Source organism: Streptomyces sp. NEAU-W12 (genome assembly GCF_026242095.1).
Taxonomy (GTDB): domain Bacteria; phylum Actinomycetota; class Actinomycetes; order Streptomycetales; family Streptomycetaceae; genus Streptomyces.
The window spans coordinates 156,534-211,518 of sequence record NZ_JAPJDM010000014.1 but is presented as its reverse complement, the minus strand read 5'-3'; the positions used below and the strand labels follow the sequence as shown (position 1 = coordinate 211,518).

Sequence of the window (54,985 nt, the reverse complement as noted above, 5' to 3'; positions counted from 1 at the left end):
AGAAGCTCGCCTCGGGCGATGTCATCAAGGTCGCGGAAGTCGTGCGTGACCTGTGGCGTCGTGAGCGTGAGCGCGGACTCTCCGCCGGTGAGAAGCGGATGCTCGCCAAGGCGCGCCAGATTCTGGTCAGCGAGCTCGCCCTCGCGGAGAAGACCAACGAGGACAAGGCCGAAGCTCTCCTCGACGAGGTTCTCGCCTCCTGAGGCGACGAAGGCAGCAGGCAGGGCACGGACGGAGCTTCGTCGCCCGGTGCTCGGTCGCACACCGAAATCCCACGTGCGCTCCGAGGGCCAGCACACCGAAATGCCGCGGTGCCCGATGACGTTGGTCAAGTCGCCGGGCGCTGCGGCATGTTCGTACCCGGACACCGTCCGTATGCCGCACCGCCCGGCCCGTACGCTTCGCACCCGCCGCGTTTCCCCGCACTGTGCCGACTCCGGGCGGCCGGCCCGACCGAAGTCACGGAAGGGGCTGGTCAGGGCGGTAAGCCCGGCACTACCCCCGCTCCAGGAGCAAGGGTTACGCCCAGGCCATACCCACCCGGCCCGAGCACACAAACCTGACAGGAACCGATGTCTGACGCTCCCCTCCCGCAGCCGCCGGCACAGCCCGTGTCCGGCCGTCCGACCGCCCGCACGGCGGCCGTGATCCCGGCCGCCGGCCGGGGCGTGCGCCTCGGGCCGGGCGCCCCCAAGGCGCTCCGCACCCTGGGCGGCACGCCCATGCTCATCCACGCGATCCGTGCGATGGCCGATTCCCGCGCCGTCTCCCTGGTCGTCGTCGTGGCCCCGCCCGAAGGCGCCGCGGAGGTCAGGACGCTGCTCGACGCGCACGCGCTGCCCGACCGCACCGATTTCGTCGTCGTCCCCGGCGGCCGGACCCGTCAGGAGTCCGTGAAACTCGGCCTCGACGCGCTGCCGCCCGGTTTCGACATCGTCCTGGTGCACGACGCGGCCCGCCCGCTGGTCCCCGTCGACACCGTGGACGCCGTCGTCGAGGCCGTCCGTGACGGCGCCCCCGCCGTGGTCCCGGCACTGCCGCTCGCCGACACCGTCAAGCAGGTCGAGCCCGCCGCCGTCCCCGGCGAACCGGAGCCCGTGGTCGCCACCCCCGACCGGTCCCTGCTGCGTGCCGTGCAGACCCCGCAGGGCTTCGACCGGGCCGCGCTGGTGCGCGCGCACGAGACGGTGACCGACAACGTCACCGACGACGCGAGCATGGTCGAGCAGCTGGGCCTGACCGTCGTCACCGTGCCCGGCCACGAGGAGGCGTTCAAGGTCACCCGCCCCCTCGACCTCGTCCTCGCCGAGGCGGTCCTCGCCCGCAGGAGGCTCAACGATGGCTTCTGAGCCGCAGGTCGTCCTCCCGCAGGTCGGCATCGGGACCGACATCCACGCCTTCGAGGACGGCCGGGAGCTGTGGTGCGCCGGTCTGAAGTGGGAGGACCAGGGGCCCGGACTCGCCGGGCACTCCGACGCCGACGTCGTGGCGCACGCCGCCTGCAACGCCCTGTTCTCCGCCGCCGGCCTCGGCGACCTGGGACAGCACTTCGGCACCGGACGGCCCGAGTGGTCCGGTGCCTCCGGCGTGACCCTGCTGACCGAGGCCGCGCGGATCGTCCGGGCGGCCGGCTTCCGGATCGGCAACGTGGCGGTGCAGGTCGTCGGCGACCGGCCCAAGATCGGCAAGCGCCGGGACGAGGCCCAGAAGATCCTCTCCGAGGCGACCGGGGCACCGGTGTCGGTCTCCGGCGCCACCACCGACGGGCTCGGCTTCCCGGGTCGCGGCGAAGGACTGATGGCCGTCGCCACCGCCCTCGTCGTCCGGACCGACCGAGACTGACCGCCCTCCGCGCGGGACAGGATCGCCGACTGCTCGGACCGGGGGACCGTCGCCCGCGTCGACCGGGACCGTCGCCCGCATGGAACGGGGTGGCCGTTCGTGCGGATCGTGGTCGCTGTCCCTGTGGACCGGGGCGGTCTCGTGTGCGGACTGCGGGTGCTGTCCGCAGAGGGGCGGGGCGGTCGCCCGCGTGAAGCCGGGCCGTCGCCCGTGCGGACCGGGGCTGCTGTCCGCGCGTGCGGACCGGGACGGTCGCGTGTGCGGACTGTGGCTGCCGTCCGTGCCGACCGGGGCGGTCGCCCGCGTGGTCCGGGGGGAGCCGTCGGGCGGGCCCGGATCGTCGTCCGTGTCGACCGGGGCGGTCGCCCGCATGGATCCGGACCGGCCGAAACGCCGGGCGGGCACAGCGGGAAAGGGGCGTGAGGCACCGCCCCGGGCCGACTACCCTGGAGGGGTGACTATTCGCCTGTACGACACCAGCGCCCGGCAGATCCGTGACTTCACCCCGCTCCAGCCGGGTTGTGTCTCGATCTACCTGTGTGGTGCCACCGTGCAGGCCGCACCTCACATCGGGCACATCCGCTCGGGGCTGAACTTCGACATCATGCGCCGCTGGTTCGAGTACCGCGGCCTGCGGACGACGTTCATCCGCAACGTCACGGACATCGACGACAAGATCATCGCGAAGTCCGCGGAGCAGGACCGCCCCTGGTGGTCCATCGGCTACGAGAACGAGCGCGCCTTCACCGACGGCTACCAGGCCCTCGGCTGCCTCCCCCCGACCTACGAGCCGCGCGCCACCGGCCACATCCCCGAGATGGTCGAGATGATGCGCGGCCTCATCGAGCGCGGCCACGCCTACGACGCCGACGGCAACGTCTACTTCGCCGTCACCTCGTTCCCCGAGTACCTGGGGCTGTCCAACCAGGAGCTCGACAACCTTCTCCAGCCGTCGGGCGAGGGCGAGACCGGCAAGCGCGACCCGCGCGACTTCGCCATGTGGAAGGCGGCCAAGCCCGGCGAGCCGAGCTGGGAGTCGCCGTGGGGCCGTGGGCGTCCCGGCTGGCACCTCGAGTGCTCGGCGATGGCGCACAAGTACCTGGGCACCGCCTTCGACATCCACGGCGGCGGCCTCGACCTGGTCTTCCCGCACCACGAGAACGAGATCGCCCAGGCCAAGGCCTACGGCGACGAGTTCGCCCGGTACTGGGTGCACAACGCCTGGGTCACCATGAGCGGCGAGAAGATGTCGAAGTCGCTCGGCAACTCGGTGCTCGTCAGCGAGATGGTCAAGCGCTGGCGGCCCATCGTGCTCCGCTACTACCTCGGCACCCCGCACTACCGCTCGATGATCGAGTACAGCGAGGAGGCCCTGCGCGAGGCGGAGGCCGCGTTCGCGCGGATCGAGGGCTTCATCCAGCGGGTCGGTGAGCTGACCGGCACGGCGGGCGCCGTGGAGCCGGCCGCCGAGGTGCCGCTCGCCTTCGCCGAGGCCATGGACGACGACCTCGGCGTGCCGCAGGCCCTGGCGGTGCTCCACACCACCGTCCGACAGGGCAACAGCGCGCTGGCCGCCGACGACAAGGAAGCGGCCGTCGCCCGCCTCGCCGAGGTGCGCGCCATGCTCGCCGTCCTGGGCCTGGACCCCCTCGACGCGCACTGGGCCGGCGGCGCCGACCGCGGCGACGATCTGCACGGCGTCGTCGACACCCTCGTCCGCATGGTCCTCGACCAGCGCGAGGCCGCCCGCGCCCGCAAGGACTGGCCCACCGCGGACGCCATCCGCGACCAGCTCGGCCAGTCCGGACTGGTCATCGAGGACGGTCCGCAGGGACCACGCTGGAGCCTCGGCCCGCGCTGACGCGGACACACGGCCGCAGCACGACCGTGGCCCAGCCGCAAGATCGAGTGTGCCGTCCGGGCCTCCGGGCGGCACACTGCATAGACGTAACACCGACACACCGGCACACCGACGCGACACACGCGACACACGCGACACCGACGTGGGTACACAGACCGTACGCACGCACGACTTCATGGAGACGGGTACATCATGGCCGCGAACAACCGCCGCATGTCCGGCAAGAAGGGCGCGCAGGTCGGCAGTGGCGGCCAGCGGCGCCGGGGCCTGGAGGGCAAGGGGCCCACGCCCCCCGCCGAGATGCGCAAGGGACACGCCAAGCAGCGCATCGCCCAGGCGAAGACCCGCCGGGCCGTCGGACGCGCCCCGCAGCGGCGCGGCGGCGGACGCTCGACCTCCGAACTCGTCGTCGGGCGCAACCCCGTCGTGGAGGCGCTGCGCGAGGGCGTGCCCGCCTCCACGCTGTACGTCCAGCAGTTCATCGACAACGACGAGCGGGTGCGCGAGGCGCTCCAGCTCACGGCCGAGCGCGGCGGCATCAACCTCATGGAGGCCCCCCGCCCCGAACTCGACCGGATGACCAACGGCCTGAACCACCAGGGCCTGGTCCTCCAGGTCCCGCCCTACGAGTACGCGCACCCCGAGGACCTCGTCGCGGGCGCCCACGACGAGGGCCGGGACCCGCTGATCGTCGCCCTCGACGGCGTCACCGACCCGCGCAACCTCGGTGCCGTCGTCCGCTCCGTCTCCGCCTTCGGCGGCCACGGCGTCGTCGTCCCCGAGCGGCGCGCCGCCGGGATGACCGCCGGTGCCTGGAAGACGTCCGCCGGTGCCGCCGCCCGTACGCCCGTCGCGCGTGCCACCAACCTGACGCGGACCCTGGAGGCGTACAAGAAGGCGGGGATCGCGATCGTGGGGCTGGCCGCCGACGGAGAGGCCGGGGTCGGTGAACTGGAGGCGCTGTCCGGTCCCGTCGTGATCGTCGTCGGCAGTGAGGGCAAGGGGTTGTCCCGACTCGTCGGCGAGACCTGCGACTTCCGGGTGCGGATCCCGATGCCGGGCGGCACCGAGTCCCTGAACGCCGGTGTGGCGGCGGGGATTGTGCTGTACGAGGCGGCACGCCGCCGCGCCTGAACGGGTGTTCGGCACCTTCGCTCGTACGGGGTGTTCCGCGTAGTCCGGACAGGTGGGGGGCATGCTTGACGCGGTCCGGACACATCCGGCGCGTCAAAGCAGTGTCCTAACGTCACGTCACTCGGTTAGATGAGTGTGGACACCAGAACACCCCGCACACCCACGGGGGACCGCTCGTCGGGACTCGACGACGCTCCCGCGCTGAGCATGGTGAAGGTGCCGAGCGATCCGGCGCAGGTCATCGTCAATCACGCCAGCTTCCGCGTGCAGCTGGGCGTCTCGAACCGACGCGTCCAGTCCCCGCGGATCGCACGGCACTTGATCGCGGCCGAGGACACGGCCCGCATCCCCGTCGTCACCACCGTGGGTGCCCCGGGCCGGGCCCCGGCCCGGCGGCGCCCCGTCGTCTGGAGCGGCCGCTCGGCCCCCGACGACACCGGCGCGCACCGACTCCTCCAGGCCGTGCGGCACGAAGGCGTCCACCAAGGCGACGAGCCGCTCGCCGACGCCGGAGCCACCCAGGTCCTCCCCCACGTCGGCGACGGTTACGGTTACGCCGAGGACCCGGCGGCCCAGACCCTCGAGACCCCCGTCGTCGGCCCCCAGCGCACCCGCGGCGGCAGCCGGCAGCCCTTGCTGCCCCCCCTGCGCACCGTCGGCAGCGCCTACGACGAACCGGCCTACGGCACACCGGCGTACGACGGCCGGGACTACGGGGGCCAGGGGTACGACGAGGACGGTTACGGCCACCAGGGGTACGGCGCACCGGACGACGAAGCCGACGCGTACGGGGACACCGGCGGCCACCAAACCGCCACCGACCCGGACACCGGCGGCCGCCGCGCCAGGCGCCACGGCGACGACCCGGCCCGGCACGCCTACTACCCCGGCCGCCGGATGAACCTCGGGGTCGTCCTGCTCCCGCTGCGTCTCTTCCTCGGCTTCATCTCCGTCTACGCCGGCATGGGCAAACTCTGCGACCCGCTCTACTTCGACGGCGGCGAGCGCGGCTCCATGGTGAAGTGGCTCACCACCCTGCACCCCTGGGACGCCGCCCAGCCGCTCCAGCAGTTCGCCCTCGAACACCCCGTCGGCGCCGGACTCGTCGTCGCCTTCCTCCAGGTGATCGTCGGCGTCCTCACCATCCTCGGCTGCTGGCAGCGCGTCGGCGCCGTCATCGGGGCCCTGCTCTCCGCCGCGCTGCTGGTCACCGTCAGCTGGAAGAGCGTCCCCGCCTACGACACGCCCGACATCATCTACCTCGCCGCCTGGTCCCCGCTGATCATCGCCGGAGCTCCCGTCTACTCCGTCGACGGCCGCCTCGCCGCCCGCGCCTGGCGCCGCCTCGGACCCGGCTCCGCCATCTGGGACCTGCGCCGCTACGTGCTGCGCCGCGGTGCCCTCGTCACCGGCGTCGTCTGCGGACTCACCCTGCTCGTCGGCTCGCTGCTCGGCGGTGCCGTGCGGGACGCCGACCGCGTGGTCGTCCCCGGCCCCGGAGAGGCCCCGCGCAACGAACTCCCCGGCTCCCCGCTCCCGGAGGAGCCCGGCGAGCGCCGCAAGGAGACCCCGTCCGCCTCCACCTCGCCCACCCGGGGCGCCACGTCCGGTGCCGACGGCGCCGATCCGTCCGCCGGCACCACCATCCCCGGCGAGACCAGCGCCACCGGGGGCGGAGGTGTCACCGGTGAGCCCAGCCAGACCCAGGGCACCACCGGTGAGGCCCCGCCCCAGCAGTCGTCCCCGGTGGAACAGGTCCCGAGCACCAGCTCCGGCCCCACCTCGGGCGGCACCACGGGCGGCGGCACCACGGGAGGCGACGGCGGCGCCCCGAGCGACGGCGGAGGGGGCGGGGACCCGGGCCCGGCACCCGAGGAGCCCGGCCGGCTCGTGGGCGGACTGCTGGGATAGGCCGTCGTGCCGGAGGACCGGGACTCAGCGGTTCTGGGAGGCCAGCTCCTTCGCCGCCTCCGTCAGGTCCTTCGCGGTGTCGATCGCCCGCCAGTAGGAGCCCTGCGGGATCGGGAACCCGGCCAGCCGGCGCTCCCGGGCCAGCCGTGGGAACGTGGTGCGCTCGTGGTCGCCGCGCTCCGGCAGCAGAGCGGCGAACCCGGGGGAGAAGACGTACACACCCGCGTTGATCTCGAACGTCGACGGCGGTGATTCGATGAAGTCGGTGATGTGACCGAACCCGTCGGTCTGCACCGCACCCCACGGAATGCGCGGGCGGGCCAGGGCGAGGGTCGCGACGGCGTCCCGCTCGGTGTGGAAGTCCGCCATGTCGCGCAGCGAGAAACGGGTCCAGATGTCGCCGTTCGTCGCGTACCAGGGCTTGTCCGGATGCGGCAGCCGCGCCGCGGCATACCTCAGACCGCCGCCCCGGCCGAGCGGCTCCGTCTCGACGACGGTGGTGACGGAGAGCGGCAGGTCGGCGGAGTCCAGCCACTCCTGCAGCACCTCGGCGAGATGACCGCAGGAGACGACGACATCCGTCACCCCCTCCTCGGCGAGCCAGGAGAGCTGATGGCCGATGATCGGGGTCCCCGTACCGGGAATCTCGACCATCGGCTTGGGCCGGTCGTCGGTGTACGGGCGAAGCCGGGAGCCTTGGCCGCCGGCCAGGACGACGGCTTGAACGGGGCGCGACGCGGCACTCGGATGGGTCATGAGCGCACCCTACGCGGCGCCCGGAAGCCAGGACCGCGGGCCCCGGGGCCAGGGGGCGCCCCGGGGCCGACCGAGTCCGGCTCGGAGGGCGGCCGAGGGCCCGGCCGGGGACCCGGTTGACAGTCGGCCGGTTGACAGTCGGCCGGGAGCCGGGAGCCGGGAGCCGGGAGCCGTGGGCCGGGCTGAGGTGCGGGCGTGGGCCGGGCTGAGGTGCGGGCGTGGGCCGGGCCGCGGGCTCGGTCGCGGGTTCAGTCGCGGGCGGTGAGCACCCCCGAGGCGAAGGAGGTGTCGCAGACCGGACGGGAGTAGGACTGGGCCCGTGTGGGGCCGTACACCCGGACCGCGGCCTTGCCGAGGGCGCGCGCGATCGACGTGCAGTGCCGCGCCAGCGACGGGCGGTCGTTCACCGCCTGCTGGAGGTGGGTGAGGGCGACGCCCGGGTTCTCCTCCTGCAACTCGACCAGGAGCATGTCCCGCAGGACCTCGTGCGGGGCCCGCTCGGCGGCGCGCGAGGACGCGCGGGACGAGGAGGCACCGGACACGGCGGTGTCGGCGGCGGCGAGGACCGGACTCGAAGGGCTCCCCGACCAGTTGACCCCGGCGACCGCGAGGGTCCCGGAGAACACCAGGACGACGGGCAGGACGAGGGCGAGGGTACGGCCGACCCGGCGGGCGGGGCCCCGGCCGCGTCGCGTCTGAGGGGTAGTGGAGTGCTTCACGCGTGTGAGGGTAGCGTCAGGTGATGACATGGAGACATTCAGTCACCGGTTCGGGTGACGTGACGGGGAGATCTCCGGGTGACGCGTTGACGCTTGCTGCCCGAAATGACGCGTATGTCAGGGTGTTTGTCGACCGTGAGGACGCAACGAAGAGGGCCCCGCAGCGTACTGCGGGGCCCTCTTCATCAACTCGGGTGAATTACCCGGGCCGTCGCGTTCCGAGAGCGACGACGCCCGGCTCAGTCGGACAGGCGCGCGCCGGACGACGTCGCGAACACGTGGGACTCGCCGGACCGCGGCACGACGTGCAGCGTGCTGCCCTTCTCCGGCACGTTGCGGCCGCCGACGCGGACGACGAGGTCCTTCGACTCGTCGCCGACCTTGGCGGTGCCGTACACGAACGCGTCGGAGCCCAGTTCCTCCACCACGTTGACGGTGACCGCGAGACCCTGGCCGGACTCGGGACCGGCCACGTCGAAGTGCTCGGGGCGGACGCCGACGGTCACGGTCTTGTCGGTGGCGGCGGCCAGCGCGTCGCGGTCCACCGGGACCACCGAGTTGCCGAACTTCACGCCGCCGTCGGCGATCGGCACCTCGACGAGGTTCATCGCCGGGGAGCCGATGAAGCCGGCCACGAAGAGGTTGGCGGGCTTGTCGTACATGTTGCGCGGGGTGTCGACCTGCTGGAGCAGACCGTCCTTGAGGACCGCCACACGGTCGCCCATGGTCAGCGCCTCGACCTGGTCGTGGGTGACGTAGACGGTGGTGATGCCCAGGCGGCGCTGCAGCGAGGCGATCTGCGTACGGGTGGACACACGGAGCTTGGCGTCCAGGTTGGACAGCGGCTCGTCCATGAGGAACACCTGCGGCTCACGCACGATCGCGCGCCCCATGGCGACACGCTGGCGCTGACCGCCGGAGAGCGCCTTCGGCTTGCGGTCCAGGTACTCCGTCAGGTCGAGGATCTTCGCGGCCTCCTCGACCTTCTGCCGGATCTCCGCCTTGTTGACGCCGGCGATCTTGAGCGCGAAGCCCATGTTGTCGGCGACCGTCATGTGCGGGTACAGGGCGTAGTTCTGGAACACCATGGCGATGTCCCGGTCCTTCGGCGGCAGGTGCGTGACGTCGCGCTCACCGATGCGGATGGCGCCGTCGTTCACGTCCTCGAGCCCCGCCAGCATGCGGAGCGAGGTGGACTTGCCGCAGCCGGACGGGCCGACGAGCACGAGGAACTCCCCGTCCTCGATGTCGATCTCCAGCGCGTCCACGGCGGGCTTGGTCGAACCGGGGTAGATCCGGGTCGCCTTGTCGAACGTGACAGTGGCCATGGTGATGGGCCCCCTTCTACCGGCAGGAACGTGCCGGACGATCCGAGTAGGAAGGTGGTGCCACGACGGGATGTTCCGTTGTGGTTCCGTGTGGTGCAGTCCACGAGGGTGGACTGGCACAGGACGGTACCTGGCGTTCACCTGTCTGTCAGTACCCGCGGCCCTGTGAACTTCGCGGAAACTTTCGGATGCCACCCGGCCGGGTCCGGGATCACCCGTCGGTCGCGTACCGTTTCGCCAGTACCGCCACGGCCTCGGCGACCGCCCGACGCAGCTCCGCCGGGCCGAGCACCTCCGCGTCGGTGCCGAGCCGGAGCAGATCGCCGGTGGCGACCGCCTCCGACTCGACGGACAGCCGCACCTCGACCCACCCCTCGCCGTCCGGCGGCCCCGAGTCCGCGAGCGCCCGTACGCCCGCCGCCCCGAACCGCATCGGCAGCAGTTTCTGCCCGCGCGGTGAGAGCCGCAGCCGGGCCGTGCCCTGCTGCAGGGCCGTCTCCAGCCGCCGGGCGGACTCCGCCCAGTACGCGGCGAGATCGAACCCGGCGGGACGGGTGAACAGGTCGCCCGTCTCCTCCACCGCCTGGAAACGCGACACCCGGTACGTGCGCACGGCGTCCTCCGCCAGCGCCACCAGATACCAGATGCCGCCCTTCAGCACGAGACCCAGCGGGCGCATCTCCCGGCGGACCTCGCCGCGCCAGCGCCGGTAACGGGCGCGCAGCACCCGCCGCTCCCACACCGCCCGCGCGACGGACTCCAGGAGCGGCACGGGGTCGGCGTCCCGGAACCACGCCGGCGCGTCCAGGTGGAACCGCTCGCGCACCTGCCGTGCCTGCCCGGCCAGTTCGCCCGGCAGCGCGGCCTCCACCTTCAGCTGGGCGCTCGCCAGGACGGCGCCCAGCCCCAGCTCCCCGGCCGGCCCCGGCAGCCCGGCCAGGAACAGCGAACCGGCCTCCGCGTCCGTCAGCCCGGTCAGCCGGGTGCGGTACCCCTCCACCAGGCGGTAACCGCCCTCCGGCCCGCGTTCCGCCCGCACCGGCACCCCGGCCGCGCCGAGCGCCTCGACGTCCCGGTAGACGGTGCGCACCGACACCTCCAGCTCCGCCGCGAGTTCGGGAGCGGTCATCCGGCCGCGGTTCTGCAGCAGCAGGAGCAGGGAGAGAAGCCGGTCGGCGCGCACGGGACGCATTCTCCCGCGTCCCGGCCGTACCTGACAGGAGATGTCAGGTACGGCTCCCAGGATGGCCGTGCCGGGTCGGCGCGGGACCGTCCTCGCCGGCGGCACGACCGAAGGAGCACATCCATGCCCACCACCCGAACCACCGGCCCCACCTCCACCCGAACCACCGGCCACTTCACCTTCGCCGACTGGAAGGAGGTCCCCGTGGGTCCGGAGGACACCCTCCCCCGGCTCGCGCACGCCACCGTCACCAACGCCTTCACGGGTGGCATCGAGGCCGAGTCCACGACCTGCGACTACGCGATCTCCTACCTGACCGGCACGACCGGCTCCTTCGCGGGAATGGAACTCGTCCGCGGCCGTGTCGACGGCCGTGAGGGCACTTTCGTCGTCGAGGAGCGGGGGCGCTTCGAACCCGATGGGAGCGTCCACTGCTCCTTCGAGGTCGTCGAGGGCTCGGGCACCGGGGCACTGGCCGGGCTGCGCGGCACCGGCGGGTTCACCTACCGGCACGGGGAGACGAAGGTGCCGTACACCTTCGCGTACGGGCTGGAGTGAGCGCGGCGGGGGCAGCGCTCAAAGTGCGTGGCCGGGCGAAACCGGCTCTGTGTACAGTGGACCCGCCCTCGCGCGCTCCGCGCGTGCGCGGCGCCTCCTTAGCTCAGATGGCCAGAGCAACGCACTTGTAATGCGTAGGTCGTCGGTTCGAATCCGACAGGGGGCTCCGGGAAAGGCCAGGTCGCATAGCCCGTGACCTGGCCTTTTGTGTTGCTCGGGGCGTGACGCGTCACACGGCCCGGATGCCGCGGGGTGGCTTGCGTGAGCGATGCGTGAGCGGAGGAGGACTCGGCCCTACTTCCTGGGCTTCTTCCGCCGGGCCTTCTTCCTGCCCTCGGCCGGAATCCTCTCGGAGCGCTTGGCTGGGGTTCCCCCGAGCTGCGGGGAGGGGTGACAGCGGGGCAGACGGCTCACGAGAGGAGCTCTGACGATGCCTGCCCCGAGGGAAGTACCCGCTGGAGTCGCGTGAACGTGCGGTGCGGATGTACCGCGCTTCCGAGCCGAAGCCCGTGATCCGTCACATGGCCGAGGAACTCGGCGTGCACCACGAGGCCCTGCGCGGCTGGATTCGCCAGGCCGAGGCCGAGGCCGGCGAGCGAGGCGACGCTGATCGCGTCCGCAGGGCAGCGCGGGAGCAGTTCCAGGCCCTCCTCCCGGTGAAGCCGGCCCGCACCGCCCCCTGCCTTCGGCCGGTGAGGTTCGTACGGGCCGATCAGGGCGCTCATCTCACGCAGCCGTTCCAAGCTCTGGCGGTACGCGGGGTGGGCGGTCGGAGGGAGGTAGGCAGTGCGTGGGCGGTCATGCCGGGCACTTACAACCACTTCAAACCTTTGGTGCCATCTTCATTAGCACCATGCTGCTGAGGCTGAACACCACGGACAACCGCCCCCTGCACGAGCAGGTGGCCGGCGTGATCCGACGCGCCATCGCCGATGGGGAGTGCGTGCCGGGTGACCGGCTCCCCCCGGCACGGGACCTCTCCCAGGCGCTGGGAGTGAACGTCAACACGGTGCTACGCGGTCTACGAGCGCTGCGCGACGAGGGAGTGCCGGAGTTCCGACGGGGCCGAGGCGTGACCGTGGCCCACGGGGCGGACCAGCGCTCAGCACTACTGGATCGGGTACGCGATGCCGTGGCCGACGCGGCGCGCCTCGGATACGGAAAGGACGACCTCATCGACATGATCAGGGGGGTTTCGTGACCGACCGAGCAGGGCGCAGGAGCGCTGCGGCGTGGAGTGCCGCCGGGTGGGCGGTGGGAGTCCTGGTGCTGCTGGTGGCGCTGCCCCTGGCCGCCGGCAGCCGGTTGCCGGACCGGCTGGCGACACACTGGGATGCCGGCTCCGGCAAGCCCGACAGTTCCATGCCGCTCTGGGCCGCGACGTTCTTCCCGGCGCTGCTCCGGGGGGTGATGACGGCGTCCGTGGCGTTGGCTCTGTGGCGGGCACGCGGCAGTGCGAACGGTGCGACGCGCGGTTGGGTTGGCGCGACCCTGGGGTTCGGCGGTGTGACACTCCTCGGCGGACAGGCGTCCGTCGTGCGGGCGAACCTGGACCACGCGGACTGGCACGAGGCGGACTCGGTGACAGGCTGGGTCGTGATGACCCTCGTGGGGGCGGTGGTGGTGGGCGGGGCCGCCTTGCTGGCCGGTCGCCGGACGCCGGCCGTGGGGCCGGAGGTGGGGGGCCCGACGATGGAGATACCGGAGGGGGAGCGGTGTGTGTGTGGCTCTCCCGTACGTCCAACCCCTGGCTCCATGGCGCAGCCGCCGTGACCGGTGTCGTAGCAGTGGCAGCGATCGTGGCGGCGGTGGGTGGCTTGATGGGCTCTGAGGCTGCGCTGCTGGCCGGGCCCTTCGCTCTCGCCTCCGTGTTGGTGCTTGGCTGTGCGTCGGTGCGGGCGCGGGTCAGCGAGAAGGGACTTGAGGTCGCCTTGGGCCCGCTCGGCTGGCCGGCCCGGCGGTGGGCGGCCGAGATATTGCCTCTGCCCGTGTCGAGACGCGGACGCCTGCCCAGGTCGGCGGCTGGGGATACCGGCTGAGCGGGCTGGGCACCACCGTGATGCTGCGTAGTGGGGAGTGTCTGGTGATCCGTACCGAAAAGGGCAAGGACTTTGCCGTCAGCGTGGATGACGTCGAGCGGGGAGCTGCCCTCCTGAACTCCTTGATCGGTCAACGTTCAACGTAATGAGCTGGTCCTGGCCGGTGACTCCCCCGCGCCGGCCAGGATCCGTCCGAACCAAAGGCTGATATCCGTTCCGGCCTGAGCGGGTCAAGTGGAAGTCGTGTCCCCGGTTGATATTCGGTCATAGCCGAAGCCGATCGCCGCCGATACTTGTGCAGGCGTGTTCGAATATGTGAGGCTCTTGATCGCAGGCCGGGGAGTGTCGACCACACGCACACATCACGCCTCGGTGCATTCCGTCGATCCGAGAGGAACGAATTGAACACCAAGCAGCGCGGAATCCTATGAGTGGCCGCCCCGACTGCGGCGGCTCTGCGTGTGACTGCCGCGCCGATGGCGACCGCCGGCGCTTTCGGTACGTCCGCCAGACCGGCAGTCGCCGCGCCCGCAGGGTCTGCGAAGGCCGACGGTGAGAACGTCCTCCGCGGACTCTTCTTCGGTCAGGGCGAGGTGGGCAAGGACCCGGCCGGGCTGGAGCTGTTCTCGGAGGCCCGCAAGCACATCGACGACAACACTCCGGAGGAGATCCGCGCCTCCGACGTCGTGGTCGGGCTGATCGACAAGCGGTCCCCGGGACTCTTCGCCGACCTCGGCGAGAAGGCCCGAAGCGGCGACCCGCGCCAGGTCGAGAAGGCCGTCACCGACGCCCGGAACATGCTGCCGGCCGTCGCCAAGGACAAGTCGGCCACTCCCGTGGAGAACGGGCGGCTCTGCGGGGCCACCGTGGCGGTCGGCGCCGCGGCCGTGGTGACGGCAGCCGGTGCCGTCGTCACGGTCACCGTGACCGTGGGTGCCAACTTCGTGAAGGCCAAGAACCGGTTCTGGAGCTCGGAGCCCGCCACGGGTGACGACACGCCGCTGTCGCGGGACGAAGCCGTCGCGCAGGTCACGCAGGCGCTCAGCGCCGCCTGACGCACGAAGGGCGCGGGGAGGCCGCAGACTCCCCGCTCCCGGCTCGCCCTTCCGCCGCCCCGCACGGGGGACACCAAACACCAATATGAAGACCAAATTACGCTCCTTCTCTTCCCACTTCACGCATACGGGAAACGGACTCGTCTCCGTCTCGCGGAAATCAGTGACCGTTGTTCGTGCTGCCTGGGTGGTGGTAGTCGCCTACGTCGCCCAGGGGCAGTTGCCCAAGAACGTGATCACGCTGCCGGGCCGGAAGAGTGTCAGGTATTCCGTCGCCCGTATGTCTTCCCAGGGCTGGGCCTTCTTCGCCAAGTCGCCACGCGATCCGGAAATGGTCCCTCACCGGAAGACTCCGGGTGAGTGGAAGCCGCTTTCTGTGACTCCACACTCCTCTCCCCGCAACGCCTTCGGGCTCAATCGCGAATCGCGGGCGCAGGGTGTGGAGATCATCCTGGCCGCCGCGCTGCTCATGCCTCAACGGGTGCGTCGGACGCTGCTGCCCGCAGGCATCCTCTTCCACCTGCCCATCGCGATGGTCATGAGGCTGTGGAACTTCGCCGTCGCCATGTGGGCAGGGTTGCTTCTGCTCTTGTCCGCCCTCGGGTACGACCCCGACTTCAAGCGCCTCCCCCGCCGCGGACAACCGCCGGCCCGGGGCAGCCCAGGCAGAGGCGGACGAACCCGCCAGGGAACGTGTCCCCGCCTGGGACGCCATCTGATGAGGAGCCCATCTCGCCGACAGCACCGATGCCGACGGCGACACCGTGAAAGGACACCACCTGCCATGCACACCTTCAAGACGGTCACCGTGGCTCTCGGCTCCGCTGCCGTGCTGGCCGCCGGAACCTCAGCCGCAGCAGCCGACACCGCCGGTTCAGCAGCGACGTCCGCCGTGGAGTGGTCCGCGGGGCACGGGTCCTCCACCGCATCTGGCGTGCGGTGGACCGAGAAGAGCGGCAGCGGCATCGGTTCAGCACTCGTCGTCGAGGGAGAGCTGGAGAACGCGGGCCCGGAGTGCTACTCGGTCTGGGTCCGATGGACGCGTGACCTCGCCCCGCTTCCCTACACCAAGAGCGCAACGCGGTGCGGTACCGGCTCAGCGCCTGTCGGTCTCCGGCTGGATCCTTACTGGCCGACGACCACCGGCTACCTGAAGGTGTGCCGCGGAACCGAGGACACCAGGGACTGCGGAGAGGCAGTATCCCTCACCTCCTGGCCGATCAACGGCTGACGGGCTGAACACCGCGCACGACAAGTTGAGCGAGATGCTCGGCATAGGGCCCGAAGCGTGGGGCATCCCGGCGAGTTGCCGCCGCCAGTCCGCCCGGTTCAGCACTCCATCACTCCGTTCGCCCGCTACGAGAGCACTCAGAGGCGTGCAGCGTTGATGGTTCCGCGTGAGCGACACGTGAACGGACTGCCGAGCAGGGGCCGCTGACCTCAGGGCCAAGCGACATGCTGGGTGGTGCTGGCCCGTGAGGACAGCGCCACCCAGCACGAACGAGCACCCCCGATCAAGGATTCGATCCCAAGGATGTGACGGGTTCGAGGTCTTCGCAGGTCAGGTCGATTGTCAGTGGGGGAGTGCAGGATGGGGGCATGGTGGGGCGAGCGGGGTCGGCGGGTGGTGCGGGGGTGAAGGGCGCGCGGCGGCCGGAGGTGCGGTTGCCGGTGCTGGAGCGGTACGAGGGGGGCGGGCTGGAGCCGGACGGGGACTACGACGGTCTGGAGTTCCGGGAGGTGGACCTCGCGGGGCAGGACGGCGCGGGGGCGCGGTTCATGGACTGCGCGCTGACGGGGTGCGTGCTGGACGGGACGCGGTTGTCCAGGACCCGGGTGCTGGACTCGGTCCTCGCCGGTGTGCGGGGTGTGGGTACGGATCTCTCCGGGGCGACGCTGCGCGACGTCGAACTGACGGACGCGCGTCTCGGCGGGACCCAGCTGCACGGGGCGGGGCTGGAGCGGGTGCTGGTCCGGGGCGGGAAGATCGACTTCCTGAATCTGCGGTCCGCGCGGCTCAGGGACGTCGTCTTCGAGAGCTGTGTCCTGGTCGAGCCGGACTTCGGCGGGGCGCGGCTGGAGCGGGTGGAGTTCGTGGACTGCGCGCTGAAGGGCGCCGATCTCGGCGGGGCCACGCTGACGGACGTCGATCTGCGCGGCGCCGCCCCGCTGGAGATCGCCCGGGGGGTGGACCGGCTGGCGGGGGCGGTGATCAGTACGGGGCAGCTGCTGGATCTGGCGCCGGTGCTGGCGGGGGAGCTGGGGATCCGGGTGGAGGGGTGAGGGGGAGCGGGGCGAGGGGCGGTGGGGCGGGAGGCGCGGTGGGTTACTTCAGGCGGGGGTAGCGGGCCTGGAGGGTCCAGACGGCCGGGTTCTCGCCCAGGTCCTCGTGCAGGTCGGTCAGGTCGGCGAGCAGGTCGTGCAGGAAGTCGCGTGCCTCGCGGCGCAGTTCGGCGTGGGAGAAGGTCAGGGGCGGTTCGGCCGCCGGCCGCCACTCGGCCTCGATGTCCACCCAGCCGAAACGGCGTTCGAAGAGCAGCCGGTCGGTGGATTCGGTGAAGTCCAGCTCCGCGTACTGGGGGCGGGAGGCGCGGGAGCCCGCCGGGTCCCGGTCGACGCGTTCCACGATGTCGCACAGGGCCCAGGCGAAGTCGAGCACCGGCACCCATCCCCAGGCTGTGGACAGTTCCCGGTCCTCCTCGGTGTCGGCGAGGTAGACGTCACCGCAGAAGAGGTCGTGCCGCAGGGCGTGGACGTCCGCACGGCGGTAGTCGGTCTGCGGGGGGTCGGGGAAGCGGTTGGAGAGGGCGTAGCCGATGTCGAGCACGGAGGTGATGGTGTCACGGCGAGGGCGACGGGCGGACGGCGGAGGCGGAGGCGGCGGACGGTCCGGGGGAGGGGCGGGCCCGGCGGCCGCGGGGCGGACGGGGTCGTTCCGTCATGTGCGGCCGGGTCCTCCCTAGGATCGCGGGGTGCGCCCCCGCCTCCGCTCCCGTCCCCGTGGCCCTCGCCGTCCCCGCGGCCCTCGTCCGCCCGCCGTCGCCGTCGCCGCCGCCGTCGCCCTCGTGGTCGTGGCGGTGACGGCGGCCGGGTGCGCGGGCGGTGCGTCCGACGGGCCCGGGGGCTCCGGTGGTCCGGGCAGCGCCGGTGTGGGCGACCCGTACTTCCCCGAGGCCGGCAACGGCGGGTACGACGTCTCCCACTACGCCCTCGACCTGGCCTACGACCCGGCCGCCCACCACCTCACCGGCACCGCGACGATCACCGCCCGCGCGACCGAGGACCTGACCGCGCTGAACCTGGACCTCGAAGGGCTGGACGTCGAGCGGGTCACCGTCGACGGCACCGCCGCACGCTGGCGGCGCGCCGGTCAGGAGCTGACCGTGCGGCCGCCGAAGGGGCTGGAGGGGGGCCGGACGTTCCGGGTGACCGTCCGTTACTCCGGCGCCCCGGTGACCGTCACCGACCCGGACGGCTCCGAGGAGGGCTGGCTGCGCACCGCGGACGGGGCGGTGGCGCTGGGCCAGCCGACGGGTTCGATGGCATGGTTCCCCGGCAACCACCACCCCTCCGACAAGGCGACGTACACCGTCACGGCGACGGTGCCGAAGGGCCTGCGGGCGGTGTCCAACGGCGAGCCCGCGGGGGAGCGGACGACGGGGGACCGGACGGCCTTCACATGGCGTACCACCGAGCCGATGGCGAGCTACCTCGCCGTGCTCGCCGTCGGCCGGTACGAGGCCCGACGCACCACGACCCCCGGTGGCCTTCCCGTCCACACCTTCGTCGACCCGCGGCAGGCGGCGGCGAGCCGTGCGGTGCTGGCACGGATCCCGGACGTGGTGGAGTGGGCGGAGGGCTGGTTCGGCCCGTACCCGTTCTCCTCCGCGGGGGCGATCGTCGAGCGTCCCGAGGACGCCGGGTACGCCCTGGAGACCCAGAACCGGCCCCTGTTCCCCGGGGTGCCCGACACGGTGCTCCTGGTCCACGAACTGGCCCACCAGTGGTACGGCGACTCCGTCACACCGAGGACCTGGCGGGACATGTGGCTCAACGAGGGGTTCGCGGTCTACGCGGAATGGCTGTGGCGGGAGGACCACGGGGGCGGCACCGCTCAGGAGACCTTCGACGCGATGTACGCCGGGACGTACTTCCCCGACGCGGCGACGAACGAGGCGATCTGGTCGTTCCCGCCCGCACGGCCGCCCGACGCGGAGCACATCTCCGGGGTCCCCGTCTACCAGCGCGGCGCGATGGTCCTGCACAGGATCCGGCAGACGGTCGGCGACGACGCCTTCCGTGCCCTCCTGCGCGGCTGGGCGAAGGACCACCGCCACGGCACCGCGGACACCGGCGACTTCACGTCGTACGTGGAGAAGGCGGCCCCGGACGAGGACTTCGGCGGAATCTGGTCGGACTGGTTGTACGGGGAGGGGAAGCCGGCACGCCCCTCCGAGCCGTAGGCCGGACCATGGGGCACGCCTGCCCTCGTGACCGCGTAGACCCCGCGACCACGCCTGCCCTCGTGACCGCGTAGACCCCGCGACCACGCCCGACCCCGTGACCGCCCCGTACCCATGCCGGAGCCCCCGGCCGCCGGGGAGGCGGGCCGGGGGCTCCGCAGCGCATGCGCGCGGCGTCGTCCGTCAGACGTTGACGCCGAAGTCCTGGGCGATGCCCGTCAGACCCGAGGCGTAGCCCTGGCCGACGGCGCGGAACTTCCACTCGGCGCCGTTGCGGTACAGCTCGCCGAAGACCATGGCGGTCTCGGTGGCCGCGTCCTCGGACAGGTCGTAGCGGGCGATCTCGGTGCCGCCGGCCTGGTTGAGGATGCGGATGTACGCGTTGCGCACCTGGCCGAAGTTCTGGCTGCGGTTCTCGGCGTCGTAGATCGAGACCGGGAAGACGATCTTGTCGACGTCCGCCGGGAGGCCGGCCAGGTTGACGTTGATCTGCTCGTCGTCGCCCTCGCCCTCACCGGTGCGGTTGTCGCCGGTGTGGACGATGGTGCTGTCCGGGGTCTGCTTGTTGTTGAAGAAGACGAAGTGACCCTCCGAGTACACCTTGCTCTGCGGGTTGACCGCGATCGCGGAGGCGTCGAGGTCGAAGTCCGTGCCGGTGGTGGTGCGGACGTCCCAGCCGAGGCCCACGGTGACGGCGGTCAGGCCCGGAGCCTCCTTGGTGAGCGAGACGTTGCCACCCTTGGACAGGCTTACAGCCATTGTTGGGAGTCCCTTCCCTCGTGTACGTACGGCTACGAAGCTACAGCTACCTCCTTGAACGCGAGAGGAGCACGCGAGGTTCCAGGTGGCTTTACTTTCTTTACCCGGGATATTCGGGTGACGCGGACCCGTGGGAGGAGGGACGATGGACGGCATGTCCGGTCCCCGTCGGGGGTCTGGGGGGCGGTCCCCCGGAGCTCTCAGTATCCGCGGCTCCGTCCTCCTGCCCGAGGCCGAGCTCATGTGGCGTTTCTCGCGCTCGTCGGGGCCCGGCGGGCAGCACGTGAACACCACCGACTCGCAGGTCGAGCTGCGTTTCGACCTCGCCGCCACGCAGGCGCTGCCCGAGGTGTGGAAGCAGCGGGCGCTGGAGCGGCTGGCGGGGCGGCTGTCCGACGGTGTCGTCACCGTCCGGGCCTCCGAGCACCGTTCCCAGTGGCGCAACCGGGAGGCCGCCGCCGTGCGCCTCGCGGCGCTCCTCGCCGAGGCCACCGCGCCCCCGCCCCGGCCCCGCAGGCCGACCCGCATCCCGCGCGGCATCAACGAACGCCGGCTGCGGGAGAAGAAGCAGCGCTCGGAGACGAAGCGGGGGCGCTCCGCGCGGGACTGGGGGTGACCGGCGCGGGGCGGAGTGCCTCGCTTCCCGTCGGGCCGGGAGACGCCGCACTGCTTTTGCCGCCCCGGGCGCGGATCCGGTCGGCGACCGCCTCCACGGCGAAGCGGCCGTAACCCTTGCCCTGTTCCTCGGCCTCCCCCGACTCTCGACTGCGCTCGAGCCGGGAGGTACCCCCCCCACCGTCCAGCCGCCACAGGACCGAGCGGACGACGCTGCCGCCGTCGTGCCAGCCGATGTCGAGGAAGGCCATCAGGAAGCCGACCGCGCGGTCACCGTCCATGATCAGGCGGGGTCGGGCGGAGCCGGGGTGGACGTATGCCTCGGCGAGGGACTTCACGACCGGGGCGACCGCGAACTCCTGGTCGGGGCGGACGCGTAGGCCGAGGGCGGCGTCGAGGTTTTCCGAGGTGATCTCTTCGAGACGGGGATGTGTGGTCTTCGTCACCCGGGCAGCGTAGGTTCGCCCTTCCTGCCGGCGAAAGGAATTTCCGGTTCGGGGAGTTCGGGTGAGTTCGGGAGGTGGCGGGGGAGGGTTCCGGGGAGGGCTCGGGCGGCTCAGGCCAGGTGCCGGTAGCGGCCCCGGAAGTAGGCCAGCGGCCCGCCGTCCGCGCTGGGTACGTCCGCCGTCAGGACGCGGCCGATCACCAGGGTGTGGTCGCCGGCCGGCACCCGCTGCTCGGTGCGGCACTCCAGGGTGGCGAGGGCGCCGCCGACCAGGGGGGCGCCGCTGTGCTCGCCCCGCACGTACGGGATGTCCTCGAAGAGGAGGCGGTCGCTGATCCGGCCCTTCATCGCGAAGCGGCCCGCGATGTGCCGCTGGCTCTCGGACAGGACCGACACCGACCACAGCGGCTGCTCGTCGAGCAGGTCGTCCATGCGGGAGCCTTCACGCAGGCTGACCAGCACCAACGGCGGGTCCAGGGACACCGACAGGAACGCGGTCGCGGTCATGCCGACGTCCTCGCCGGCCGGTGCCCGCGGGTCGTCCGGGTCCAGCGGCGGTTCCTGTGCGGTCACCAGGACCACGCCGGCGGCCAGACGGGACATGGCTGCACGGAACTCGTCGTTGCTCACCCCCTCAGCATGCCGGGCGGCGGGCACAGGGGTGATCGTGGGCGGGGGTACGGGAATGTTCGGCACGCCGGAAACGCTAGTCTCCGCTCCGTACGCACCGCATCAGGCCTCCGCCCGAGCGGGGACCTAGGACCAGCGGCGGACTCCGTCGTTCCGCGGGCACGGGCGGGCGGCCACGGGCCGGACCCCGTGGAAGGGCCGCGGAATTCGCGGGCGGCACATGCCGCGCATTCGGCATTTCCGGTGAGGAGCCGGAGAAACCGCGGAAAGGTCTCTCAATTGTTCACGTTTGGTTGTGACTTGAGTCACAAGATACGATAATTGTTGACCCTGTGTACCGAGTGGGCAGCGCGCTGTGATTCAGTGGCTGGAAAGACTGCCAGGACGATACGCCGATGAGAACGCTTGATTCGCCGCGAGGTCCCGGGGGGAGGGTGAGCATGGAGGCCGAGTCGGAGCCCTACGTCCGCCTTGCTTCCCTGCGGCAACTGCACCGGGGCATGGCCGACATGAACACGGCCCGCAGCCTGGCCGACACCCTCCAGACCGTCGCCGACGGTGTCGTCGACTCCCTCGGGTACGAACTGGCCTGCGTCAACCTCGTGCGTCCCGACGGCGACCTGGTCGTCGCCGCGTTCTCGGGCAACGCGGCCGCGGAGGCCCTCATCACCGGCCGGGTCGGCTCGCGCGCATCCTGGGAGCGCCGCCTCTCCATGGGGGAGAGCTGGGGCGACCTGATCTTCATCCCGCACACCGAGGGCTGGGTCCTCGACGACGACGACGTCCCGCAGTGGTACACCGACGGCCCCGCCCCGCGCTTCGAGGACGAGTGGCACCCCTCCGACCGGCTCTTCGCCCCGATGTACGCCCCCGGCCCGCAGGGCGGCGGGGCCGGCGAACTGGTCGGCGTGCTCTCCGTGGACCGCCCGCGCAACGGCCGGCTGCCCGGCGCCTGGGGCCGCGAAGCGCTCCAGATGTACGCCTTCCAGGCCGCCATCGCGATCAGCAACGCCCGGCTGCGCTCCAACATGCAGCGCGCCCTGGTGCGCCTGGAGCGCGAGCAGCAGGCGCTGCGCGCCAGCGAGGAGAGCTTCCGGCAGGCCTTCGAGTACGCCCCGTCCGGCATGGCCGTCGCCGAGATGGGCGGCGACCAGCACGGCCGTATCCTGCGCACCAACGACGCGCTGTGCCGGCTGCTCGGCCGCCCCGCCTCCGTGATGCGCCGCTACTCCTTCTCCGACCTCGTGCACCCCGAGGACATCGGCACGCTGCTGCGGACCTCCGCCGAGGGCGGCCGCGCCGAGCTGCGGCTGGCCCGCCGGGACGGCACCTACGTGTGGGTGTCCCTGCGCAACTCCGTCGTCGCCGACGCGGCCGACGGGCCGCGTTTCCTGCTCAGCCACGTCGAGGACATAGAGGACCGCAAGCGCCGCGAGCTGCACCTCGCGCACCGCGCCTCCCACGACTCCCTCACCGGCCTGCCGAACTCCGCCGAGCTGCGCGCCCGGCTCTCCGCCCGCCTGTGCCGGCAGCGCCCGTCGGTGCTGCCCGCCGCGGTCGACGAGGCCATGGCCGCCTTCGAGTCCTTCGACTCCCAGGACGCCGCCCACGGTCCGCCCGCCTTCGACCGCGGTCACGACTTCGACTTCCCGCCCGAGGCCGAGGGGTTCGAGGGCTACGACCACCATGTGCACGCCATCGCCCCCGACGGCGACCGCGACGACGGCGCCAAGGGCCTCGCGGTGCTCTTCTGCGACCTCGACGGCTTCAAGTCGATCAACGACCGGTTCGGGCACAACGCGGGGGACACGGTGCTCATAGAGGTCGCCCGCCGGCTCAGCAACGGCGTCCGGGACGGCGACACCGTCGCCCGGCTCGGCGGCGACGAGTTCGTGATCCTCGCCAACGGGCTCGGCCGGGCCGACGCCCAGGACCTCGCCGTGCGGCTGCGCAACGAGATCATCCAGCCCATCCGGGCCGAGGGACGGGCCGTGCGGGTCGGCGCCAGCTTCGGCATCGGATGGGCCCACTGCGGGATGACGGCGGACGAAGTGCTGAAGTCCGCCGACGAGCGGATGTACGTCGAGAAACGATCTCGTCCCAAACAGCATCGGCGGGCGGGATGAACCGCAGGTCAGCCGGTTGACGCGGTCGGAGCCACCCGTTCGGGGCACGCGAAGCGGGTAGGCTCGCCTTCCTCACCACCCGTACCGCATTCGATCCGCAGCTAGGAGTACCAAGGGATGACGCCCGGCAACAACGGCGCGAGCACGCCCGAGGACGACGACCCGTTCGGCTACCTCTACGCCGACGGGCAGGCCAACGGAGCCCAGCCGCCGTCCGGGGGCTACGGCTACCCGAACTCGGTCAACCGGGTGCGGGCGGTCGGTACGCGTCAGTACGGCCAGCAGGGCCCCGCGGCGCAGGCGCCGCAGCAGGGGACGTACGGCCAGCCGAACGCGAACTACGCGGCACCGGAGACGCTGCCCGGCGGCTCCTCGCAGCTGCCCGGCAACCGCGGCGGTCACGGTGGTGGCCATGGCGGCGGCGGTCGTGGTGGTGGCGGCCGGGGCCGCGGCCCGAACACCAAGGGCCTGCTCATCGGCGCCGTCGCGGTGCTCGCCGCGGTGGTCGTCGGCATCAGCCTGGCGATGATCGGCGGCGACGACGAGGACGACAAGAGCGGCAACCAGGCCGACTCGACGCCGACCCAGTCCCAGCCCACCGGGGAGAGCAGCCCCTCGGCGAGCGGTGACGAGGAAGAGGAAGCGGCCGAACTGCCGACGATCGACGCCAAGGCGCTGCGCCTGGGCGGCGAGGCGACCCTCGCGCAGGACGTCGAGGGCGCGCAGTCCGACGGCGGCGTCTACGTGGCGAACCTCAACAAGCCGGGTTCCTCGGTCACCTGGACGGTCGACGGCATCCCGAAGGACGGCGCCTACACCGTCTTCGTGCGCTACAGCACCACCGACGACCCCCAGTCGATGACGCTCACCGTCAACGGCAAGGAGTTCGGCTCCAAGCTCAACATGGACAACTTCGCCCGTGCCGAGGACGGCGACTTCTCGAAGGGCTGGACCCAGACCTTCGCGTGGCCCACGCTCAACAAGGGCACCAACACCCTCTCGGTCTCCTGCGCCGACGGCGACAAGTGCAACGTCCTGCTGGACCAGCTGTCGCTGAAGGAAGGCCAGGTCAAGAAGTAGAGGCCGCCGGCACGGGGCGGAACCCGCCCCGGCCCCCGGGGTAGACCCTGGGCCGTTCCGGCCCGGCTCGTGAACACCGTCCCGGGCGGCAGGTCCTCGTAGGTCTCGTGGTCGGACTCGCTCGCCGCCGGGACCGGTACGGCCACCGCGGGCAGGGCCGCTGCCCGGCTGGGACGGTCCGGCCACGGCAGCTGCCCCACCAGGCCCGACGGCAGGTACGCGACAGGTGATGCCGGGCGTGGTGTTCCAGCGTGGCCGTGAGGGCCGCCGGGCCGCCTCCCTCGGTGACTCCGGCCCGCGAGCGTGCCGAAGAGACGCCCGTCCGGACCGCCCCGTCGGAGGGCCCGGCCGGTGCCTCGGGCCCGACAGGGGGGCGGGTCAGCCCGGTTGGGGGGAGAGCACCCATTCGCCCTGGCGCATCACGCCCTTGAGGGTGAAGTCCGCGTCGAGGACCACGAGGTCGGCGTCCTTGCCGGGTTCCAGGGAGCCGATCCGGTCGTCCATGCCCAGCAGCCGGGCCGGGTTGGCGGACAGGGCGGCGACCGCGTGCTCGACGGGCAGCCCGTCGACGGTCACCGCCCGCTTCAGGGCGCGGTCCAGGGTGAGCGTCGAGCCCGCGATGGAGCCGCCCTCCACCAGCCGGGCCACCCCGTTCGCGACCTCGACCTCCAGCGGGCCGAGCATGTAGCGGCCGTCGCCGAAGCCGGCCGCGTCCATCGCGTCCGTGACGAACGCCACCCGCGCGGGGCCCGCGTGACGGAACGCCAACCGGAGCGCGGCCGGGTGCAGATGGGTGCCGTCGTTGATCAGCTCGACCGTGACCCGCTCGTCCTCCAGCAGGGCGGTGACCGGGCCGGGGGCGCGGTGGCCGAGCGCCGGCATGGCGTTGAAGAGGTGGGTCGCGACGGTGGCGCCCGCGTCGACGGCGGCCACGGTCTGCTCGTACGTCGCGTCCGTGTGGCCGACGGCCGCGATCACGCCGTGCTCGGCCAGCAGGCGTACGGAGTCGAGGCCGCCCGGCAGTTCGGTGGCCAGGGTGAGCATCTTCGCCCGGCCGCGGGCGGCGTCGATCAGCTTGCGGACCTCCGCCGGGTCGGGGTCGCGCAGCAGTTCCTCGGAGTGCGCGCCCTTGCGGCACGGTGAGATGAACGGCCCCTCGAAGTGGACGCCGGCGATGTCGCCCTGCTCGGCCAGTTCCGCGAGCAGGCCCGCGCGCCGGGTGAGGAAGCCCAGGTCGTCGGTGACGGTCGAGGCGAGCAGGGTGGTGGTGCCGTGCAGACGGTGGGTGTGGATGCCCTTGAGGACCTCGTCGACCGTGCCGGAGGTGAAGGACGCGCCGCCGCCGCCGTGGTTGTGGAGGTCGACGAAGCCGGGCAGCAGCCAGTGCCCGGTCAGGTCGAGCGTCTCGGCGTTCCCGGGGGCCCCGGGATTTCCGGAGGAGGCGTTCGCGGGGGCCGTGGCGACGATCCGGGTGCCCTCGACGGTCACGCGGCCGTTGTCCACGGTCCCGGTGGGCAGGACCACCCGGGCACCGGCGAGAACCTTGGTGGGGGCCATCAGGTGGTTACCTCCGAAGGGTGGGGAGAGGAGGCGGCCGAGGGGTCCGTGGCGGATTCGGTCGCGGGGGCGGCGGTGGTGAGGAGGTCACGGGCGAGGAGGCCCGCGCCCAGGCATCCGGCGGTGTCCCCGAGGGCCGCGGGGACCAGGGACGGCAGTTTCTGGAAGGTGACCCGTTGCCGGACGGCCTCCCGCAGCGGTGTGAACAAGGTTTCCCCTGCCTCGGCCAGCCCGCCACCGATGATCAGGGTGCGGGGGTCCAGCAGGGTGAGCGCGGTGACCAGCCCGTCGGCGAGCGCGTCGACCGCCTCCCGCCAGACCTTCCGGGCCCGTACGTCTCCCGACTCCACGGCTTCGGCGCAGCGGGCCGCGTCCGCGTCCGGGGCGCCGCAGGCCGCCGCCCACGCCTCGCCGACCGCCGCCGCGGAGGCGTACCGCTCCAGGCAGCCGTGCTGACCGCACGGACAGGGAACGCCGCCGGGCCGTACCACGACGTGACCGATCTCGCCCGCGAAGCCGTGCGCGCCCGCCTCCACCCGGCCGTCGATGCCGATGGCGCCCGCGATGCCGGTGCCCAGCGGCACGAACAGGAAGCGGTCGGCGCCCCGGCCCGCCCCGATGCGGCCCTCGGCGAGCCCGCCGGTGCGCACGTCGTGGCCGAGGGCGACCGGGATGCCGCCGAGCCGCTGTGCGAGCAGTGCGCGCAGCGGGAGGTCGCGCCAGCCGAGGTTGGCGGAGTAGACGGCGACGCCCCGCGTCTCGTCGACGATGCCGGGGACGGCGAGGCCTGCGGCGGACGCGGGTGCGCCGAGGTGCTCGGCGCCGTGGGCGCGGAGAGCGGCGGCGAAGTCCAGGATTCCGGCCACGACCGCGTCCGGACCGCGGTCGCGCGCGGTGGCCCGGCGGGCCCGGTGCAGCAGCGTGCCGTCCGCTCCGACCAGGGCAGCCTTCATCCCGGTGCCGCCCACATCGAGGGCGATGACGTGTTCCACGGGGGACAGTGTGACCCCGGGACCCTCAAGAGGTCTAGTCCACTTACATGGTGTAGACCTTGATCCGATTATCGGAAAAGTTGGAAGAGTTTCGGAGCGGATGGCGCGGAGCGCCGGAGCGGGAGCGAGCAGCAGTGCAGCGGCGGGGCTTGGCAAGGACGATCGCGGCGGTGTCCGCACTGGGACTGACGGGCGTCCTCGGCGGATGCGGCGTCGGAGGAGACTCCTCCGACGTCACCCTGGAACTGGTCGCCGCCGACTACGGCACCGGCGTGGACAACAGCACGAAGAAGTACTGGGCCACGCTGACGGAGCAGTACGAGGCCGAACATCCGGGCGTGACGATCGACGTCACCGTCCACTCCTGGAACGACGTCGACCGCGAGGTCAAGGAGCGGGTCGACGCGGGCGACCCGCCGGACATGGCCCAGATCGGCGCGTACGCCGACTACGCCGCCGACGGACTGCTCTACAAGGCCGACGACGTGCTCTCCATCCCCGTACAGGCCGACTTCGTCGCGCAGCTGGCCACCGCGGGCCAGGTCAACGGCGTGCAGTACGGCATGCCGTTCGCCGCCTCCACCCGCGTGCTGTTCTACAACAAGGCCCTGTTCGAGGACGCCGGCCTCACCCCGCCGCAGACCTGGGCCGAACTCGCCGCGAACGCCGAGGTGCTGAAGGAGGAGGGCGTGAAGTACCCCTACGCGCTGCCCCTCGGCCCGGAGGAGGCGCAGGCCGAGACCATGCAGTGGCTGCTCGGCGGCAAGGGCGGCTACACCGACACCATGGGTGCCTACGCCTTCGACTCCGCGCAGAACACCGCGACCTTCACCTGGCTGAAGGACGAGCTGGTCGGCAAGGGCCTGACCGGTCCCGTCGCGCCCGGCGAACTCGACCGCGCCGAGGCGTTCGCCGCCTTCGCCGCCGGTGACGTCGGCATGCTGAACGGCCACCCGTCGCTGGTCGGCATGGCCGAGCAGAAGGGCGTGGAGTTCGGCACCGTGCCGACACCGGGGGCCGGCGACGAGAGCCCGTCCACGCTCGGCGTCGCCGACTGGATGATGGCCTTCAAGAAGAACGGCCACCGCGACGAGATCGGTGACTTCCTCGACTTCGTCTACAGCGAGGAGCACGTGCTCGAGTTCTCCCGCGCGTACGACCTGCTGCCGGTCACCACCTCCGCGTCCCGCGTGATGGGCGAGTCCACGGAGGACAGGAAACTCCGGCCCTTCCTCGACCAGCTGGCGACCGCGGAGCTCTACCCGGTCGGCAACACCTCCTGGGCCGACGTCAACGCGGCCGTCAAGCAGCGGATCGGCAAGGCCGTGGCCCCGGGCGGCAGCCCCGAGGGCGTCCTGGGCCAGCTCCAGGCGACCGCCACGCGCGCGGAGAGCGCGCAGTAGGACCCTCGGAGCCCGCAGCCCCTGCCGGGACCCGGCTGTCGGCGGCGAGGGCTACCGTGCGGGTATGGAGCAGGAACGGGAGCTGGGGCAGGAGCAGGAGCGGGAGCGGGAGCGGGAGCAGGAACGGGAGCTGGAGCGGGAGCAGGAGCAGGAGCTGGGGCGGGAGCGGGAGCTGCCGGCGCGGCGCGAGCGGGACATCATCGCGCTGGAGCGCCGCGGCTTCCTCGGCCCCGGCGCCAAGGAGCGGGCGATCCGCGAGGAGCTGGGCCTGGCCCCGGTGCGCTACTACCAGCTCCTCAACGCCCTGCTCGACGACCCCCGCGCCCTGGCCCACGACCCGGTCACCGTGAACCGGCTCAGACGCGTCCGCGCGTCCCGCCGCACGCAGCGCTGACGGGGCGCGGGACGGCAGGGCCGACGGGACACGCGGGACCGGCCGGCGGAGCCGTCGACCACCACGTCCGCGCGTTCCCGCAGCTCCGTGACCTCGTCGCTGCCGCTGCACAGCGGCAGCCCGGGGACGCCGTCCGAGCGGAGCTTGCCGCCGGCGGCGTCCCCGCAGGGCGGAGCGTCGAGCGCGGGCCGTTGGTGCCCGGTGTCCGGTGCCTGGCGGTCGGCATCGGCATCGGTACCGGCGGTGGTGCCAGCCGGTCGTGTCGGTCAGCCGGTCGTGTCGGTGCGTGGGGGCAGGGCCCGCGCCAGCGCATCGAGCAGGTCGACGACCCCCTCGGAGCCGTCGACCACCACGTCCGCGCGTTCCCGCAGCTCCGTGACCTCGTCGCTGCCGCTGCACACCAGCAGCCCGGGGACGCCGTCCGAGCGGAGCCTGTCGACGGCGGCGTAGGCGGGGAGGTCGCCCAGGTCGTCCCCGGCGTACAGGACGGTCCCGGCACCGATCTCGCGGGCGTACTCCGTCAGGGCGACGCCCTTGTCCATGCCGGGCGGACGCAGCTCCAGGACCATGCGGCCGGGCTCGACGACCAGACCGTGCCGCTGCGCCAGGCCGGTCAGCGGCTCGCGCAGCGCCTCCAGGGCGGCCTGGGGGTCGGCGGTCCTGCGGGTGTGGACGGCCACCGCGCGGCCCTTCTCCTCGGTCCAGGTGCCCTCCGGGGCGCCGGCCCGGTCGAGCAGCCCCGGCAGTTCCGCGCGCACGGCGGCGACCCCGGGGTGCGGGGCGGGCGCGGTGATGTCGCCGGTGGCGGCGCTCCAGCGCTCGGCGCCGTAGTGGCCGAGGACGACGAGGTGCTCCAGGCCGGGAACGTCCGCGAAGCCACCGTTGCGTACCGCCACCGCGGGCGGCCGGCCGGTGATCACCGCCACGGAGGCCACCTCCGGGGCGAGCGCGGCGAGCGCGCGCACCGCGTCGGGATGGGCACGGGCCTGCTCGGGATCGGGCACGATCGGCGCGAGCGTCCCGTCGAAGTCGAGCGCGATCAGTGCCCTGCCCGGCCGCGCGATCAGCGCGTCGAGTCCTTCCCGCCCGGCCCGCGTGGCGGGCACCGGCAGGGTGCCGGAGGTGTCGGGGTGCGTGGCGTTCGGGTCTGTGGAGTCCTTGGGGCTGCCCATACCGTCAACCTATCCACGCCCGCCCGTCCCCACGCCTGCACGACCGGCCGTCCAGGGAGACCCGGGAGGCAGACCGGGAGGTGCCGGGGGCCAAAGGGGGAGCCGACGAAGGGCCGGCAGGTCTCCTCCGGCTCCGTGAGCAGAGGTGTGGCACGGCGGGGGTGCCCCTATGCCTTTGGTCGAGTGGTCGAGGGAAACGGGAGTGCGTCGGGTCGGCGAGGGACCCGGTGACACCACCCCCGGACCATCAACGACAGGAGGGGGAAGTCATGCCGGACCCGAAGGCCGGAGGCCGGAGGCCCCATTGCGGAGCCACGAAAAAGGTAACGGGGACCACGCCGACGTCCGCAGCCCCGTGCACCGGCCCTCGCGCACCCGCGTCGACCGGGCCGCGCCGATCGGAGCCGCCCCCCGCGGCGGCGGGGCCGCAGGCCTCAGCTTCCGTCCCGCAGGGCGTCCAGCTGCTCCAGGAACCACTGCTCCGGCGGCAGCGCGGTCGCCGCGCCGGCCAGGCGCCCGGCGCGCTCGGTCCGCTCCTCCGGGCGCATCACGAGCCCCTCGTGCAGGGCCCGCGCCGTGTCGACCACGTCGTACGGGTTGACGGTGATCGCGTCCTCGCCCAGCTCCTCGTACGCCCCCGCCTCCCGGGACAGCACCAGCGCGCAGCCCCCTTCGGACAGGATCGGGATCTCCTTGGCGACCAGGTTCATCCCGTCCCGGATGGGGTTGACCAGCGCCACGTCGGCCAGCCGGTACGCGGCCAGGGAGCGCGCGAAGTCGTCCCGGACGTGCAGCACGACCGGACGCCAGCCCGGGGTCCCGTACCGCTCGTTGATCTCGTCGGCGACCCGCTGCACCTCGGCCGTGTAGTCGCGGTACACGGCGAGATCCTGCCGGGAGGGGTAGGCGAAGGCGACGTGCACGACCCGTTCGCGCCACTCGGGGTGGTCGTCGAGGAGCTGCCGGTACGCGAGCAGGCCGCGCACGATGTTCTTCGACAGCTCGGTCCGGTCGACCCGGACGACGGCCTTGCGCGCGGTCCCGTCGGGAGCCGTGCCGATCTCCTCGCGGAGCGTGACGATCCGCTCCTCGACGTCCGCCTCGTGCGCCCGGCCGCGCAGGAAGTCCGCGTCGGCACCCAGCCCGTGCACCCCGATCGCGGTCTTCCCGAGCCCGCCGACGAACCGCTCGCAGCACGCGGTGAACGCGTCCGCCCAGCGCCGGGTCAGGAAGCCGAGCCGGTCCGCGCCCAGCATCCCGCGCAGCACCTGCCCGGCGATGTCGTCGGGCAGCATCCGGAAGTACTCCGGCGGTGCCCACGGCGTGTGCGAGAAGTGGCCGATGCGCAGGTCGGGGCGGAGTTCTCGGAGCAGCCCCGGGACCAGCGTCAGGTGGTAGTCCTGCACCACCACCGCGGCCCCCTGCGCCGCCTCCTCGGCCAGCGCCTCGGCGAACGCCAGGTTGTAGGCCTCGTACGACGCCCACTGCCGGCGGAACTCCGCGTCGAAGACGGGCTCCAGCGGTGTCTGGTACAGCATGTGGTGCACGAACCACAGCACCGAGTTCGCGATGCCGTTGTACGCGTCGGCGTGCACGTCCGCGGGGATGTCCAGCATCCGCACGCCGTCCTCGCCGACCCCGCGCCGCACCGCCTCGCGGTCGCCGTCGGACAGCGCCGAGCACACCCACAGCGCGCCCGCGTCGGGCCCGATGGCCGACAGCCCGGACACCAGCCCGCCGCCGCCCCGCCTGGCGCGCAGCGAACCGTCCTCGTCCACCGTGTACGAAACGGGGCCGCGGTTCGACGCGACCAGCACCCGAGCGTCCTGACCAGCCTGCATGGAAGCCATACGCCCAACCTAGCCCGCCTTTGAAACGCTCAAACGTACGGATCGGCCACAGACGGGCCAGCGGATCGGCCGGATCCGGCCGGATGCCCCCGGAAGGCCGGTCCAAGGGCCTCGGTACGGCCCCCGGTGCGGCCCCCGGCCCGTACCGGGGCCCGTCGTGGTCAGGCCACCCGGCGGGACTGGTACTCGGCTATCTCCGTCATCGGAGGGCGCTCCTGGGTGTCCACCGGGTGGGTGCGCGGCTCGAAGCCGGTGCCGGTGCGTTCGAACTGGGTCAGAGCGGGGCGGAGCAGGTGGCTGCGGGCCAGCCGGAGGTGGGCGGTGCGGTAGATCGCGGCGGACATGCGGCCGAGGGCCTGGCCGTCCTGGTGCCGGTGCTTGCGCACACCGACGTCGACCTGGGCGAGGGCGTCCAGGCCCACCAGGTGCAGGGCGTCGACCAGCATGCCCAGCTCGACGCCGTAGCCGACGGGGAAGGGCAGCCGTTCCAGGAGCGAGCGGCGGGCCGCGTACTCGCCGCCCAGCGGCTGCACGAAGCCGGCCAGCCGCGGCCAGTGCAGGTTGAGCAGCGGGCGCGCCACCAGTTCCGTGACCCGGCCGCCCTGGCCGGCGGCGTCACCCAGGGGCCGGTCGTACATGGCCTTCACCAGCTGCACGTCCGGCTCCGTGAGCAGGGGGCCGACGATGCCGGTGACGAAGTCGGCGGAGAACTCCCTGAGGTCCGCGTCGACGAAACAGACGATGTCCCCCCGGGTGACCAGCAGGGAGCGCCACAGCACCTCGCCCTTGCCGGGCACGGCGGGTATGCGGGGCAGGATCGTGTCCCGGTGCACCACGGTCGCGCCCGCCGCCGCGGCCGCCCGGGCCGTGCCGTCGGTCGAGCCGGAGTCCACGACCACGATCTCGTCGACCAGCGGGACCCTCAGCATCAGGTCGTGCCGGATCGTCGTGACGATCTCCCCGACCGTCGCCTCCTCGTTGAGCGCGGGCAGCACCACGCTCACCGTCTGTCCCGTGGCGCGCCTGGCGGCCAGGAGGCGGTGCATCGGGCGGTCGCTCACGGCCCAGGAGCGGTGGGCCAGCCAACGCTCGACTTCTTCCAGCACGGTCAGCGGCTCCTCAGTCCTGTGGTCCATAGATCCTCTGGCCCATACTCCTGCGGTGCTCCTGCGGTCCGTACACCGGTGGTCCGTACTTCCGGTGGTCCGTGCCCCCGTGATCCGTCTCGCGGTTCGGACGTGCTCTCTGCACCGTCCTGGCCTTCGGTTACAGTCTTGGGCAACGCGGATGGCCACGCACATCGGGGGCCGCGACCCCCTCCGGTCCTCGTCCGCGCCGCACGACCGCATGACGGACAACCGAATACAGCTCATCCAGAGGGGCAGAGGGAAACGGCCCGATGAAGCCCCGGCAACCCTCCAGCCGGTTCTCGTAGATCACCGTCGATCGACGATCCAGCAGCGCACCGCGCGGTGGATCGCGCACGTGTCGCTGATCGTCCTCGCGAGGCTCCCGGCTAGGGAAGGTGCCAAATCCGTCTCACGGCGAGATGCGTCGTGAGGAAGATGAGGAGAAAGGGCCTCGCCTCACATGGCTGTGCAGACTGTCGCAAGCACCACCGAATCCGCCGGCTCCGCCGGGCGCTCCGGTTCCGCCGCACCCTCCGTCGATCTCGGCCCCGCCGCCGCGCTGTCCTGCCGCGAGTGCGGCCACCGCGTGCCGCTCGGTCCCGTCTTCGCCTGCGAGGAGTGTTTCGGCCCGCTGGAGATCGCCTACGACTTCTCGGCCTACGACACCGAGGAACTGCGCCGGCGCATCGAAGCGGGTCCCGCGAACATCTGGCGCTACGCGCCCCTGCTGCCCGTCCCCGCCGACGTGGCGACCAAGCCGAACATCAACCCGGGCTGGACCAAGCTCGTCCAGGCCGACAACCTCGCCCGCGAGCTCGGCGTCACCGGCGGCCTGTACGTCAAGGACGACTCCGGCAACCCGACGCACTCCTTCAAGGACCGGGTCGTCGCCCAGGCCCTGGAGGCCGCCCGCGCCTTCGGCTTCACCACCCTCTCCTGCTCCTCCACGGGCAACCTCGCCGGTGCCGTCGGCGCCGCCGCCGCCCGTGCCGGACTGCGCTCCTGCGTGTTCATCCCGCACGACCTGGAGCAGGGCAAGGTCGTCATGGCCGCCGTCTACGGCGGTGAGCTCGTCGGCATCGAGGGCAACTACGACGACGTGAACCGCTTCTGCTCCGAGCTGATCGGCGACCCGGCCGGCGAGGGCTGGGGCTTCGTCAACGTCAACCTCCGGCCGTACTACGCCGAGGGCTCCAAGACCCTCGCCTACGAGATCTGCGAGCAGCTCGGCTGGCGGTTGCCCGACCAGATCGTCGTCCCGATCGCCTCCGGCTCGCAGCTCACGAAGATAGACAAGGGGCTGCGGGAGCTGATCGAGCTCGGCCTCGTCGAGGACAGGCCGTACAAGATCTTCGGCGCCCAGGCCGAGGGCTGCTCGCCGGTGTCGACCGCGTACAAGGCGGGCCACGACGTCGTCCGGCCGCAGAAGCCGAAGACCATCGCCAAGTCGCTCGCCATCGGCAACCCCGCCGACGGCCCGTACGTCCTGGACATCGCGCGCCGCACCGGCGGCGCGGTGGAGGACGTGACGGACGAGCAGGTCGTGGAGGCCATCAGGCTGCTCGCGCGGACCGAGGGCATCTTCGCGGAGACCGCGGGCGGCGTGACCGTCGGTGTCACCAAGAAGCTGATCGAGAACGGCGACCTGGACCCGTCCCTGACCACCGTCGTCCTCAACACCGGCGACGGCCTCAAGACGCTGGACGCGGTGGCCGACACCGGCCTGACCGCGACCATCCGCCCGAACCTGGACTCCTTCCGAGAGGCTGGCCTCAGCTCATGAGCGTGACCGTCCGCATCCCCACCATCCTGCGCACCTACACCGGCGGCAAGGCCGAGGTCGACGCCCAGGGCGCCACCCTCGGCGACGTCATCGCCGACCTGGAGAAGAACCACACCGGGATCGCCGCCCGCGTCCTCGACGACCAGGGCAAGCTGCGCCGCTTCGTCAACGTCTACGTCAACGACGACGACGTCCGCTTCGAGCAGGGCCTCCAGACCGCGACGCCGGACGGCGCGGGCGTGTCGATCATCCCGGCCGTCGCCGGCGGCTGACGGCGGCTGACGAGAGCTGATCATTACCATTGGTAACTGGCGTGACCGAGCGTTCATCGGATTGCCCCCTCCGCGAGAGAAGCGGAGGGGGCAATTCCGTGGGATTGAACGCGATAGAGTTGGGGAACGCGGTCCCGACTCCCCTATCGGGAACCATTAATTCCTGCCGCTCGCCCGACTGGATACAGTCAAAGTCCGGGCCCGTTCTGCGGCGTTTGCGCGTTGTGTCCGTTCTGGCTTGCCGTGAAAACGGACGAATTACCGTCGCATTCCGGCCTGGCGGCGCCGAGATTTCTCGTCCGACTGACCTGTTGCAGAGGGCAGTTGGGCAGATACATTCAGCCGCGGTCGACGCGTTCCGGCGCACGCCCCCAACCGTTTGGGGAGTGAGGTCTGACCCGGATCCGCGAAGTGCGGATCCGCGCAAGGGCCAGTAATAGGGGAGTTAGGCATGGCTCAGGGCACCGTCAAGTGGTTCAACGCGGAGAAGGGGTACGGCTTCATCGCGGTCGACGGTGGTGCGGATGTTTTCGTCCACTACAGCGCGATCCAGATGGACGGCTACCGCACCCTTGAAGAGGGCCAGCGGGTCGAGTTCGAGATCTCGCAGGGCCAGAAGGGCCCGCAGGCCGACATGGTTCGCGTCACCGCCTGAACGCGCTACCAGCAACCACGAGAATTTTCCTGCCGACGAAGGGCTCGTGCCCCCGGGGTCACCCGGGGGCACGAGCCCTTCGCCCTGCCCGCACCGCCCCCCGCGTGTCGCCCTCCTCCCTGTCCCCTTGTGCCGACCCGCCGACCCGCCTGCCACCTGTCGCCTCCCGCCGGTCCGCCTGTTGCCGGTCTGCCTGCCGCCTGTCGCCTGCCGTCGGTCCGTGTGGCGCCCCTGCCGCCGGTCCGCCTGCTGTCGGTCCGCCTGTCGTCCGTTCCGCCTGTCGTCCGTTCGCCCGTCCGGCGGCCGCTCCTCCGCCCGCTGGCCCGTCTCGTCCCGGTGTTCGCGGGTGGCTGAGTCTCCCGCCGATCCTCGAAGGCGCTTGCACTCGCATGGGTCGAGTGCTAATCATTGCGTTAGCACTCTGAAGGTGAGAGTGACAACGTAAGGACCGGGTCGGTGAGGCCCGCAGGTCGGTGGGGCAAGGAACCGCCGGGTCTGTGAGCCGTCCGTCGCGGGCGCGGGCGCGGTCCTGGAGTCATCACCCCCAGTCCTGGAGGGACCACTTCACATGGCCAAGATCATCGCGTTCGACGAGGAGGCACGGCGCGGCCTCGAGCGCGGCATGAACCAGCTCGCGGACGCCGTCAAGGTGACGCTCGGCCCCAAGGGCCGCAACGTCGTCCTCGAGAAGAAGTGGGGCGCCCCCACGATCACCAACGATGGTGTGTCCATCGCCAAGGAGATCGAGCTCGAGGACCCGTACGAGAAGATCGGCGCCGAGCTGGTCAAGGAAGTCGCCAAGAAGACGGACGACGTCGCCGGTGACGGTACGACCACCGCGACCGTTCTCGCCCAGGCCCTGGTCAAGGAGGGCCTGCGCAACGTAGCCGCCGGCGCCAACCCCATGGCCCTCAAGCGCGGTATCGAGAAGGCCGTCGAGGCCGTCTCCGGTGCCCTGCTGGAGCAGGCGAAGGACGTCGAGACCAAGGAGCAGATCGCCTCCACGGCCTCCATCTCCGCCGCCGACACCCAGATCGGCGAGCTCATCGCCGAGGCGATGGACAAGGTCGGCAAGGAAGGCGTCATCACCGTCGAGGAGTCCCAGACCTTCGGTCTGGAGCTGGAGCTCACCGAGGGTATGCGCTTCGACAAGGGCTACATCTCGGCGTACTTCGCCACCGACATGGAGCGTATGGAGGCGTCGCTCGACGACCCGTACATCCTGATCGCCAACTCCAAGATCGGCAACGTCAAGGACCTGCTGCCGCTCCTGGAGAAGGTCATGCAGTCGGGCAAGCCGCTGCTGATCATCGCCGAGGACGTCGAGGGCGAGGCCCTGTCGACCCTGGTCGTCAACAAGATCCGTGGCACCTTCAAGTCCGTCGCCGTCAAGGCCCCGGGCTTCGGTGACCGCCGCAAGGCCATGCTCGGCGACATCGCCATCCTCACCGGTGGCGAGGTCATCTCCGAGGAGGTCGGCCTCAAGCTGGAGAACGCCACGGTCGACCTTCTGGGCCGGGCCCGCAAGGTCGTCATCACCAAGGACGAGACCACCATCGTCGACGGTGCCGGCTCGGCCGACCAGGTCCAGGGCCGCGTGAACCAGATCCGCGCCGAGATCGAGAACAGCGACTCGGACTACGACCGCGAGAAGCTGCAGGAGCGCCTGGCGAAGCTCGCCGGCGGTGTCGCGGTCATCAAGGCCGGTGCCGCCACCGAGGTCGAGCTCAAGGAGCGCAAGCACCGCATCGAGGACGCCGTTCGCAACGCGAAGGCGGCCGTCGAGGAGGGCATCGTCGCCGGTGGTGGCGTGGCCCTGCTGCAGGCCTCCTCGGTGTTCGAGAAGCTGGAGCTCGAGGGTGACGAGGCGACCGGCGCCCAGGCCGTGAAGCTCGCGCTCGAGGCCCCGCTGAAGCAGATCGCCGTCAACGCCGGCCTCGAGGGCGGTGTCGTGGTGGAGAAGGTGCGCAACCTGACCCCGGGCCACGGCCTGAACGCCGCGACCGGCGAGTACGTCGACCTGGTCAAGGAAGGCATCATCGACCCGGCCAAGGTGACGCGTTCCGCGCTGCAGAACGCCGCGTCGATCGCCGCGCTGTTCCTGACCACCGAGGCCGTCATCGCCGACAAGCCGGAGAAGGCCGCCGCGGCCGCTCCGGGCGGCATGCCGGGCGGTGACATGGACTTCTGAGCCTGACTCACCTCAGGTTCGGACCCGGTCCGTCAGTACCGAGGGCGGCACCCCCTGTCGACGACAGGGGGTGCCGCCCTCGGGCGTTTCCGGGAGCGGGACCCGGGGGGCCCGGGGGGGCGAACCTCCCGGGGTGGTGTGGTGGGGGTCACAGGAGGGTGGGCCGGACGGGTGGAATGGCTTCCGGCTCCCACTGGTTGCCGCTGGAGTGCGATGAATGCACGCACACATACTGACCGGTACATCCGACAAGGAGCCCCCACATGACCGTCGCCCCCTCCGCGGCCGCCGCCCGCGCTTCGGACGTTCTGTCCCGGCCGGTCTCGATCAACGGCCTGACCGTGCCGAACCGCATCGCGATGGCGCCGATGACCCGGATGTTCTCGCCGGGCGGTGTCCCCGGCGAGGACGTGGTGTCGTACTACTCCCGCAGGGCCGCCGCCGGTGTGGGGCTGATCGTCACCGAGGGCACGTACGTGGGGCACGAGTCGGCCGGGCAGAGCGACCGGGTGCCGCGGTTCCACGGGGAGGAGCAGCTGGCCGGCTGGGCGAGGGTCGCCGACGCGGTGCACGCGGCGGGCGGCACGATCGTGCCGCAGCTGTGGCACATCGGCATGGTCCGCGAGCAGGGTCAGGCGCCGTATCCCGAGGCGCCGGCGGTCGGCCCGTCCGGCGTGCGCACGGACGGCACCGAAGGTGCGGGCAAGGCCATGACGCAGGCCGACATCGACGCGGTGGTCGAGGCGTTCGCGCAGGCCGCCGCGGACGCCGAGCGCATCGGCTTCGACGGCGTGGAGCTGCACGGCGCCCACGGCTACCTCATCGACCAGTTCCTGTGGGCCGGCACCAACCGCCGCACCGACGCCTACGGCGGCGACCCGGTGGCGCGGGCGAGGTTCGCGACGGAGATCGTCGCGGCGGTCCGTGAGCGGGTCTCGCCCGGGTTCCCGGTCCTCTTCCGTTACTCGCAGTGGAAGCAGGACGCCTACGACTCCCGCCTCGCCGAGACCCCCGAGGAGCTGGAGGCGATCCTCGCCCCGCTCGCGGCGGCCGGTGTCGACGCCTTCCACGCCTCCACCCGTCGGTACTGGGTACCGGAGTTCGAGGGCTCGGACCTGAACCTGGCCGGCTGGACGAAGAAGCTGACCGGCAGGCCCACCGTCACCGTCGGTTCGGTCGGCCTGAACGGGGACTTCCAGGACGCGTTCCGGGGGAAGGGCGCCGAGCTGGGCAGCCTCGACAACCTGCTCGACCGGCTGGAGCGTGACGAGTTCGACCTCGTCGCCGTGGGGCGCGCGGTGCTCCAGGACCCGGACTGGGCGGCGAAGGTCCTCGGCGGACGCTTCGACGAACTCGAGCCGTACGACGCGGCGTCGCTGAAGACGCTGAGCTGATCGTGCCGGGCGCCTCGTCGTCGCGGCAGGCGGAGGAATACCGCCCGCCCCCGGCCCCGTGTTCACCCGACTTTAACTTGCTTAAGTCAATTAATCTCCATAAGGTTGCCCGAGTCAAGTAGATCTGAGCCACCACGGAGAACTCCCCCATGCCCGACGCACTCGCCCGGCCCGCCACGGCCGGGGACTCCGCGCCGCCCCGCCCCCACGTCGTGGTGGCCGTCCTGGCCTTCAGCGGCATCGTCGTCTCGCTGATGCAGACCCTGGTCATCCCGATCGTGGGGCAGCTGCCGCAGTTCCTGAACGCCTCGGCGTCGGACACCGCCTGGGCCGTCACCGCGACCCTGCTCGCCGCCGCCGTCGCGACGCCGGTCATGGGACGCCTCGGCGACATGTACGGCAAGCGGCGCATGCTTCTGCTCAGCATGAGCATGCTGGTCGTCGGCTCCGTGGTCGCCGGGCTCAGCGACAGCCTGCCCCCGATGATCGTCGGCCGCGCCCTGCAGGGCCTCGCGTCCGGTGTGATCCCGCTCGGCATCAGCATCCTGCGTGACGAACTCCCCGCCGAGCGACTGGGCTCGGCCACCGCGATGATCAGCGCCTCGCTCGGCGTCGGCGGTGCCCTCGGCCTGCCCGCCGCCGCGCTCATCGCCGACAACTTCGACTGGCACGCCCTGTTCTGGACCTCCGCGGCCCTCGGCGTCGTCGCGCTCGCCCTGGTGGCGGCCCTCGTACCGGAGTCGGAGGTCCGCACCGGCGGCCGGTTCGACCTGCCCGGCGCGGCCGGGATGGCCGCCGGGCTGATGTGCCTGCTGCTCGCGATCTCCAAGGGAGCCGACTGGGGCTGGGGGAGCGGCACCACGCTCGGCCTGTTCGCGGCGGCCGTCGTCGTCCTGGCCGCCTGGGGAGTCTTCGAGCTGCGCGTCACCGAGCCGCTGGTGGACCTGCGGGTCTCGGCCCGCCCCCAGGTACTGGTGACCAACGCCGCCTCGGTGGCGATCGGCTTCGCGATGTTCTCCATGTCCCTGGTCGTCCCGCAGCTGCTCCAGCTGCCGGAACAGACCGGTTACGGCCTGGGCAAGTCGCTGCTGACGGCCGGTCTGGTCATGGCTCCGTCCGGCCTGGTGATGATGGCGCTGGCCCCGGTGTCCGCACTCGTCTCCCGTGCCAGGGGACCGAAGGTGACGCTGATGACCGGCGCCCTGATCGTCGCCGCGGGCTACGGACTGAACGTCGCCCTCATGACCGAGGTCTGGCACTTCGTGCTCGCGTCCTGCGTCATCGGCGCCGGTATCGGCTTCTGCTACGGGGCGATGCCCGCCCTCATCATGGGCGCCGTGCCCGCCTCCGAGACGGGCTCCGCGAACAGCCTCAACACCCTGATGCGGTCCCTGGGCACGTCCGTCGCCAGCGCCGTCGCCGGTGTCCTACTCGCCCAGATGACCACGCGGCTCGGCGCGTTCGCGGTGCCGTCGGAGAACGCCTTCCGCACGGTGCTGGCGCTCGGTTCCGGTGCCGCGCTCGTCGGGTTCGTCGTGGCGGCCTTCATCCCGCGCGAGCGGCCCGCCGGAGCGGGCGCACCGGTGGCACGGGGCGCGGCCGGGACCGCCGAGGCCTCGACGGCCGACGCGTAGGGCCCGGTGGCCGGACCGACGGGTCGACGGGTCGACGGTGGCCCGTCGGTTCAGCCGCCCATCGGCTCGATGTCCGTCCGGACCGGCGTTCCCCACACGCGCAGCACCTCGTAGTCGGTGAACTCGTGCACGAGCCGGTACGCCATGGCCGCCCGGGGTCCGCGCCGCTCGGCCGCGAGGAACAGTTCGGCCTCGCGGCGGTCCCGGCGCGGGGTGCCGCACAACTGCCACGCCCGACCGTTCCACAGCTCCGGCAGCCAGCGCTGCTGGGGCTGGGGGCGGTCGCCGTGCATCCCGTACCGGGACGGGACGGGCCCGGTGGACGCGTGCTGGGGCGCCGGCCCGTTGAACTCGGCGCGGCGGGCCGTACGGCGCCGGGTCTCGCACAGCAGGCACAGGTCGGGGGCGCTCTCGTCGACCGGTCCGGTGGGGTGTTCGGGGCAGCGCGTACGGGGCGCGGCCGTGTCGACGCTCTCCTCCAGCCGGTCCAGCGCGCGCTTCAGATCCGCCCGGACCTCGTGCAGTTTGGCGTCCGACGTGTCACCGGTCAGCGCCTCGCCGTGCTCGCCGAGGACGCGCAGGGCGCGGCCCAGGGCGGTGAGCTGCGCGTGGTTCATGTGGTTCGTCTCCGTGTGGGGGTCGGTCCAGTATCCCAGCCGTCAGGGCCGGCCGGCCGCCGCCAGCGCCGTGCGCAGGTGGCCGTCCGCCTCGTCGAGGAGGCGGACGGCCGTCGGGCCGTCCACGTCGGCCAGCAGGACCAGGACGGCGTTCTTCACCTCGCCGTCCGTGGCGGCCAGCGCACGCTCGACGTCGGCGTCCGCCGCACCCGTCGCCAGGGCGACGATGCGGCGGGAGCGGGCGCGCAGCTTCTCGTTGGAGGCCCGTACGTCGACCATCAGGTTCCCGTACGTCTTGCCCAGCCGGATCATCGTGATCGTCGAGATCATGTTGAGGACGAGCTTCTGGGCGGTGCCGGCCTTGAGGCGGGTGGAGCCGGCCAGCAGCTCCGGGCCGACGACGACCTCGACGCCGTGCTCGGCCGCCGCGGCGAGCGGGCTGCCCGCGTTGCAGGCCAGACCCACCGTCAGGGCTCCCCGCGCGCGGGCGTGCGTGACGGCGCCGACGGCGTACGGGGTGCGTCCGGAGGCGGAGACGCCGACCACCGTGTCCTCGGCGGTCAACGCCAGCGCGTCCAGGTCGGCCGCGGCCAGCTCCGCGGAGTCCTCGGCGCCCTCGACCGACGTGACCAGGGCACCGGGTCCGCCCGCGATCAGACCGACGACCTGGCCGGGGCCGGTGTTGAAGGTCGGCGGGCACTCGGAGGCGTCCAGGACGCCCAGCCGCCCGGCGGTGCCCGCGCCCGCGTAGACCAGCCGGCCGCCCCGGGCCATCCGCTCGGCCACGGCGTCGACCGCGGCGGCGATCCGGGACAGCTGCCCGGCGACGGCGGCGGCGACGGCGGCGTCCTCCCGGTTCATCAGCCGGGCGATGTCGAGGGTGGGCAACCGATCGACGTCCGCCAGTTCCGGCCGGAACGCCTCGGTGGTCAGCGCCTCCAACTGGGCGCCGAGATCGCGGTGGTGGGAGGTGGAAGTCATGGCGGGTCTTTCCGGTCGGGGGACGGGGGCCTACCTCGGGGGCGCGGGGAACCGCGCGGTCGGCCGCAGGCCACCGGCAGATCTCCACGACGATCCGGCTACGGCCTCTTGCGGGCTGCCCGACGCCGATGCGCCAACGCCTCGTACGAAGCGGCCAGCGAAGGTGCCGCCGACGCGTAGGTGCGCTGGGCGATGCCCACGAACAGGCAGTCCACCACGAGGAGCTGACTGGTCCGGGAGGACATCGCGGCCGGGCGCAGCTCGCTCTCGCGGGCCGTGGACGTGGTCAGCACGTGGTCGGCGTACCGGGTGACGGGTCCGTCCGGGCGGCCGGTGACCGCGATGGTCGTCGCCCCGCGCTCGAAGGCGACCCGGAGCGGCTCGATGACGTCGCCGGTGGACCCGGAGTGCGTGATGGCGACGGCCACGTCACCGGCGCGCAGCTGCACCGCGTTGGTCACGGCGAGGTGCGGGTCACCGGGGGCGTGCGCCATCAGCCCTATGCGCAGCAGTTTCTGGGTGAGGTCCTGGGCGACCAGGCCGGAGGCGCCGATGCCGTACACGTCCGTCCGGCGGGCGCCGGCCAGGGCGGCGACGGCCGCGCCGAGCTGGACGGTGTCCAGTCCGGCGGCCGTGTCGGCGAGGGTCTGCTGCTCGTCGTGGGCGAGCTTGGCGACGACGTCGGCGAGGGGGTCGTCCACCGCGATGTCCGTGGTGAGGGCGGGGGAGCGCCCGGACTCCTGCTGGGCGGCGAGCCCGGCGAGGGCGAGGCGCAGGTCGCGGTAGCCGGGATAGCCGAGCAGGCGGGCGGTGCGCACGACGGTGGCCTCGCTGGTGCCGGTGAGTTCGGCGAGGCCGGTGACCGTGAGGGCCGCGCAGCCGGCCGGGTCGCCCGCGACGGCCTCGGCGACCCGCTGCATGGAGCGGGTCATCGACGGCGACAGCGTCCGCACCTTGGCCGTGAGGGCGGCGGGAGCGGGCGGAGCGAAAATTTCCTTCACCTTCCGGGTCACCCCTGAAAGATATTTTCGTTTCGGTGGCGCGGTCAAGGGCGCGCACAATAGGGGCATGCACCCCCACGGCGACCCTCGCGACCCCGACGACGCCCCTGCCGCCCCCGTCAGCCCTCTGGAGCTGGCCCTGCACGCGGCACGCGCCCTCGTCCTCGCCGACCTGGTCGCGCACGAGGTCGCCGAGGCGGAGATCGTCTCCCTCGTCGAGGAGTCCGTGGCACAGCGCCGCTGGTGGATCGAGCAGTGGCCGGAGGGGGCCGGGTTCGTGGCCGGACTGGTCGCCCAGGACGTCCAGGACGCCCTGCTGGACCGGTACGGCCGCTGGCCGCTGTGCCCGGTGTGCGGCTCGGGCGACCCGCACGCGCTGGAGGTCGAACCGGAACTGGGCCCCGACCCGCACTGGGTGTGCCACCAGACGGGCGTGAAGGTCGCGGCGGTGGGCTCGCTGAGCGGGGCGGCTCCGGCGTGACGGTGTACATCGACCCGCCCACCTGGCCGGGGCACGGCTGCCTCTGGTCCCACCTGGTCAGCGACGTCTCCTACGACGAACTGCACGCCTTCGCCGCCGCCCTCGGCGTCCCCCGCCGCGCCTTCGAACGCGACCACTACGACATCCCCCAGCACCGGTACGCGGACGTCGTACGGGCCGGCGCGCTGGAGGTCAGCAGCCGCGAGGTGGTGCGGCTGCTGTACGGGGCGGGGCTGAGGGTGCGCAAGAGCGAGGTGCGCGGGGGCGTGCTTCAGCGGCGCAGCTCGTAGACGTACTCGCCCTCGTTCTCGTTCTCGCTCCCGGGCCCGGTGGTCCGGGTGAATCCGGCGCGGGTGACGACGTTCTGCGAGGGCGTGTTGGCGCGGTCGACGACGGCGGTGACGGTCCGGACCCCGTCCTGCGCCAGCGCCCACGCCGACAGGGCGCGCAGCGCCTCGGTCGCGTAGCCGTGGCCGCGGGCGCCCTCGACGAGGTCGTAGCCGATCTCCACGCGTCCGTCGGGGTCCGGAGCGCTGTGGAAGCCCATCGCGCCCACGGCGAGGTCGTCCTCCCGCCGGACCAGGACGTAGGTGGTCCACTCCGGCCAGAACTCCCCCACCTCGTACCGCTCGACCACCATCCCGGCGCCCACCCGGGTGCCGTCGGCGGGACCGGAACCGACCCACGCGAAGCCGCCGTCGCCGCCCGTCGACAGGTCGGACGCGACCGCGGGAGCGATGCTCACCAGGACGAGACGTTCGGTGGGTATGCGGCTCGTGCCCGCTCGCTCGTCAGGCCTTGTCATCCTCGTCCCCCGTGTCGTCCGGTACGACCGACACGATGGCGCAGGTCGGGGGAGCCGGGTGTGGAAGGTGGACGTACGTCACGGACAGGGCGGGGCAGTCCGCACGGGCTTCGACACGTGTCACCCAGACCTCCGCGCCCTGGTCGAGTACGCGGACGCGACGGCCCAGCTGCTGCTTCCGTTCCAGCTCCGCACGCAAGCGCCTCGACGACAGCCTCAGCGGCGGGGCCCAGCAGGTCGAGGCGCTTGCGTGCGGTGTGCGTGATCTCCACGACGGCCGTCGGCTCGGTCAACGGGGGTCCTCCAGCTTCAGCGCACGAGCCAGTTCGACGCCTTCGGCGAGGGAGGCCTCGAAGTCGGGGTCGCAGCGTGTCAGGACATGCCCGCGATACGTCGCGATCAGCTCGGAGACCTCGCGCAGGTCCGTGAAGTCGACACGGTTGAGGGTGGCCGCCAGTTCGGCTTCGAGGCGGGCCAGGTCGCCCGGGAAACCGAGCCCGGCGGCAAGGGCGGCCCGCACCTCGCCGAGGGTCCGCATGGGAGGTGGCTCGACAGGTGCTTCAGGGGGGACAGGCTGTTCGCTCACGGAGTGTGATCCTTCCTGCGGAGAGCTGCTCCACGACGCTACTCCGGCCGGCCTCATCCCGTCAGCAGTTCCAGCTCGCCGCCGATGTTGTACCGGGCCGTGGCCTCCCAGTGCTCCCGCCCGTACGGCGTGCGGAACAGACGCGGCAGGGCGAGGAGCCGGCGCAGCACGGCGGCCCGCCCCTCGCGGAAGGCGTCGCCGGGGACGAAGTGGTACTCCTCGCGGACGGCGGCGGTGTAGGCGGCGTACGCGGACGGCGGCGAGGCGAGGACGGCCAGGTCCGCGTCGCACAGCACCTGGCCGTCCGGGTCGCCGTCGGCCGGGTCGTGGGTCACGGTGAGCCGCACCAGCCGCGCGACCTCGGCGACCTTCGCCCCTGGGACCCCGGCCTCGGCCAGCGCCCGCTCGGCCAGCCGCGCCGACCGCTCCTCGTTCTCGGACCGGTCCGGCAGATAGACGGCGTCGTGGAACCACGCCGCCAGCCGCACGGCATCCACGTCGTCCGCGTACGCCGCCAGCTCGTCGACCCGGTCGAGCACGGCGGTGAGGTGCGCGACGGTGTGGTACCGCCGTTGATCCTCCTGCCAGCGGCCGAGCAGATTGTCGGCGTAGGGGACGGGATCGGGCCCGCCCCCGGCGCCCCTGGCCCCCTCCAGAGCCCGGACGAAACGCTCACGCAGAACATCGGTGTCGACCATGCGGCCATTGTTCCCGGTACGCGCCCCGAGAGGTCAGAGGTCAGAGGTCAGAGGTCGAGCTCGGCCCGTACCGTTTTGCCGGGGCCGCCGTCTCCGCGCGGCCCGACGTCCATCCGGCTCGTCAGACAGGCCACCAGCCAGAGACCTCGGCCGGTCTCGGCTCCGGGGTCCTCGGGAGCGTGGGGCCGGGCCGGAGGCAGGCGGTCGTCGCGGGTGTCGACGACCTCGACGCGGAGGAGATCGCGCGCGGCGGTCAGCGTCAGGCTCAGGCGGAAGTCGCGGCCCGGGACACGGCCGTGGGTCACCGCGTTCGCGGCGAGTTCGGCGACGACCAGGGTCGCGGTGTCGTTCACCTCGGACTCGTAGGGGAAGCCCCAGGCGTCGAGCCGGTGGGAAGTGAGCCGCCGGGCGAGGCGGGCGCCTCGCGGGGTCGAGGTGAAGCACATGGAGAACTCTTCGGCGTGTGCTGGGGGTTGGCCGGTGCGCTCGAAGGGGGGAGTTTCGGTCGTCATGGGAGTGAGCGTGCCGTTGCGTGCGTACCGTGACCAGCAGTGAATCCCTTACACAGCGTTGCTGTAAGGGTGCCGCGAGTGTCTGTCGGTGAGGAAGGGGGGCAGCTCATGGCGCAGGTCGTGGAGCAGGCGGGGGAGGCTCGGAACGAAGATCCGGCCGACGAGTTGCTGCGTTCCTTCGGCAGGCAGGTCAAGATTCTCCGTGAGCGGGCCGGGCTCACACAGGCCGCACTTGCTCCACGGCTCGGATACAGCGAGGCGCAGGTCGCTGCGATCGAGCAGGGGCGCCGGATTCCACGGCCGGAGACCATCGACAACCTCGACAGTCTGCTGGAGGGCGGTGGGCTGCTGCTCGTCATGAAGCGGGCCGTGGCACTCACGCGGTATCCGGCCTTTTTCCGTGACGCGGCGCGGATCGAGGAGGAGGCCGTCGAGTTCCATGCGTACGCGGTGCTGGCCGTGCCAGGGCTGCTTCAGACCGAGGAGTACGCACGGACCATGTTCACCGTGTGGCGGCCCCGGCGGCGTGAGGACGAGATCGAGCAGATGGTGGCGGCGCGGATGGCTCGTCACAAGCTCTACGAGCGGAAGCCCGCACCGACGCTCAGTTTCGTCATCGAAGAGTCCGTGCTGGAGCGGCCGTTCGGCGGGGTGAATGTGCTGCGTGGTCAGTTGGAGCAGATTCTGCTCGTCGCCGAGAACCCCCATGTCGAGATCCAGGTCATGCCGACTCGGGTCACCGACCACGCAGGGGCGGACGGGCCGTTCACGATGATGACCCCGGAGGGCGGGGAGCAGGTCGCGTATGTGGAGAGTCAGGCCAACGGGCGTGTGATCACCAAGCGCGAAAGCGTGCGTGGGTTCGCCGTGCGGTATGGAATCCTGCGGGCACAGGCACTGTCCCCTGCCGAATCCGTGCGCCACATCCAGAAGTTGCTGCAAGGAGACCTATGAACACCGAGCAGTCACAGGCCCAGTCCCTCCACTGGTTCAAGTCCAGTTACAGCGGTGGCGCGGGCGGTGAGTGCGTCGAGGTCGCCGCCCTCCCCGCCTCCGTCCGTGTCCGCGACTCCAAGGACACCGGCCGGGGCACCTTCACCGTGGCCCCGGCCACCTGGGCCGGGTTCATCGCTCACGCACGCCACGCGCACTGACCGAAAAGCGTCGTCAAGAAGGGCGTGACGACCGGCTTGGACCACTTCCGTCGGCCCTGCCAGCATCAGCGGTAGCAGACAGGACCTGGTGCACACGGCTGCACCAGGTCCTGGGGCCGTTCCTTCGGGGGCGGCCCGAGTGCTTCCCGGCAAGGATCGCCGGCTCGCACACACCTGTCCGTATGCCGCCCCCGCCCTCCCCGGCCCCGTCCTCCACGGCCCCGTGCTCGGCCAGCGAGACCGCGGCGCGCGTGCCGCCGGTACCGGGCGCAAGCGGCGACCTGGGGCCGGATCCCGAAGACCTTCGTCCGCCTGGCCGACGACGCGAGCATGCCGCTCGCCCTGCAGGACCGGCTGATCCACGAGGGTGACGAACTGACGCCGGACCACCCGTACGACGTCCGCACGCTCGCGGGCAGTCACCTGAAGTGGCTGGTCGATCCGGCGCCGGCGGCCCGGATCCTGGGCGACCTCGCCGCGCTTTCGGCCCCGTCCGCGGGGTGACGGCCGGAGCGGGGGCCGCGGGGCTGAACATCCTCGGGGGGTGAGACCGGCCTCGGAGTGTGGGGGCGCGGATCCCCGGTCGGCGGGCGTAGGCTGGATTGGACTAGACCTCTAGGTCTCCAGTCGTCGATCCGTGCCCTTGATGCCGAGGAATGGGGTTCCATGAGCAAGCGCGCAGTCCTGGAGGTGATCGCCCTCGACGTCGAGGACGCGGTTGCCGCGCGGGCGGGAGGTGCGGACCGGCTCGAGCTGGTCACCGACATGGCCGCCGACGGGCTCACCCCGTCCGCCGCCACCGTCGCCGCCGTCCGCGCGGCCGTCGGCATCCCGCTGCGGGTGATGCTGCGCCTGGCGGACGGGTTCGCCGCCGGTGACCCCGGCCGGCTGGTGGGCACGGCGCGGGAGATGCGGGACGCCGGGGCCGAGGAGTTCGTCCTCGGGTTCCTCGACGGCGACGGCCGGGTGGACCTGGACGCCGTGGAACGGGTCGTCGGGGCGCTGGACGGCTGCCCGTGGACCTTCCACCGCGCCATCGACCGCGCCGCCGACCGCGCCGCCCTGCGCAAACAGCTCGACGGGCTGCCCGGCCTCGACACCTACCTCACGGCCGGCGCGCCCGGCGGCGTGGCCGACGGGCTGCCCACCCTGCTCGCCGAGGCCCGGCGCGGGCGGGGGGACGAGCCCGGGTACCAGCAGCAGCTGCTCGTCGGGGGCGGCCTGCGGCTGGAGCACGTTCCCGCGCTGCTCACCGCCGGGGTCCGCGCCTTCCACATCGGGGGCGCGGCCCGGCCCGGCGGATGGGCCGGTCCCGTCTCGGCGGAAGCCGTCGCGCAGTGGCGCCGGGTCGTGGACGGGGCGGTCGAAGAGGCGGCCGGCGGGAGTGCCGGAGAAGCGGTCGAAGAGGCGGTCGGAGAAGCGGTCGGCGAGGCAGCCGGGGAAGCGGTCGGCGGGGGCTGACGCCGTTCCGCCGGGCCGGCTCAGTCCGGCGGCGGCAGCAGCAGTTGCTGCGGCAGGGGCGCCGCGTGCGTCACGACCAGGCCCGAGACCGCTCGGGTCAGGGCCACGTACAGGCGGCGCAGGCCGGTGCGTTCGTCGGGCTCGCCGTCGACCACGGCGCGCGGCTCGTCCAGGACCACGTAGTCGTACTCCAGGCCCTTCGCCAGCGACGCCGGGACCAGGGTGAGCCGGGTCTCGTACGTCGTCTCCTCGCCCGGCGCGACATAACCGATGCCCGCCCCCGTGAGGGCCTCCGCCCACTCCGGGATCCGGGCGTCGGCGGCGATCAGGCCGACCGAGCCCTCGTGGGCCAGCAGTTCGCGGCAGGCCGCGAGCACGTCGTCGGTCCCGCCGGACGGCCGGACGGCGAACAGGCCCGGGTTGTCACGGACCGACGCCACCGGCGCCAGCCCCGGCGCGATGTGCGGCAGCAGCCGGGAGGCGTACGCGATCACGTCCGTCGGGACGCGGAAACCGGCGGTCAGCTCCTCCACCACCGCGTCCCGCTTGCCCAGGTGGCCCAGCGCCTCCTCCCAGCTCCGGGTCGCCCACGGCGTGGTGCCCTGGGCCAGGTCGCCGAGGACGGTCGCCGAACCGGTCGTGCAGCGCCGGCCCACCGCCCGGTACTGCATGGGCGAGAGGTCCTGCGCCTCGTCGAGCACCACGTGCCCGAGGGACGGGGTGCGCCGGATCAGGTCGGTGGCCTCGTCGATCAGTACCGCGTCCGCCGCCGACCACTTCGCGGACCTCACCGACCGCGTCGGCTTCGCCCGGAGGATCGCCCTCTGCTCGTCCTCGTCCAGCAGTCCGGCCGCGTGCTCGGCCAGGAACTCCGGGTCCGTCAGCAGCCGCAGGACGAGCTTCGCCGGATCGACGGCCGGCCAGAGAGCCTGCACCGCCGCCTTCACCGCGCCGTTGCGGGCCACGGTGTCCTGCACCCTGTCGTCCGGCGCCTCCCCGGCCCGTTCCATCTGCACCAGCACGGCGTGCGCGATGCGCTGCGGCAGGGCCTCGCGGGCGGCGCCGTAGCGGATGTCCCGGTCGAGCAACTGGCGGACCAGTTCCTCCAGTTCGTACGCCGCCACCCGCCAGCGGCGCGAGCCGCGCACGACGACGACCGGTTCGGTGGGCAGGGTCACGTGTGCGTAGAGGGCCCGGCGCAGCACCTCGGCCATCCTGGCGTCGCCCTTGACGAGCGCGGTCCGCGCGTCGTCCGTCCCGCGCACCTCGACATGGGCCACCAGGTCGTCCACCGTCGCCTGTCCGACCGCCAGTTCGCCCAGCGCGGGCAGCACCTGCTCGATGTAGTGGAGGAAGGACCGGTTCGGGCCGACGACGAGCGTGCCGGTGCGGGCCAGCCGCTCGCGGTGGGCGTACAGGAGGTAGGCGACCCGGTGCAGGCCCACGGCCGTCTTCCCGGTGCCCGGGCCGCCCTGCACGCAGACGCTGCCCGCCAGGCCGGACCGTACGATCTCGTCCTGCTCGGGCTGGATCGTGGCGACGATGTCGCGCATCGGGCCGACGCGCGGGCGTTCGATCTCCTGCTGGAGCAGCCTGCTGGTGACGGCCTCCCCTGCGGAGCCGGACGATGCCACTGCGGTGGGGCCGGACAGGTGCTCGTCCTCGTACGCCGTGAGGTCGCCGCCGGTGTACCCGAAGCGACGGCGCAGCGCGACGTCCATCGGGTCCTTCTTCGACGCCCGGTAGAACGGCTGCGAGACCGGCGCACGCCAGTCGATCACCATCGGGTCGCCGTCGGCGTCGTGCACGTGCCGGCGCCCGATGTGCAGTGTTTGATAAGCAGCCTCCGGCTGCGGGCGCTCACCTTCCGCGCCCTCGGCGTCCTCGGCGCCCGGAGCGTGCAGGTAGTCGAGGCGGCCGAAGAACAGCGGGGTGTGGCCGAGGTCGGCCAGCGCCTTGACGCGGTCCCCGATCTGCCGCTCCAGGATCTGTGCGTTGACCCAGTTCGCGGTGACGTCACGGATGTCGAGGGCCTCGACGTCCTCGCGCATCGCGCGCAGGGCGGTGCGGGACGCGGTGAGGTGGGCGCGCTCGCGGGCCAGGGGGCCCGTGGCGTCGGCGGCGGGCGTGGCTGGGGCGGCGGGTTCGGGGACGTGCGCGGGCACGGGTCTGCCTCCGGCTGGTGCTGGCGGTGATGCCGCGTGATCACGGCAGGGCGGACCGCCCGGTTTCCGTCCGGGCGGCGGCACTCCGGCGAGGGAGGCGGGAGGGCCCCGGTCGACCACCGTTCCGGTGGCCGGGGCGAGCGGGAGATTCTAATCGGCTCCCGCACACGGGGCGAACGATTAACGAAGGCGCGGTGCTCCGTGCTCCGTACTCCGCGGGGTCTCAGGGGGCTCTCAGGGGTGCGGGTCCTCCTCGGAGGGGACACCGTGCGCCTCGGGGCGTACACGACGGAACCTGAAGTCGGGCCTCAGGACTGATGCCCCGAACGGGTGATATGGCGCACTCTGGACACATGAGTACAGCGACCTTCATCCCAGGCAACCGGGCCCGTGACCAGGGCGCCCCGCGGGGTGCCACCGCCACCGGCTCCGTCCCCCACTCCCCGCACCGCCTCGGCAACGCCCTGCGCGCGGTCCGGGTCTTCGCCGAGAGCCTCTTCTCGGTCACCGTCCTCGGTGAGTACAACGAGGAGGCGGGCGTCCGCCGCCGCTGACCGCACAACACACGGTCCTGGCCTCGGCCCCGGCTCTCGGCCCCGGTCCTGGCCTCGGATCTCAGCCCCGGCCCCGGTCGTGGCCCCGGCCCCGGGACTCGGCTCTCGGTCCTGGCCTCGGGTCTCGGGTCTCGGCACTGGATTCCGGTCCTGGCTCCGGTCCAGGCCCCGGCTCTCGGCCCCGGTCCTGGTCTCGGTCCTGGTCCTGGCCTCGGGACTCGGGTCTCGGTCCTGGTCTCGGATCTCGGTCCTGGTCCCGGCTCTCGGCCCCGGCCCCGGCCCTGGCCTGGAATCTCGGCCCCGGCCCTGGTCCTGGCCTCGGGACTCGGGTCTCGGTCCTGGTCCCGGCTCTCGGCCCCGGCCCCGGCCCTGGCCTGGAATCTCGGCCCCGGCCCTGGCCTGGAATCTCGGCCCCGGTTCTGGCCCCGGGTCTCGGTCCCGGCCCTTTGTGCGGCCTCGGCCTCGGGCCCGGTCCTTGTCAGGGAGCGGTGCGGCGGTCCTCCACGGGAAGCAGACCGGCGACGACGTCCAGGGGCCAGCGGCCGTACGGCAGCGCCGGCTCCGGTACCGCGGCGGGGGCGGTCCCCGACGCCGCGGCCTGGACCGGCCCCGGCGGCGTCCCGGGGATCCGTTCGACGAACGGCGGGAGATCCTGCGTGCACCGCGCGCCCTCCGGCGGCAGCGCTCCCGTGAGGAAGTAGCGCACCGCGTGCCGCCCCACGCACGCGCTCGGGTTGTCCAGCGCGGTGTGGCCGTACCCGTCCACCGTCAGCAGCCGCGCGTCGCGCAGTTCCTCGGCCATGCGCACGCCCGCCGCGTAGGGGGTGGACGGGTCGTGGGTCGTGTTCACCACCAGCACCGGATGGGCGGTCGCCCCGTCCCACGGGCCGGTGTACGGGGCGGCGGCGCGGGCCGGCCAGGTGGCGCACGGCTCGTTGGCCCACACCCACCAGCGGGCCAGCGCCCCCGCTTGTGCCACCGCCCGTTCCTCCAGCTCCGGGTAGAACTGCGGCGACCGGGGGTTGGGGCTCTCCGCGCACAGCACCGCGAGCGACTGCTCGAAGCCCGGATAGCGTGCCGGGCCCGCCGGATCGCTGAGCGGAACGAGTGGCCGGCCGCTCCACAGCGTCTGCAGCAGGTCGGCGACCCCGGCCCAGCCGGGGTGCACGGTGTAGAGCCCGCCGCGCACCTCGCTCACCGCCCTCGCGTACGTCGGGTCGCCCGCCGGACGCCGGGCGAGGCGTGCCATGAGGGTGTCGTACTTGTCGCGGGTGGCCGCCGGGCTGCCCGCCGAGAAGACGCAGCCGGTCACGGGCGCGCGCCCGCAGTGGTCGAGGAACTGCGCCAGCGTGTCGGCCGACCCGAGGTGGGAGCCGACCCGCAGGAAGGTGTTCAGCCCGGCCGCCGTGCCGGTCTCGCCCGCCGTGCCGGTCTCGCCCGCGGTGCCGACTTTGCTCGTCGTGTCGGTCTCGCCTGCCGTGGCGGCCTTGCTTGCCGTGTCGGTCCCGCCCGCCGTGCCGGCTGTGCCCGCCGTCCTGTCCGTGGCTGCCGCGACGTGTTCGCGGGCCCCGTCCACCCAGGCGAGCGGGTCCACGTTCCCGTCGAGGACGAGCCGTCCGGCCCGTTCGGGGAACAGGTTCGCGTAGGTCGCGCCGAGGAGGGTGCCGTACGAGACGCCCCAGTAGTGCAGTCGCTCCTCGCCGACCGCGGCGCGCAGCAGGTCCAGGTCGCGGGCGGTGTCGGCGGTCGAGACATGGCGCAGCAACTGCGGGTCGTTCTGCTCGCAGCGCTCCGCGAGATCGGCGTACGCGGCGATGTGTGCCTGCTGGGCCTGCTCGCCCACCGGGAACGGCGGGAGGTCCGCCTGCCAGTCGGCGGCCTCCTCGGCGGTGCCGAAGCAGCGTACGGCCGTGCTCTCGCCGACGCCGCGCGGGTCCCAGCTGACGATGTCGTAGCGGTCCCGCAGTTCGTCCGGGAACCTGTCGTACAGCTCCGGGAGGCCGACGGTGCCGGGGCCGCCCGGACCGCCGGGGTTGAAGAACAGCGTGCCGACCCGCTTTCGAGGAGTCGTGGCGCGGTGCCTGATCACCGCCAGCTCGATCGTGCGGTCCCCGGGGCGGGCGTGGTCCAGGGGCACGTTCGCCACCGCGCACTCGAAACCGGTCTGCGCCGCGTCCCGGCAGTCCTGCCACCGCAGCACCACACCGCCGCCGGCCTCACCGCCCCCGCCCGCGCCGCCGCCCGGTCCTCCCGGCCCGCCCGCGGCCGCCGGCCCGGCCGCCCCGAGCAGCAGCACCAGCGCCCCGGCCACCGCCCCCGCGGCCTTGGTGAGCGGTAGCCGTGCGGTGGTTGCGGTGGTGAGGTCGGTCCGTGGCATGGGCAGGCCCTTCACTCGCGGCAGCCGGGAGCGGGCCTGCGGCAGCGGACCCGCTGTCATACCACCGGCGGTCCGCCGACCGGGCAACCGACACGCGTCCGATCGGGTGCTGAGGTGGGTAACTCGCGCACGCCCGTCTGAGTACGTACGCCGATGCCCGGCCCCCGGTCGCCCGGCTTGACTGGCGCCATGAGCCGGAACCACTTCGTGTCCCCGACGCCGGCGGTGCCCTGGCCGCCCGACCAGGACCGCCGGGCCTGGGTGGCACCCGCCGTCGCGACCGTGCTGCTGGTGTTTCTGGTGCCCCCGGCGTTCCTGCTGGGCGCGATGTCCGCCATGGCGACCGACAGCTGCGGGCCCGACGACTGTTCGCAGGCCCTGACGACCTCCCTGAACGTGGTCTACGGGGCCATGCCCGTCGGCGGCCTGCTCACCTTCTGCACCTGGCTCACGTCCTGGGTGCTGCCGTGGCAGGTCCGGTGGTCGGGCCTGCGCGCCTGGATGGCGGTGCTCTCCCTGCTGCCGCCGCTGTTCGTCATCCTGCTGGTGTTCCACCTCCCGCAGGGGTAGGGCCGGGTGCGGAAGGGGTGCGTGCCGTGCGACGCCCGGCACGCACCCCCGCCGCATCCGTGCCCCCCCAAAGCCCCGGGAACCCGGCCCGG

Annotated in this window: 54 protein-coding genes, 1 tRNA gene, 5 pseudogenes and 1 riboswitch (1 of these 61 running past the window's edge); of the genes and pseudogenes, 35 read left to right on the top strand and 25 right to left on the bottom strand. The window is 72.4% G+C overall.

The genetic code is table 11. The features are described from left to right. The 6 genes from ORI94_RS19750 to ORI94_RS19725 form a co-directional block, all read left to right on the top strand. Positions 1–203, top strand: the 3' end of a protein-coding gene (locus ORI94_RS19750; protein ID WP_042168913.1) for a CarD family transcriptional regulator. The gene continues 280 nt to the left of window position 1, outside the view; only the last 203 of its 483 coding nucleotides appear in the window; its start codon lies beyond the left edge, outside the window; its stop codon occupies positions 201–203. Positions 204–572: 369 nt separating this feature from the next. Next, positions 573–1,349 carry a 2-C-methyl-D-erythritol 4-phosphate cytidylyltransferase gene (ispD, locus tag ORI94_RS19745; RefSeq protein ID WP_042168915.1) on the top strand — a complete coding sequence of 259 codons (777 nt, stop codon included), beginning with the start codon at positions 573–575 and terminating at the stop codon, positions 1,347–1,349. Next, on the top strand, positions 1,339–1,842 hold the full coding sequence (ispF, locus tag ORI94_RS19740) for a 2-C-methyl-D-erythritol 2,4-cyclodiphosphate synthase (protein WP_266077359.1): 504 nt from the start codon (positions 1,339–1,341) through the stop codon (positions 1,840–1,842). The genes ispD and ispF overlap by 11 nt, the downstream gene beginning before the upstream one ends. 454 nt (positions 1,843–2,296) lie before the next feature. Further along, entirely contained in the window at positions 2,297–3,703 is a 1,407-nt protein-coding gene (cysS, locus tag ORI94_RS19735; protein WP_266077358.1) for a cysteine--tRNA ligase, read from the top strand. 192 nt (positions 3,704–3,895) lie between these two features. Then, positions 3,896–4,837: a 23S rRNA (guanosine(2251)-2'-O)-methyltransferase RlmB gene (rlmB, locus tag ORI94_RS19730; protein ID WP_266077356.1), complete on the top strand. Its 942-nt coding sequence runs from the start codon at positions 3,896–3,898 to the stop codon at positions 4,835–4,837. A 129-nt stretch (positions 4,838–4,966) separates the two neighbouring features. Then, positions 4,967–6,748 (top strand): DoxX family protein, encoded by a 1,782-nt coding sequence (locus ORI94_RS19725; RefSeq protein ID WP_266077354.1) that lies wholly within the window; start codon positions 4,967–4,969, stop codon positions 6,746–6,748. A 24-nt stretch (positions 6,749–6,772) separates the two neighbouring features. Here the strand turns inward: ORI94_RS19725 and ORI94_RS19720 are convergent, their stop codons facing one another. The 4 genes from ORI94_RS19720 to ORI94_RS19705 all read right to left on the bottom strand — a co-directional run bounded on the left by ORI94_RS19720 (position 6,773) and on the right by ORI94_RS19705 (position 10,743). After that, a complete protein-coding gene (locus tag ORI94_RS19720; RefSeq protein WP_042168931.1) occupies positions 6,773–7,504 on the bottom strand; it encodes a nucleotidyltransferase family protein in 732 nt (243 codons plus the stop codon). A 248-nt stretch (positions 7,505–7,752) separates the two neighbouring features. Further along, a complete protein-coding gene (locus ORI94_RS19715) occupies positions 7,753–8,223 on the bottom strand; it encodes a hypothetical protein (protein WP_266077352.1) in 471 nt (156 codons plus the stop codon). A gap of 239 nt (positions 8,224–8,462) precedes the next feature. Beyond that, positions 8,463–9,551, bottom strand: a complete 1,089-nt coding sequence (locus ORI94_RS19710; RefSeq protein ID WP_266077350.1) for an ABC transporter ATP-binding protein — start codon at positions 9,549–9,551, stop codon at positions 8,463–8,465. A gap of 211 nt (positions 9,552–9,762) precedes the next feature. Continuing rightward, positions 9,763–10,743, bottom strand: coding sequence for a helix-turn-helix transcriptional regulator (locus ORI94_RS19705; protein WP_266077347.1), 981 nt, complete (start codon positions 10,741–10,743; stop codon positions 9,763–9,765). Between the two features lie 114 nt (positions 10,744–10,857). Here ORI94_RS19705 and ORI94_RS19700 point away from each other — a divergent pair, with 114 nt between their 5' ends. From ORI94_RS19700 to ORI94_RS35565, 3 genes and pseudogenes are all read left to right on the top strand, one after another. Beyond that, positions 10,858–11,292 (top strand): DUF3224 domain-containing protein, encoded by a 435-nt coding sequence (locus ORI94_RS19700; RefSeq protein WP_266077345.1) that lies wholly within the window; start codon positions 10,858–10,860, stop codon positions 11,290–11,292. Between the two features lie 92 nt (positions 11,293–11,384). Next, positions 11,385–11,458 (top strand) — tRNA-Thr (locus tag ORI94_RS19695). Positions 11,459–11,774: 316 nt separating this feature from the next. After that, positions 11,775–11,867, top strand: a pseudogene (locus ORI94_RS35565) (hypothetical protein); the annotation flags it as partial. Positions 11,868–11,924: 57 nt separating this feature from the next. On the opposite strand, the pseudogene ORI94_RS19690 reads toward ORI94_RS35565, so the two are convergent. Next, positions 11,925–12,059 (bottom strand): annotated as a pseudogene (locus ORI94_RS19690) (flavoprotein); the annotation flags it as partial. Positions 12,060–12,145: 86 nt separating this feature from the next. On the opposite strand from ORI94_RS19690, the gene ORI94_RS19685 reads away from it, so the two are divergent. The 6 genes and pseudogenes from ORI94_RS19685 (at position 12,146) to ORI94_RS19660 (ending at position 16,669) form a co-directional block, all read left to right on the top strand. Continuing rightward, complete coding sequence (locus ORI94_RS19685) at positions 12,146–12,493, top strand: GntR family transcriptional regulator (RefSeq protein WP_266077343.1); 348 nt, start codon at positions 12,146–12,148, stop codon at positions 12,491–12,493. Then, a complete protein-coding gene (locus ORI94_RS35345; RefSeq protein ID WP_323056071.1) occupies positions 12,490–13,065 on the top strand; it encodes a DUF1648 domain-containing protein in 576 nt (191 codons plus the stop codon). The genes ORI94_RS19685 and ORI94_RS35345 overlap by 4 nt, the downstream gene beginning before the upstream one ends. A 727-nt stretch (positions 13,066–13,792) precedes the next feature. Continuing rightward, entirely contained in the window at positions 13,793–14,386 is a 594-nt protein-coding gene (locus ORI94_RS19675; protein WP_266077341.1) for a hypothetical protein, read from the top strand. An 85-nt stretch (positions 14,387–14,471) separates the two neighbouring features. Continuing rightward, positions 14,472–14,825, top strand: a pseudogene (locus ORI94_RS19670) (hypothetical protein); the annotation flags it as partial. 345 nt (positions 14,826–15,170) lie between these two features. Then, entirely contained in the window at positions 15,171–15,617 is a 447-nt protein-coding gene (locus ORI94_RS19665; protein ID WP_266077396.1) for a hypothetical protein, read from the top strand. A 368-nt stretch (positions 15,618–15,985) separates the two neighbouring features. After that, the gene (locus tag ORI94_RS19660) at positions 15,986–16,669 is read left to right on the top strand and encodes a pentapeptide repeat-containing protein (RefSeq protein WP_266077340.1); all 684 of its coding nucleotides are present in this window, start codon (positions 15,986–15,988) and stop codon (positions 16,667–16,669) included. A 43-nt stretch (positions 16,670–16,712) separates the two neighbouring features. Here ORI94_RS19660 and ORI94_RS19655 read toward each other — a convergent pair whose 3' ends face one another. Beyond that, entirely contained in the window at positions 16,713–17,213 is a 501-nt protein-coding gene (locus ORI94_RS19655; RefSeq protein WP_266077339.1) for a hypothetical protein, read from the bottom strand. Between the two features lie 145 nt (positions 17,214–17,358). On the opposite strand from ORI94_RS19655, the gene ORI94_RS19650 reads away from it, so the two are divergent. Beyond that, positions 17,359–18,849, top strand: a complete 1,491-nt coding sequence (locus tag ORI94_RS19650; RefSeq protein ID WP_266077337.1) for a M1 family metallopeptidase — start codon at positions 17,359–17,361, stop codon at positions 18,847–18,849. Positions 18,850–19,032: 183 nt separating this feature from the next. Here ORI94_RS19650 and ORI94_RS19645 read toward each other — a convergent pair whose 3' ends face one another. Then, positions 19,033–19,608, bottom strand: coding sequence for a TerD family protein (locus tag ORI94_RS19645; RefSeq protein WP_042168946.1), 576 nt, complete (start codon positions 19,606–19,608; stop codon positions 19,033–19,035). 145 nt (positions 19,609–19,753) lie between these two features. Here ORI94_RS19645 and arfB point away from each other — a divergent pair, with 145 nt between their 5' ends. Further along, entirely contained in the window at positions 19,754–20,224 is a 471-nt protein-coding gene (gene arfB, locus ORI94_RS19640; RefSeq protein WP_416237854.1) for an alternative ribosome rescue aminoacyl-tRNA hydrolase ArfB, read from the top strand. Here arfB and ORI94_RS19635 read toward each other — a convergent pair. Beyond that, positions 20,148–20,669 (bottom strand): GNAT family N-acetyltransferase, encoded by a 522-nt coding sequence (locus ORI94_RS19635; RefSeq protein ID WP_266077333.1) that lies wholly within the window; start codon positions 20,667–20,669, stop codon positions 20,148–20,150. The genes arfB and ORI94_RS19635 overlap by 77 nt on opposite strands. A 110-nt stretch (positions 20,670–20,779) precedes the next feature. Continuing rightward, positions 20,780–21,271: a flavin reductase family protein gene (locus ORI94_RS19630; RefSeq protein WP_370626650.1), complete on the bottom strand. Its 492-nt coding sequence runs from the start codon at positions 21,269–21,271 to the stop codon at positions 20,780–20,782. A gap of 467 nt (positions 21,272–21,738) precedes the next feature. Here ORI94_RS19630 and cdgB point away from each other — a divergent pair, with 467 nt between their 5' ends. Next, entirely contained in the window at positions 21,739–23,424 is a 1,686-nt protein-coding gene (gene cdgB, locus ORI94_RS19625; protein WP_266077329.1) for a diguanylate cyclase CdgB, read from the top strand. Between the two features lie 117 nt (positions 23,425–23,541). Continuing rightward, complete coding sequence (locus ORI94_RS19620) at positions 23,542–24,504, top strand: carbohydrate-binding protein (RefSeq protein ID WP_266077327.1); 963 nt, start codon at positions 23,542–23,544, stop codon at positions 24,502–24,504. A gap of 378 nt (positions 24,505–24,882) precedes the next feature. On the opposite strand, the gene nagA is transcribed toward ORI94_RS19620, so the two are convergent. Then, positions 24,883–26,061 carry an N-acetylglucosamine-6-phosphate deacetylase gene (gene nagA / locus ORI94_RS19615; protein WP_266077326.1) on the bottom strand — a complete coding sequence of 393 codons (1,179 nt, stop codon included), beginning with the start codon at positions 26,059–26,061 and terminating at the stop codon, positions 24,883–24,885. Then, positions 26,061–27,053 (bottom strand): ROK family protein, encoded by a 993-nt coding sequence (locus ORI94_RS19610; protein WP_266077324.1) that lies wholly within the window; start codon positions 27,051–27,053, stop codon positions 26,061–26,063. Before ORI94_RS19610 ends, nagA begins: the two co-directional genes overlap by 1 nt. A 170-nt stretch (positions 27,054–27,223) precedes the next feature. Here ORI94_RS19610 and ORI94_RS19605 point away from each other — a divergent pair, with 170 nt between their 5' ends. Continuing rightward, on the top strand, positions 27,224–28,456 hold the full coding sequence (locus ORI94_RS19605; RefSeq protein WP_416237853.1) for an extracellular solute-binding protein: 1,233 nt from the start codon (positions 27,224–27,226) through the stop codon (positions 28,454–28,456). A 154-nt stretch (positions 28,457–28,610) separates the two neighbouring features. Then, positions 28,611–28,850, top strand: a complete 240-nt coding sequence (locus tag ORI94_RS19600; RefSeq protein ID WP_266077394.1) for a DUF3263 domain-containing protein — start codon at positions 28,611–28,613, stop codon at positions 28,848–28,850. A gap of 41 nt (positions 28,851–28,891) precedes the next feature. On the opposite strand, the pseudogene ORI94_RS19595 reads toward ORI94_RS19600, so the two are convergent. The 4 genes and pseudogenes from ORI94_RS19595 to ORI94_RS19580 all read right to left on the bottom strand — a co-directional run. Continuing rightward, positions 28,892–29,008: pseudogene (locus ORI94_RS19595) on the bottom strand (trehalose-phosphatase); the annotation flags it as partial. 108 nt (positions 29,009–29,116) lie between these two features. Next, entirely contained in the window at positions 29,117–30,022 is a 906-nt protein-coding gene (gene otsB, locus ORI94_RS19590) for a trehalose-phosphatase (protein ID WP_266077320.1), read from the bottom strand. Positions 30,023–30,456: 434 nt separating this feature from the next. Next, positions 30,457–31,872 carry an alpha,alpha-trehalose-phosphate synthase (UDP-forming) gene (locus ORI94_RS19585; RefSeq protein WP_416237852.1) on the bottom strand — a complete coding sequence of 472 codons (1,416 nt, stop codon included), beginning with the start codon at positions 31,870–31,872 and terminating at the stop codon, positions 30,457–30,459. Between the two features lie 161 nt (positions 31,873–32,033). Then, the gene (locus ORI94_RS19580) at positions 32,034–32,978 is read right to left on the bottom strand and encodes a glucosyl-3-phosphoglycerate synthase (protein WP_266077390.1); all 945 of its coding nucleotides are present in this window, start codon (positions 32,976–32,978) and stop codon (positions 32,034–32,036) included. 260 nt (positions 32,979–33,238) lie between these two features. Beyond that, positions 33,239–33,444, top strand: a riboswitch (SAM riboswitch). An 18-nt stretch (positions 33,445–33,462) separates the two neighbouring features. On the opposite strand from ORI94_RS19580, the gene thrC reads away from it, so the two are divergent. From thrC to ORI94_RS19550, 6 genes are all read left to right on the top strand, one after another. Then, a complete protein-coding gene (gene thrC, locus ORI94_RS19575) occupies positions 33,463–34,785 on the top strand; it encodes a threonine synthase (RefSeq protein WP_266077318.1) in 1,323 nt (440 codons plus the stop codon). After that, the gene (locus ORI94_RS19570; protein ID WP_042168966.1) at positions 34,782–35,057 is read left to right on the top strand and encodes a ubiquitin-like small modifier protein 1; all 276 of its coding nucleotides are present in this window, start codon (positions 34,782–34,784) and stop codon (positions 35,055–35,057) included. Before thrC ends, ORI94_RS19570 begins: the two co-directional genes overlap by 4 nt. A gap of 451 nt (positions 35,058–35,508) precedes the next feature. Next, complete coding sequence (locus ORI94_RS19565; RefSeq protein ID WP_004986573.1) at positions 35,509–35,712, top strand: cold-shock protein; 204 nt, start codon at positions 35,509–35,511, stop codon at positions 35,710–35,712. Positions 35,713–36,280: 568 nt separating this feature from the next. Further along, positions 36,281–37,903 (top strand): chaperonin GroEL, encoded by a 1,623-nt coding sequence (gene groL / locus ORI94_RS19560; RefSeq protein WP_042168971.1) that lies wholly within the window; start codon positions 36,281–36,283, stop codon positions 37,901–37,903. 263 nt (positions 37,904–38,166) lie between these two features. Further along, complete coding sequence (locus ORI94_RS19555) at positions 38,167–39,297, top strand: NADH:flavin oxidoreductase (RefSeq protein ID WP_266077294.1); 1,131 nt, start codon at positions 38,167–38,169, stop codon at positions 39,295–39,297. A gap of 149 nt (positions 39,298–39,446) precedes the next feature. Further along, a complete protein-coding gene (locus ORI94_RS19550; protein WP_266077292.1) occupies positions 39,447–40,931 on the top strand; it encodes an MFS transporter in 1,485 nt (494 codons plus the stop codon). 50 nt (positions 40,932–40,981) lie between these two features. Here the strand turns inward: ORI94_RS19550 and ORI94_RS19545 are convergent, their stop codons facing one another. The 3 genes from ORI94_RS19545 to ORI94_RS19535 form a co-directional block, all read right to left on the bottom strand. Then, positions 40,982–41,548, bottom strand: coding sequence for a hypothetical protein (locus ORI94_RS19545; protein WP_266077290.1), 567 nt, complete (start codon positions 41,546–41,548; stop codon positions 40,982–40,984). 42 nt (positions 41,549–41,590) lie between these two features. Next, entirely contained in the window at positions 41,591–42,529 is a 939-nt protein-coding gene (murQ, locus tag ORI94_RS19540) for an N-acetylmuramic acid 6-phosphate etherase (protein WP_266077287.1), read from the bottom strand. Positions 42,530–42,627: 98 nt separating this feature from the next. Next, positions 42,628–43,542, bottom strand: a complete 915-nt coding sequence (locus ORI94_RS19535; protein WP_416237851.1) for a MurR/RpiR family transcriptional regulator — start codon at positions 43,540–43,542, stop codon at positions 42,628–42,630. 55 nt (positions 43,543–43,597) lie between these two features. Between ORI94_RS19535 and ORI94_RS19530 the strand changes: the two genes are divergently transcribed. Next, positions 43,598–44,011: a hypothetical protein gene (locus ORI94_RS19530; RefSeq protein WP_266077283.1), complete on the top strand. Its 414-nt coding sequence runs from the start codon at positions 43,598–43,600 to the stop codon at positions 44,009–44,011. Next, a complete protein-coding gene (locus ORI94_RS19525) occupies positions 44,008–44,301 on the top strand; it encodes a DUF4031 domain-containing protein (protein ID WP_266077281.1) in 294 nt (97 codons plus the stop codon). Before ORI94_RS19530 ends, ORI94_RS19525 begins: the two co-directional genes overlap by 4 nt. Here ORI94_RS19525 and ORI94_RS19520 read toward each other — a convergent pair. From ORI94_RS19520 to ORI94_RS19500, 5 genes are all read right to left on the bottom strand, one after another. Further along, on the bottom strand, positions 44,283–44,816 hold the full coding sequence (locus tag ORI94_RS19520) for a GNAT family N-acetyltransferase (RefSeq protein ID WP_416237850.1): 534 nt from the start codon (positions 44,814–44,816) through the stop codon (positions 44,283–44,285). The genes ORI94_RS19525 and ORI94_RS19520 overlap by 19 nt on opposite strands. After that, positions 44,803–45,015: a hypothetical protein gene (locus ORI94_RS19515; RefSeq protein ID WP_266077279.1), complete on the bottom strand. Its 213-nt coding sequence runs from the start codon at positions 45,013–45,015 to the stop codon at positions 44,803–44,805. Before ORI94_RS19515 ends, ORI94_RS19520 begins: the two co-directional genes overlap by 14 nt. A gap of 90 nt (positions 45,016–45,105) precedes the next feature. Next, positions 45,106–45,402, bottom strand: a complete 297-nt coding sequence (locus tag ORI94_RS19510) for a hypothetical protein (RefSeq protein ID WP_266077277.1) — start codon at positions 45,400–45,402, stop codon at positions 45,106–45,108. Positions 45,403–45,455: 53 nt separating this feature from the next. After that, a complete protein-coding gene (locus tag ORI94_RS19505; RefSeq protein WP_266077275.1) occupies positions 45,456–46,100 on the bottom strand; it encodes a hypothetical protein in 645 nt (214 codons plus the stop codon). A gap of 47 nt (positions 46,101–46,147) precedes the next feature. After that, positions 46,148–46,612 carry an ATP-binding protein gene (locus ORI94_RS19500; RefSeq protein WP_266077273.1) on the bottom strand — a complete coding sequence of 155 codons (465 nt, stop codon included), beginning with the start codon at positions 46,610–46,612 and terminating at the stop codon, positions 46,148–46,150. 108 nt (positions 46,613–46,720) lie between these two features. Here ORI94_RS19500 and ORI94_RS19495 point away from each other — a divergent pair, with 108 nt between their 5' ends. The 4 genes and pseudogenes from ORI94_RS19495 to ORI94_RS19480 all read left to right on the top strand — a co-directional run bounded on the left by ORI94_RS19495 (position 46,721) and on the right by ORI94_RS19480 (position 49,227). Next, positions 46,721–47,566, top strand: a complete 846-nt coding sequence (locus ORI94_RS19495; protein ID WP_266077271.1) for a helix-turn-helix domain-containing protein — start codon at positions 46,721–46,723, stop codon at positions 47,564–47,566. After that, positions 47,563–47,766 carry a DUF397 domain-containing protein gene (locus ORI94_RS19490; protein WP_266077269.1) on the top strand — a complete coding sequence of 68 codons (204 nt, stop codon included), beginning with the start codon at positions 47,563–47,565 and terminating at the stop codon, positions 47,764–47,766. The genes ORI94_RS19495 and ORI94_RS19490 overlap by 4 nt, the downstream gene beginning before the upstream one ends. 264 nt (positions 47,767–48,030) lie before the next feature. Next, a pseudogene (locus ORI94_RS19485) lies at positions 48,031–48,270 on the top strand (alpha/beta hydrolase); the annotation flags it as partial. Positions 48,271–48,432: 162 nt separating this feature from the next. Next, on the top strand, positions 48,433–49,227 hold the full coding sequence (locus tag ORI94_RS19480; RefSeq protein ID WP_266077267.1) for a copper homeostasis protein CutC: 795 nt from the start codon (positions 48,433–48,435) through the stop codon (positions 49,225–49,227). Positions 49,228–49,247: 20 nt separating this feature from the next. Here the strand turns inward: ORI94_RS19480 and ORI94_RS19475 are convergent, their stop codons facing one another. Next, a complete protein-coding gene (locus ORI94_RS19475; protein WP_266077265.1) occupies positions 49,248–51,392 on the bottom strand; it encodes a HelD family protein in 2,145 nt (714 codons plus the stop codon). A gap of 353 nt (positions 51,393–51,745) precedes the next feature. On the opposite strand from ORI94_RS19475, the gene ORI94_RS19470 reads away from it, so the two are divergent. After that, positions 51,746–51,946, top strand: a complete 201-nt coding sequence (locus ORI94_RS19470) for a hypothetical protein (RefSeq protein ID WP_266077263.1) — start codon at positions 51,746–51,748, stop codon at positions 51,944–51,946. A 478-nt stretch (positions 51,947–52,424) separates the two neighbouring features. Here the strand turns inward: ORI94_RS19470 and ORI94_RS19465 are convergent, their stop codons facing one another. Then, positions 52,425–54,323, bottom strand: coding sequence for an alpha/beta hydrolase (locus ORI94_RS19465; RefSeq protein ID WP_266077261.1), 1,899 nt, complete (start codon positions 54,321–54,323; stop codon positions 52,425–52,427). Between the two features lie 189 nt (positions 54,324–54,512). Here ORI94_RS19465 and ORI94_RS19460 point away from each other — a divergent pair, with 189 nt between their 5' ends. Continuing rightward, positions 54,513–54,893 (top strand): hypothetical protein, encoded by a 381-nt coding sequence (locus tag ORI94_RS19460; protein WP_266077259.1) that lies wholly within the window; start codon positions 54,513–54,515, stop codon positions 54,891–54,893. The last annotated feature ends 92 nt before the right edge of the window (positions 54,894–54,985 follow it).

Bases quoted from the DNA above. Each gene is read 5' to 3' on its own strand.
- rlmB (WP_266077356.1), top strand. From the start codon at position 3,896: ATGGCCGCGAACAACCGCCGCATGTCCGGCAAGAAGGGCGCGCAGGTC.
- ORI94_RS19720 (WP_042168931.1), bottom strand. From the start codon at position 7,504: ATGACCCATCCGAGTGCCGCGTCGCGCCCCGTTCAAGCCGTCGTCCTG.
- ORI94_RS19585 (WP_416237852.1), bottom strand. From the start codon at position 31,872: ATGGCTTCCATGCAGGCTGGTCAGGACGCTCGGGTGCTGGTCGCGTCG.
- ORI94_RS19465 (WP_266077261.1), bottom strand. From the start codon at position 54,323: ATGCCACGGACCGACCTCACCACCGCAACCACCGCACGGCTACCGCTC.
- ORI94_RS19495 (WP_266077271.1), top strand. From the start codon at position 46,721: ATGGCGCAGGTCGTGGAGCAGGCGGGGGAGGCTCGGAACGAAGATCCG.
- cdgB (WP_266077329.1), top strand. From the start codon at position 21,739: ATGGAGGCCGAGTCGGAGCCCTACGTCCGCCTTGCTTCCCTGCGGCAA.
- ORI94_RS19480 (WP_266077267.1), top strand. From the start codon at position 48,433: ATGAGCAAGCGCGCAGTCCTGGAGGTGATCGCCCTCGACGTCGAGGAC.
- ORI94_RS19460 (WP_266077259.1), top strand. From the start codon at position 54,513: ATGAGCCGGAACCACTTCGTGTCCCCGACGCCGGCGGTGCCCTGGCCG.
- ORI94_RS19645 (WP_042168946.1), bottom strand. From the start codon at position 19,608: ATGGCTGTAAGCCTGTCCAAGGGTGGCAACGTCTCGCTCACCAAGGAG.
- ORI94_RS19550 (WP_266077292.1), top strand. From the start codon at position 39,447: ATGCCCGACGCACTCGCCCGGCCCGCCACGGCCGGGGACTCCGCGCCG.
- ORI94_RS19530 (WP_266077283.1), top strand. From the start codon at position 43,598: ATGCACCCCCACGGCGACCCTCGCGACCCCGACGACGCCCCTGCCGCC.
- ORI94_RS19660 (WP_266077340.1), top strand. From the start codon at position 15,986: ATGGTGGGGCGAGCGGGGTCGGCGGGTGGTGCGGGGGTGAAGGGCGCG.
- ORI94_RS19665 (WP_266077396.1), top strand. From the start codon at position 15,171: ATGCACACCTTCAAGACGGTCACCGTGGCTCTCGGCTCCGCTGCCGTG.
- ORI94_RS19685 (WP_266077343.1), top strand. From the start codon at position 12,146: ATGCTGCTGAGGCTGAACACCACGGACAACCGCCCCCTGCACGAGCAG.
- ORI94_RS19555 (WP_266077294.1), top strand. From the start codon at position 38,167: ATGACCGTCGCCCCCTCCGCGGCCGCCGCCCGCGCTTCGGACGTTCTG.
- ORI94_RS19505 (WP_266077275.1), bottom strand. From the start codon at position 46,100: ATGGTCGACACCGATGTTCTGCGTGAGCGTTTCGTCCGGGCTCTGGAG.
- ORI94_RS19725 (WP_266077354.1), top strand. From the start codon at position 4,967: ATGAGTGTGGACACCAGAACACCCCGCACACCCACGGGGGACCGCTCG.
- otsB (WP_266077320.1), bottom strand. From the start codon at position 30,022: ATGGGCAGCCCCAAGGACTCCACAGACCCGAACGCCACGCACCCCGAC.
- ORI94_RS19490 (WP_266077269.1), top strand. From the start codon at position 47,563: ATGAACACCGAGCAGTCACAGGCCCAGTCCCTCCACTGGTTCAAGTCC.
- ispF (WP_266077359.1), top strand. From the start codon at position 1,339: ATGGCTTCTGAGCCGCAGGTCGTCCTCCCGCAGGTCGGCATCGGGACC.
- ORI94_RS19620 (WP_266077327.1), top strand. From the start codon at position 23,542: ATGACGCCCGGCAACAACGGCGCGAGCACGCCCGAGGACGACGACCCG.
- ORI94_RS19700 (WP_266077345.1), top strand. From the start codon at position 10,858: ATGCCCACCACCCGAACCACCGGCCCCACCTCCACCCGAACCACCGGC.
- ORI94_RS19520 (WP_416237850.1), bottom strand. From the start codon at position 44,816: ATGACAAGGCCTGACGAGCGAGCGGGCACGAGCCGCATACCCACCGAA.
- ORI94_RS19570 (WP_042168966.1), top strand. From the start codon at position 34,782: ATGAGCGTGACCGTCCGCATCCCCACCATCCTGCGCACCTACACCGGC.
- nagA (WP_266077326.1), bottom strand. From the start codon at position 26,061: ATGGCCCCCACCAAGGTTCTCGCCGGTGCCCGGGTGGTCCTGCCCACC.
- murQ (WP_266077287.1), bottom strand. From the start codon at position 42,529: ATGACTTCCACCTCCCACCACCGCGATCTCGGCGCCCAGTTGGAGGCG.
- ORI94_RS19705 (WP_266077347.1), bottom strand. From the start codon at position 10,743: ATGCGTCCCGTGCGCGCCGACCGGCTTCTCTCCCTGCTCCTGCTGCTG.
- ORI94_RS19500 (WP_266077273.1), bottom strand. From the start codon at position 46,612: ATGACGACCGAAACTCCCCCCTTCGAGCGCACCGGCCAACCCCCAGCA.
- thrC (WP_266077318.1), top strand. From the start codon at position 33,463: ATGGCTGTGCAGACTGTCGCAAGCACCACCGAATCCGCCGGCTCCGCC.
- ORI94_RS19545 (WP_266077290.1), bottom strand. From the start codon at position 41,548: ATGAACCACGCGCAGCTCACCGCCCTGGGCCGCGCCCTGCGCGTCCTC.
- arfB (WP_416237854.1), top strand. From the start codon at position 19,754: ATGGACGGCATGTCCGGTCCCCGTCGGGGGTCTGGGGGGCGGTCCCCC.
- ispD (WP_042168915.1), top strand. From the start codon at position 573: ATGTCTGACGCTCCCCTCCCGCAGCCGCCGGCACAGCCCGTGTCCGGC.
- ORI94_RS19710 (WP_266077350.1), bottom strand. From the start codon at position 9,551: ATGGCCACTGTCACGTTCGACAAGGCGACCCGGATCTACCCCGGTTCG.
- groL (WP_042168971.1), top strand. From the start codon at position 36,281: ATGGCCAAGATCATCGCGTTCGACGAGGAGGCACGGCGCGGCCTCGAG.
- ORI94_RS19630 (WP_370626650.1), bottom strand. From the start codon at position 21,271: ATGTCCCGTCTGGCCGCCGGCGTGGTCCTGGTGACCGCACAGGAACCG.
- ORI94_RS19470 (WP_266077263.1), top strand. From the start codon at position 51,746: ATGAGTACAGCGACCTTCATCCCAGGCAACCGGGCCCGTGACCAGGGC.
- ORI94_RS19565 (WP_004986573.1), top strand. From the start codon at position 35,509: ATGGCTCAGGGCACCGTCAAGTGGTTCAACGCGGAGAAGGGGTACGGC.